Genomic DNA, 57,671 nt, shown 5'->3' with positions numbered 1-57,671 from the left:
GGCGTGTCGAGAATCGTGCGCGGCAGCAGCAGGCCGTAGGCCACGACCACCATGATCTCGGGGTTCAGCTCGGCCAAGGCCGCCTGCGCCTCAGGGCCCTTGACCGAGGGCGGTTGAAAGACCGCCACACCTGCGTCCAGCGCGGCCTGCTTGACCGGACTGGCGCGCGGCGCACGACCCCGCCCCGCCGGGCGGTCCGGCTGGGTGTAGCAGCCGACGAGTTCGTGCCCGGCCGCCCGCAACGCGTCGAAGGTCGGGACGGCGAAATCCGGTGTCCCGGCGAAGACGACCCGCACGCGCTCAGCGCCCGCCGCGCTGCTGCTTTTCCATCTTCTTGACGATGCGGTTGCGCTTCAGCGGCGAGAGGTAGTCGAGAAAGAGCTTGCCGTCGAGGTGATCGATCTCGTGCTGGATGCACGCCGCGAGGAGCCCGTCTGCGGTGCGTTCAAAGCGCGCGCCGGTGCGGTCCAGGGCGCTGACCGTGACCTGCGCCGAGCGGCTGACGTCCTCGAAAATACCCGGAATCGACAAGCACCCCTCCTGCATTTGCGCCTCGCCATCGCGTGCGACGATTTCGGGGTTGATCAGCACCATGGCATCAGACTTGTCTTCGGAGAGGTCGATGACCACAACCCGTTTGTGCACGTTCACCTGGGTGGCGGCCAGGCCGATGCCCGGCGCGTCGTACATGGTCTCGAGCATGTCGTCCGTCAACTGCCTGACGACGTCATCCACATCGGACACCGGCCGCGCCGTTTTCCGCAACCGCGGATCGGGAACCACAAGGATGTCGAGAAGCGCCATGAGACTACCAATTTGAGGGAACGCGCGATTCAGGCATCGCATTTGCGAGGGTTTCGAGCAGCAAACGCACCTGGACCCCGCACGGTCAGCCTGTCAGCCGTGCATTGTATCGCGCACAGGGCGCTGCATACATCCAACACGCAGGATTAGAAACGACGCATGGCCACTTTCACGCACCCGCAGGTCTCCGCGACACGCCGCAGACTGCGCCTCACTCTCGCAGCCGCCTCGATTGCCGCCGTGTTCAGCCTCAGCGGTTGCGCGTTGTGGGAAACCGCCCCCGCCGACGAGCCCATCGCGGAGCTGCCCAGCGCCGAGGACATTGCGATCGTCGTCGCGCCGACCACGGAGTCGGATGTCCCGCGCACCGCCGCACTCAAGCGCAACCCGGATGAGGTCGTGCTGCGCGAAGACGCGCCGGACACCTATACGGTGCAGAAACACGACACGCTGTGGGACATCGCAGCCCATTTTCTCGAGGACGCCTACACCTGGCCCGAGATCTGGCACCAGAACCCGCAGATTGCCGACCCCCACCTGATTTTCCCGGGCGACAAGATCGGGCTGCGCATGGTCGACGGCAAACCCGTGCTGTCGATACACCGCGGCAAGCGTGGCAAGACGATTCTGCAGCCCCGCGTCCGCGAAGCCGAACTCGAGCAGGCCGTGCCGGTGATCGCCGCCGACGTGCTGAAGAACTTCGACGCCAAGCCGCGGGTGGTGAGCAAGCAAACCCTCGACGCGGCGCCGTACGTGCTGGCCAACACCCAGGGCCGCGTGATCAGTGCCGCACCGGATTCGATCTACGTGCGCGGCATCACCGACGAGTCGGAATCGATCTACCACGTACTGCGTCCCAACAAGCCGTTGATCGACCCCGACACCAACGAAATCCTCGGCTACGAGGCCCTGCACACCGGCGAAGCCCAGGTGCAGTACTTCGGCGACCCGAGCACGTTGCAGCTGATCAAGACCGGCCGCGAGGTGCTGCGCGGCGACCGCCTGACCAAGTACGAAGGGGACGCGACCTACCGCGACCTCAAGCCGATTCTGGTCAAGGGCAACATGCGAGGCACCATCATCTCGCTGGTCGACGCGCTCTCGAAAGCGGGTCAGTACCAGGTTGTGGTGTTCAACCGCGGCGCACAGGACGGGCTCCAGGCCGGCAGCATGGTCGAGCTCATGGGCCGCGAGCGCAAGATGCTCGACAAGACCCTGAACCCTAGGACGCCGGACCGCGTGACTCTGCCGAGCCAGCGCAAGGGTGTCGCGATCGTGTTCCAGTCCTTCGATTGGGTCAGCTACGCGATGATCCTCGAGGCGCAGATGCCGATCGACCTGTACGACTCGTTCCAGGGTTTCTGAACCGAACCGCATCGCGCGTGCAACACGGCCCGCACCCGCGGGCCGTGAGCGTTTGGGCAGCGCGTGCGGCGGCGGCTTCGACCGGCCGTATACTCGTGTCATGACGCCTGAACTCGCCGCTGTCGCGCTGCACCGCCTGCCGGGCCACAGTGCCCACGACAAACACGCACTGGTGCACCAGCTCGGCGGACTCGACCGCCTTGCCGGGGCCGACGACCGCACGTTGATCGCCGCCGGGTTTCCGGCGGGCGACGTCGTGGCCTGGCGCGCACTCGCCGCGTCCGAGTGTGCGGCGGACACCGACTGGGCCAAGGCGTCCGACTGCCACCTGCTGAGTTGCGAACACCCGGCCTACCCACGGGGCCTCTCCGCACTCGACGACGCGCCGCTCGTGCTCTGGGCACGGGGTGACCTCGACCTGCTCGCCCCACCGAAGATCGCCGTCGTCGGCAGCCGCAACCCGAGTCGGGGCGGCGAGGAAAACGCCCGTTCGTTCGCCGCAGACCTCGCAGTACGCGGGCTCGTGGTGGTCAGCGGCCTCGCCGCGGGCATCGACGCCGCGGCGCACCGGGGCGCACTCGACGCCGGCGGCATGACCCTGGCCGTGGTCGGCACCGGGGCCGACCGCGTGTACCCCGCAGCCAACCGCGCACTGGCCCACGACATCGCCCAACAGGGCGTGCTGATCAGCGAATTTCCACTCGGCACCGCGCCAAGGCCGCACCATTTTCCGCGTCGCAACCGTCTTATCAGTGCGGTTTCGCTGGGCGTTCTGGTGGTCGAGGCAGCGGTGCGCAGCGGCTCACTGATCACGGCCCGCCAGGCGGGCGAGCAGGGTCGATCCGTCATGGCCATCCCGGGCTCGATCCACAACCCGATGGCGCGTGGCTGCCACCGCTTGATTCGCGAGGGTGCGAAGCTGGTCGAGTGCAGCGCCGACGTACTCGAGGACATCGGCCCGGCACTCGCGGCCAGCTCCGGACACCTCACACCCGGTGCAGACGCCGAGCGCGTCACCTCGAACGCGGACGCCGAACCGGCCGGCACCGCGCTGCCAGACGCGCACCGACACCTGTTGCACTGCCTCGGACACGACACGCTCAGCGTCGACACGCTGGTCACCCGCACGGGGGACTCGGTTGCGAACGTGTCATCGATGCTGCTGCTGCTCGAACTCGGCGGGCACGTGTGCCGCGAGAAAGATGGGCGCTTCAGCCGCCAAAACGCCGCCGTCGGCACGATTGACGCTTGACTCAGACCGCGGATTCACCTGCCTCAGACACAGGGATCGTGGACGGCTCGGCACTCCCACCGGTATGCTCCGCCGGCATCTGCCCCGTGTTTGTCGCCGCGCCAAACACCTTGGATCGCGCTGCAACGGCCCCATACACCGGGCACACAAACGATTACACCGGGGCCGAGTACCGCGCCCCACACCGGAAAGAGCATGAGCAAAAGCCTCGTCATCGTTGAGTCACCTGCCAAGGGCAAGACGATCAAGAAGTACCTCGGCAACGACTACGAGGTGCTCGCGTCCTATGGCCACGTGCGTGACCTGGTGCCCAAGGAAGGCGCGGTGGATCCGGACGCCGACTTCCGCATGCGCTACCAGACCATCGAGGACAAGGAAAAGCACATCCAGGCCATCGCAAAGCTGCTGAAGAAGTCCGACCACCTGCTGCTCGCGACTGACCCGGACCGCGAAGGCGAGGCCATCAGTTGGCACCTTGTCGAGGAGTTGCGCGAACGCGGTCTGCTCGAGGGCATCGCGCCACCCAAGCGCGTGGTGTTCTACCAGATCACCAAAGCAGCGGTGCGCGAAGCGGTGGCACAGCCGCGCGAAATCAGTTTCGATCTCGTCAACGCGCAGCAGGCGCGGCGCGCGCTCGACTACCTGGTCGGTTTCAACCTGTCGCCGCTGCTGTGGAAGAAGATTCGCCGCGGTCTGTCGGCCGGTCGGGTGCAGAGCCCCGCGCTGCGCATGATCTGCGAGCGCGAAGACGAGATCGAGGCCTTCGTGGCGCAGGAGTACTGGTCGGTCGAAGCCGCCGTGCACAACGAAAAAGGGGCGTTCGGCGCGCGCCTGCACACCCTCGAGGGCGAGCGCGTCAAGCAGTTCACGATCACCGATGGCGAGCGCGCCCAATCGGTCAAGGATGCGATCAACGCCGCCGCCAGCGGCACACTGACCGTGGCCAAGGTCGAGAAGAAACAACGCAAGCGCAACCCGGCGCCGCCTTTCACCACCTCGACCATGCAACAGGAGGCGGTGCGCAAACTCGGCTTCTCGGCCAGCCGCTCGATGCGCGTCGCACAGCAGCTGTACGAGGGCATCGACATCGGCGGTGAAGTCACCGGCCTGATCACCTACATGCGAACCGACTCGGTGAACCTCGCCAACGAGGCGGTGGCCGAAATCCGCGGGTACATCGCCGAGCGCTACGGCGACGACAACGTGCCCGAGACGCCGAACGTCTACAAGACCAAGAGCAAGAACGCCCAGGAGGCGCACGAGGCCATCCGGCCGACCAACGCGACGCGCACGCCCGAAGAGCTCAAGAGCGTGTTGCAGCCCGATCAGCTCAAGCTCTACACCATTATCTGGCGCCGGACCGTGGCCAGCCAGATGATTTACGCCACGCTCGATCAGGTGTCGGTCGACCTCGCGGCCGACGCTCGGAACAGCTTCCGCGCGAGCGGCTCCACCATCCGCCACCCGGGTTTCATGGCGGTCTACATGGAGGGCACCGATGACGCCAAGTCGGACGACGAAGACGAAAAGCGTCTGCCGCCGATGACCGAGGGCGAGACGGTGTCGCTCGACGACATCAAACTCGGCCAGCACTTCACCGAGCCGCCACCGCGCTACTCGGAGGCGAGCCTGGTGAAGGCGCTCGAGGAACACGGCATCGGCCGGCCCTCGACCTACGCCGCCATCATCAGCACCTTGCAGCACCGCGATTACGTCGAGATGGATGGCCGCCGGTTCATCCCGACCGACGTCGGTCGGGTCGTGCACCGGTTCCTCGCCAAGCATTTCACCCGCTACGTCGACTACGACTTCACCGCCAACCTCGAGGACGAGCTCGATGCGGTGTCGCGCGGGGAGAAGGACTGGGTGCCGCTGATGCGCGATTTCTGGCACCCGTTCATCCGGCAGGTGAACGAAAAGGAAGAGACCGTCTCACGGGACGAAGCGGTGCAGGCGCGCGAGCTCGGCACCGACCCCAAGACCGGCAAACCGATCAGCGTGCGCATTGGGCGCTACGGCGCGTTCGTGCAGATCGGCACCCGCGACGACGAGGAGAAGCCGACCTTCGCTGGCCTGAAACCCGGCCAGAAGATGGACTCGATCACGCTCGAGGACGCGCTCAAGCTGTTCGACCTGCCGCGGCACTTCGGCGAGGGCGACGACAAGATTTCGGTGGCGATCGGCCGCTTCGGCCCGTACGTGAAGTTTCATTGCAGCGACGACGACAAGGTGAAGTACGCCTCGATCAAGGAAGACGATCCGTACACCATCACCGAGGCGCGCGCCCGCGAACTGGTCGCCGAGAAGCAGGAGACCGACCGCAACCGCGTGATCAAGAAGTTCGAGGGCACAGACATCCAGTTGCTGAACGGCCGCTGGGGCCCGTACCTCAGTGACGGGGTGAAGAACGCCAAGCTGCCCAAAGAGCTCAAGGAGGACCTCGTTGCCCTCAAGGCCATGGACCTCGCCACCGCCGAGAAGATGATCGCCGAGGCGCCGGAGAAACGCGGCAAGAAGGTCGCGGCGAAGAAGGTCGCTGCCAAGGCGCCGGCGAAGAAAACCGCGGCGAAGAAGAAGGCGACCGCCAAGAAGAAAGCCGGGGCAAAGAAGAAAACCGCTGCAAAGAAAGTCGCTTCGAAGAAGGTCGCTGCGGCGAGCAAATCCGAGGGCGATGTCGGCTCCTGACGCCCTGCCCCGCGTCGACGTGGCCGAAGCGGCGCGCATCGTGCGTGCCAGTGGTGTCATCGCCTACCCCACCGAGGCGGTTTTCGGCCTCGGTTGTGACCCGGCGAACACAGACGCCCTGCGCCGCGTCCTCGCAACCAAAACGCGCGCTGAGGACAAGGGGCTGATCCTCGTTGCGGGTGTTGCCGAACACCTGGACGCGTGGATTGCCCCGCTCGACGCACGCGCCCGTGCGCTCGTCGAGCCGACGTGGCCCGGCCACACCACGTGGGTGGTGCCAGCGCGTCCTACCGCTGTCGGTTTGGTCACCGGCGGCCGGGACACCCTTGCGGTCCGCGTGTCCGCACACCCGACCGTCCGCGCGCTCTGTGACGTGCTGGGCCATGCCCTGGTGTCGACCAGTGCCAACCGCAGTGGCGAACCCGCGATCCGCGACGACGCCGAGCTTGATGCGCTCGAAGGTGTCGACGCGGTGGTCGCGGGCGAGCTCGGCGGCGCCGCCGCGCCAAGTGCCATTTACCGGCTCGCCGACGGCGTCCGCTTGCGCTGAGCCCGGGTCGGTCAGAGATCCAACGCGTCCGCGAGCCACGCACGCGTGGCAGCCACCAAGGGTGCGGTCAACGTGGGGCTCAGGATGTCACCCGCAATCACGTGGGCGTATTCGTCGTTCGGCGGCGGAACATCGACGGCGTGCACGCGGGCCTCACCGCCCCACCGGGCGACGACGCTGCGGGTCACCTTGGCGTCGACAACCTGGTCCGCGTCACTGAAGACGAAGAACGCCGGCACCGTGATCGCGCCAAAATCGACCTCGGATGTCGCCTGCACCGTGGCCGCCATCGGCAACAACGCCACGTTCGGGTAGCGGGTGGTCCAGAACCGACCATGCTCGGGGTTTCGCGGCGCCCACTCGCGCGTGTCGCCGACGAGCAAGGGCACCAACTGACGCGCGAACGGCGCGGTCAACAGGGCCGAACCGGCGGCTTTGACCCGGTAGTTCGGCGAGATCAGAACCGTCGCATCGATGCGCCCGAAGGCGGGATCGGCCGCCGCCAGGGTCGCCAGCGTGCCACCGGTCGAGGTGCCGATCACCACCACCCGATCGCCGATCGCGCGCCCCACGGCCAGCGCCTCGGCGGTGTCGTCGATCCAATCCTGCACCCGCGCCGTGGCCATCGCATCGCCGTCGCGTCCGTGCCCGGTCAGGCGGGTAAAGTGCAGGTTCGCGCCGAGCGCGGCGGCGAGGTTGTCGGCAAACGGGCGCGTCTCGGCGGACGTGGCCGAGTAGCCGTGCAGGTAGACAATCGCCAGCGGCGTCCTCGCGCGCGTAGCGGGGTCGGCCCAGACGATTTCCTTCGCAACGCCCTCGCGGATGCCGGCGACCGCGGCTTCCTGTTCGGCAAGCCAGGTCTCGATGTCGGTCGGTGGCGTATCGAAGGGCAACGCGGGCGAGAGCCCGACGGGCTCGCGCGGCCCGACGTGCCAGAGCACAGCCAAGGTGAGTGCGAACACGCCCAGACAGCTCAGCGCGAAACGCATCGCACCCCTCCGTCGCGGTGTACCGGCTGCGGCTCGCAGATCACGCGGCGACGCGGTCAAGCGCAGCCGCGAAGCGATCGACCGCGCCGTCGACATCGACAAGCTTGTCGAGCCCGAACAGGCCAATGCGAAACGACAGGTAGTCCGATCGCTCGCCGACTTGCAACGGCACCCCGGCGGCGATCTGCACGCCGGCGCGCGCAAAGGCGCTGCCGTTGTGCCAGTCCGGCTGGTCGGTGAAGCACACGACCACCCCAGGCGCCTCGAAACCGGGCGCCGCGACGCTGGCGACGCCCCGGCTCGCGAGGATGTCGCGCACGCCACGGCCGAGTGCGAATTGCCGGTCGCGCAGCACGTCGAGTCCCACCGCGCGTGCCTCGTGCATGGCGTCTCGCAGCGTGATCAAACCGTCGGTCGGCAGGGTCGCGTGGTAAGCGTGTCCCCCGCCGGTGTAGGCCCGCATGATCGTGAGCCATTTCTTGAGGTCTAACGCGAAGCTCGAACTGCTGGAAGCCTCGACTGCCGCCACGCCCGCTTCACCCAACATGACAAGTCCAGCACACGGTGTGGACGTCCAGCCTTTCTGGGGCGCCGAGATCAGCACGTCGATGCCGCGCGCGCGCATGTCCACCCACGCCGCACCGCTGGCGACACAATCGAGCACGAAGAGACCACCGACCGCGTGCACCGCCGACGCGACCGCTTCGAGGTAGTCGTCCGGCAACAACATGCCGGCGGAGGTTTCCACGTGCGGGGCCACGACGACGTCCGGCCGTTCGCGCGCGATCTGATCGAGCACCTCAGCGATCGGCGGCGGTGTGAACGGCGAGGTCCGCTCGTTACCGAGTTGCCGGGCGCGCAGCACGGTCTCGCTGGCGGGGATTGCGCCCATCTCGAAGATCTGAGACCACCGGTAGCTGAAGAAGCCGTTGCGGATCACGAGGCAGCGCTTGCCGGTCATGAGCTGGCGTGCCACGGACTCCATCGCGACACTGCCGCCGCCGGGCACCAGCACCGCCGTCTCAGCGGCGTAGGCCTCGACCAGCCAGGACTGGATGTCGTTCATGGCCCCTTGAAACCGCTGTGACATGTGGTTCACCGACCGGTCGGTAAACACAACGGAGTACTCCAGGAGTCCTTCGGGATCGAGATCGGGCAACAGGGAGGCCATGGCAACGCTCAGGTGATTGGGGGCAACGGGGGATGCGCATGATGCCATCAGCGCGCGGCGTTGTCGGAAAAAACTCATCCTCCACCGACGCGCCTGGTGACACGTACAATGCCCACATGTCTGAAACCCTCGATTCACGCGCGGTGCGCGACTACCTGCGTGGCTTGCAGGATACGGTGTGCAGCACACTCACTCGCCTGGACGGGACGCCGTTCCACGAGGACGACTGGGCACGCGACGCCGGCGGCGGCGGACGCTCGCGCGTGCTGAGCAGCGGCGCACTGTTCGAGCAGGCCGGTGTGAATTTCTCGCACGTCACGGGAGACACCCTGCCCCCGTCGGCGACGGCCAACCGGCCCGAGCTCGCCGGTGCGCCGTTCGAGGCCATGGGGGTTTCCCTGGTGTTGCACCCGCAAAACCCCTACGTGCCGACCAGCCACGCCAATGTGCGCTTTTTCCTCGCACACCCACGCGAGGGCGCGCCGGTGTGGTGGTTCGGGGGGGGCTTCGACCTCACGCCGTACTACGGCTTCACCGACGACTGCGTGCACTGGCACCGTACGGCACGCAACGCCTGTGCCCCGTTCGAGGATGCGGACTACGCGACGCTCAAGGCGCAGTGCGATGCGTACTTCCACCTCAAGCACCGCAATGAGCCGCGCGGCGTCGGCGGGTTGTTCTTCGACGACTACACGGCGTCGGGATTCGACACCGCGTTTGCGTTCATGCAGTCGGTCGGCGACCACTTCCTGCCCGCGTACGTGCCCATCGCCGAGCGTCGCCGGGACACACCCTACGGCGAGCGCGAACGTGATTTCCAGCTGCTGCGCCGCGGTCGCTATGTCGAGTTCAACCTGGTCTGGGACCGCGGCACGCTGTTCGGACTGCAATCCGGCGGCCGCACCGAGTCCATCCTGATGTCAATGCCGCCGGAGGTGCGCTGGCGCTACAACCGCCAGGCCGACGCGGGCTCCGAAGAAGCGCGCCTGACCGACTATTTCCTCACGAACAGGGATTGGCTGGGCGAGTTTCCGGACTGAGGCCCGCTCACCGGGCTCAAGCTGTCACCCACGGCGCCGACACGCGGGTGTGGGTGCCGCGACGCCCGAGCCGTCGTGGCGAGGCCACCGCGCACAGCCGAGCTGTCGCCCCCGGGCTGCTAGGCTCGGTGCAGCGCCGTTTGCCCGACACCGCCGAGGGGAGCCCCGTGACGCTGGAGAAACTGAGACTGCTGTGGCACGCCGTGAAGCACACGCGCCCCATCCAGCTCTGGCACCGGCTGCGGCTCACGGCCAAGCGCAAGCTGCTCGTGCGCTGGATGACGCCGGCGCGTGCCAACGCAGTCGCCTGGCACGACCCGAGCGGCGTGCCGCTGTCGCCCAACCCGGTCCAGCCAATCATGCCCGACCGACTGCACCACGTGGTCGGCTACGGCGACGCCGACGTCACCGTGCGCTTTCTCAACATCGAACGGGCCTTTGCGCTGCCCTTCGCCTGGCGCCCGGACGAGCTGCACCGCAAGAAACTGCTCTGGCTGCTGACCCTGCACTACCACGAGTTCCTCGAGGCGCTGCCCGGCCCGCTGGCGCGTGACGTCGTGCTCGATTGGATCGAGCAGGTGAAACCCTACGTTCCGAACTACTGGTTGGACACCTGGAACAGCTACACCCTCTCGTTGCGTATCGTGGTCTGGATGCAGCTGCTGGCGTCCGACCGCCTGCCGCTGGACGAGGCACAGCGCACGCGGGTGCACGGGTCACTGCTGGCCCAACTGCGCTTTCTCGAGAGCAACCTCGAGGTCGACCTGGGCGGGAACCACCTGTTGAAGAACGTCAAGGCCTTGCTCTGGGGCAGTCGCTACTTTGATGGCCCCGAAGCGGACCGGTGGCGTGCACTGGGCGAGTCGCTGCTGAAACAGGAGCTCGACGAACAGGTGCTGGCCGATGGCATGCACTACGAACTGAGCCCGACGTACCACAACCAGGTCATGGTGGACTTCCTCGAGAGCTACACCGCCTTGCACGAAGGCGAGCTGAAAACCGAGTTGGCCGCGCGGCTCGCCGACATGGCGCAGGTCACGGCCGAGTTTCATCACCCCGACGGCGGCGTGAGTCTGTTCAACGATGCAGGCCTGTATTTCGCCTACCAACCCGAGGACGTGCTCAACGCCTGGCGCGCGGTGTTTGCTGAAGAGATCGAGCCAAGCGCACTGATCGCACTGCCGAGCAGCGGCTACTACGGCCTGCGTCACGCGCGCGACCTTCTGTTGGTCGATTGCGCAGCCCTGGCACCGGATTTCCTGCCTGCACACGGCCACGGCGACGCCCTGAGTTTCGAATGGAGCATCGCCGGACAACGCGTGTTCACCGACCCGGGAGTGTTCGAGTACCAGGACGGGCCGATGCGCGCCTACTCCCGCTCGACCCCTGCGCACAGCACGGTCTCGATCGCCGAGGAGGACCAGAGTGAGTTCTGGAAATCCTTCCGCGTGGGACGCCGTGCACGCATCACCGCATGCCGTCACACCGTGACCGATCACGGCTTCACGCTGCAGGGCGCGCACGACGGCTACACCCGCCTGTCGGGCGCGCCGGTGCACGAACGCACGTTCGAGGCGACGCCAGACACCCTGACCCTGCACGACACCGTGCACGGCGGGGCGGACCAGCCGTGCACCGCCACCCTGTTTCTGCACCCGGATTGCGACGTGCATCTCGAGGACGCGACGCACGCGACGGTGTGCACCGGCGGCACGCAGGTGCGGGTCGAGTCAGAAGGGCCGATGACCGTGGAGCCCGCAACCTACCACCCCGACCACGGCCACAGCCACGACACCTTCAGGCTCCGGATCGAGCTCGGCACCGCTTCGGGCACGCTGCAGCACAGCACCCGCATCACGGTGCTTGAACGCGACTGAGCACCGCCGAGCACAGCGGGCCACGCGCGCTGGCGGCCCAGTCGACTGCTACACTTCGCGGCCCGCCACGGCGTGACCGCCCGTCATGTTCACTCAGCAATTGCGATCCGAACTCAAGCGCACGCTCGCCGTGGCGTTGCCGCTGATCGGTGCACAGATACTGCAAGTCAGCAACGGGCTCGTTGACACCCTGGTCGCCGGCCGCATCGGGTCGGAGGAACTCGCCGCCAGCGGCCTCGGTGCAGCGATGTGGTTCATCGGCCTGATCGCCTGCATCGGTTTGCTCGCGGGGCTGTCGCCGAGCATCGCCACGCTGCTTGGCGAGCGCCGCCGAAGCGAGGTCGGGGAACTCACACGCCAGGGACTGTGGTTGGCCCTTGCGTTGGGCGTCACAGTGACCGCGGCCCTGCTGGTGCTCGCCCAGGTGCTCCACCTCACCCCGCTCGACCCCCGTCTGGCGGCGCGCGTGCCGGAGTACCTGGTGCCCGCGGCGTTCAGCCTGCCAGCAGCAGCCATCGTGATCGCGGCACGCAACGTCTGCGAGGCCGACGGCCGGACCGGCGTGATGCTCTGGGCCCAGGCGATCGGCCTCGGCATCAACATCGTCGCCGACCTGGGACTGGGACTGGGTTGGTTTGGCCTGCCCGAACTCGGGTTGGCCGGCATCGGCTGGGCGACCACAGCGGTCCAGTGGAGCATGGCGGCGGTCCTGCTGTGGTGGATTGCCGGGCCGCGCATGGCGAAGTACGGCGTGTTCGCCCGCTACAGCCCGCCCGACCGACAGGCCATCGGCGCGCTGTTGTCCCTGTCGCTGCCGATCTACCTCGCCTTGCTGTTCGAGGCGGGCCTCTTCTCGGCCACGGCGATGCAGGCGGGTGCGCTAGGTGTGCTGCCCATGGGCGCACACAACATTGCGATCGGTGCGACGTCTTTTGCGTACATGTTGCCGCTCGGCTTGTCGCTCGCCCTGACCGCCCGCGTGGGCCGCGTCCACGGCCGCGGCTTCGGGCCCGCGGTGCGCTTGCGGGCTGTCGCCGGGTTTCTGTTGACTTGCGTGCTCGCCGGATTCACGGCCCTGCTGCTCTGGGCATTCCGGGACCCGATTGCCGCGCTCTACACACCCGATCCCGCGCTGCGCGCGCTCGCGGCGCAACTCCTGGTGCTCGCCGCGGTCTTTCAGTTGTCGGACGGCATGCAGGCAACCATGTTCGGGATCCTGCGCGGCTTGCACGACACGCGGGCGCCGATGCTGATCAACGCGTTCTCCTACTGGTGCGTGGCCTTCGGCCTGGGCTTCTGGCTCGCGCACGGCGTGGGGCTCGGCGTCGCCGGTCTGTGGTACGGCCTGATCATCGGGCTGACGATCAGCTCGATCGGACTCGGCCTGCGCGTCATCTGGCAGATCAGACACTATGATCGTCTGAGGCGCCCGGCCGTTTGAACGCCGCCGATGCGCACCACACGGGCCCGGCGCTGCGCGCCGCCCATTCACCTTTGGTTCAGTTGGGAATGCCTCCATGTCTACGACTCTGAAACGCACCGCCACCGCGCTGCTCGCCGTGACCGTGGTGTCACTCGCCGGGTGCGCGGCCACCACGCGGTCCATCGACCCCACCAGCGACATCCAGTACGACGCGCAGTACAGCTTCTCGGACAAGAACGCGATCGTCAAAGACCTCACCGACAGCCTGCTGAGCCGCGCCGCCTACAGCGGTGGCGATGCGCCCGTGCTGGTCGTGTACGACGTCGCCAACGAAACCAGCGAGCACATCAGCACCGCCGGTATCACCGACGACATCCGCCTTGCCTTACTGCAATCCGGGCGCTACCGCTTCATCAGCCGCGAGCAGCGCGCCAACCTCAAGGCCGAACTCGCCGAGCAGGGCGCCACCGCCGAGCGTGCCGCCAGCGCCCGCAAGCTCGGCGCCGATCTGATCCTCGCAGGCAGCCTGCGGTCGATCGAAAAAAAGCAACCGCGCCAGTGGCGCTTGAACCGCAAGAAACTCGTCTACTACAGCCTGAACCTCGAGTTGACCGACATCCAGACCGGTGAGATTCGCTGGGCCGACAAGGCCGAGCTCGCTCGCGAATCCTCACGGCCGATCATCGGCTGGTAGTGCGCACCCTCCCACCGCGCCGGACGGGGTTTCACCTCGCCGCGCTTGGCGCCGTGCTGTGTCTGGTCGGCTGCGCAACGCCGGTGCTCGACCAGGCGCGGGCACTGCACCACGGTGGCGACTCCGCGGGCGCGCTGGTCGCACTCGAGTCGGCCGAGGCCGAGGTGCCCGAGCGCGACCGCCTGGTCTACCTGCTCGAACGGGGCACGGTGGCGCTGCACAGCAACGCTTTCGACGCCGCGGCGCAGAGCTTCGTCGCCGCGGTCGACTACATCGACGAACAGGACCGCATCAGTCTGCGCGATGAAGCACGGGCCCTGCTGACCAGCGAGGCCACCACACGCTACACCGGTGAATCGAGCGAGCGCCTGCTTGCACACAGCTACGCCATGCTGAGTTTCCTGCTCGCCGGCAACGCCGAGAGCGCCGCCGTCGAGGCGCGGCGGGCGACACAGCGCTTGCAGGCCGGCGACAACGAGCTCGCTGCCGCAAACGTGACGCGCGCGCTGATCGCACTCAGTTTCGAACTCGCCGGCCAGATCAACGACGCCTACGTCGCCGCCCGCTCGCTGCCGCCGGACACCTTGCCCGCGACGACCGCGCGACTGGCACGCCAGCTCGGCAGCGGCGAAGCCCGGCCACCGGTGCCGCCGGACCTGGCGGCCGCGCACGAGGCCGCGCACGGCGAACTCGTCCTCGTGGTCTCAAGCGGCCAGGTGTCGCGCAAGTTCTCGAGCCACCTGCACAACGGCATCGACTGGCAGATCGCCTTCCCGGCCTACCCGAACCACCGACCGACACCAGCCGCCACGCGCGTCGCCTTCGACACCGACGCGCTGCCACCGGCGGAGACCGCGCGCAGCGACATCGACGGCCTTGCGCGCGCCTCGCTCGACGCGCGCGCCGGACGCTTGCTGTTGCGCCAGGGGATGCGTTTGGCGGTCAAGAGCCAGGTGGCAGAGGAGCTGCGCACCAGCGACAACCTCGCCACGCAGTTGTTGGCCTTTGCAATCCTGGTGTCCGAAGTGGCGGACACCCGCGGGTGGTACGGCTTGCCGGCCCGGCTGGAACTCTGGCGGGTCCCGGTGCCCCCGGGTGCGCGCACGCTCACGGTGAGTGCGGGCGGCGCCTCGCAGGTCATCGACCTCGGCACACTCCGATTTGCCGCCGGTCCGCGAATCCGCCTGGTGCGCTTCTAGCGCGGCGCACGCTCAGTTCTCTACTGCGGCGTGCGGCAATTCCGCGGGCACGGGGGGCGCCATGCCGAGCCTGCAGGGCAGCGACAGCTCGACCCGGGTGCCGGTGGCCGTAGGCACCGCACGCACCGACCCACCGTAGTGGTCGACAAAGCGCTTGGTCATGGCCAGGCCCAGCCCAAAGCCCTTGGGCCGCGTGGTGTAGAGCGGTTCGAACACACGCTCGGCCTCGCTCTCGTTCAACCCCACGCCGTTGTCGTCAACCGCGATGAGCACGCGCCCACCGCGGGACCAGCTGCGAAAGACCACTTCGCCAAGGTGCGTCGAGTCGCTCCGAATGCGCTCCAGCACCGCCAACAGCGCGTTGTCGTAGACGTGCATCAAGGCGCTGTTCAAGCGGGCCGCATCGACCTGCACCTGGTTGTCCACGTCGCTCACCACCCGCACGCTGATGTCGGCGTGCGGTGTCAGGGTCCGCGCCAGGCGGTGCAAGGCGTCCGCCACATCGATCACCTCATCACGGTGCTGGTACGCGTCGCTGAATTGCAGCAAATCTCCGAGGTGGTACTCGATCCGACCGATGTCGCGTTCAAGCCGACGTGTGGCCCGCTGCATCGGCAGCGATGAACTGCCGACCTCGAGCTGAATGTGGGTCAACGTCGTCTGCATGCTCGCCATGGGGTTGCGCACTTCATGGCAGACCTTCTCGACGATGTGCCGCAAGGTGGACTTGCGCTCGGCGCGCCGCACTTTCTCGGCGGTGTTGTGCAGCAGATCAGTGTATTGCTGGCGCAGTCGCAACACCTCCCAAGCCGAGTCGACGTCTTCGGTGTTGACGTCGACAGCCGCCGTCTGTGCTCGCGGCGCACGCGCCTGCACGCGCTCGAGCAGCGCGCGGCCCGACTCGAACACCCGGGGCATCAACGCCAGTCGCGCATACGCCGCCACCGGTTCAACCACCGGGTCGTTCGAGGCCACGGGCTGACCCAGGACGCGTTGCAGCGGGCCGAACAGACCGAGCCAGAGCAGCGCGACGGCCCCGCCAAAGGTGGCTGCAACCACCGGCCAGAGGATGTCCCAGGGCGCGCTGTCAGGCATGCGCGTTTCGAGTGAGGCCGCCGAGCCGGGCAGCGTGCGCGCGAGGGTCTGGTCACTGGCCATCGCCTTGATCGTCTCGGCGCCGAGCGACAAGACGTCCCAGCGCTTCTCGCCGATGCGGTAGGTCAGCCACTCGAGTCCCGCGCCAGAAGCGAAACCGTTGAGGGTGGACTGGATACGTTCGGAGCTGGCGCGCCGGGCAACGAGCTTGTTGAGATCAACGAGCAGGGTGTCGAGCGAGGTCTGCAACGCCACACTGCTGCGGGCCGCGCGCCACTGCGTTTCGGCGAGCCCCACCGCCAGCCCGAGCACAGCCGAGACCAGCACAATGCACAAAAGCACTTGCCTTGACCCCGTGCGGGCCATTCCTCTGCGGCGGTCGGTCACGCTCTGCCTCAACTGAAAGCCATCAATCCGTCACGGATGCGCGCCCGGGTCGAGGCCCTGTCGGCGCGTTCGCGGCGCGTGGTAAGAAAATACAACTGAAATTCAAACGTTGCAACTTGCAACTGATTCTCGTTCCTATCTGTATTTTGTAGCTCTATTCACGCCACTTTGCCGTGATTAAATTGAGCCAATTTGGTTAGAAAAACCAAACACGGTCTGGCCACGGCGCCGGTCGACGCGCCACCGGGTCGCGCAACGCTGTTCACCGCCGACGGCGTTCTCGCTTCAGGGAAAAGCGGTGCGAGCTGAAAAACCAGCCCTGTTCCGCGGCCTGCAGCACCAGACAACTCGGGCCGCCGAAGGTGCGATCCCGCCCGGCCGCACCGGGGTTGACCACGGCCGGCGGCTGGCTGTGGTCCAACACCAGCTTGTGGCTGTGACCGTAGGCGATGGCCCGCGCTGCAGGGAAGCGCTTCCTCAGCAACTCGTGGCGGCGCCGCGCCGGGTTCTGCCGGTGGCCGTGCACCACAGCCAGCACACCGCCCGGCAGGGTCAGTTCAGCGTGTTCGGGCAGGCTGTCGAACAAGCGGCTGTCCTCGGCGCTGACGCGCGAGGGCGCCTCGTTGTTGCCGAACACGCTGACAATGCGGTGCCGTGGCTGCAATTTACCGAGCACGTGTGCATCGCCGATATCGCCGCAATGCACCACCCAGTCCATGCGTTCCGACAACCGCGCGATGTTGTCGTGCACATGCCCGTGCGTGTCCGACAAGATCAAAACGCTCACTCGCGATGTCATCTTCACCCGTCCCGGTGCGTCGACAGCGCGGTCAGCCGCGCCCGACGCAGATCTGGTGGCAAGGCCGCCAACTTGGCAGCCGCAGCAAAAAACGCCTGGAAATCCCGATCCGACTGATCGAACAACGCTTCGAAGGCACCCACCCACTGAGTGTAGGTGCCGACGCCCGCGAGGCGGGCATTGTTGAGCGGCTTGGAGAACCAGTGGTCGTAGCCGGGATAGCCCCCCCACCGCGCCTTGAGTTCGGCGTAGTCCGACCGCAGCTGCGCAAACGCCGCCGCCTTGCCCTCGGCGAGTGCCGCGTCGTCCCCGCCCCCGCGGTAGAGTGCAGCGAGATCGGCACGCGCCACCGCGAGCAGCGCAATGAAGTCGGCGCGCCGATCGCGGCGTGCGAGCCAGGGCTCGAGCAGTTCCGGTCGTGACACCTGCTGCAACCAGGCCTCCACGCCAGCCAGTTCCACGAAACTCGCGAACGACTCATTGAAGCTGCTGTCGTCACCGACGTAGAGCTGCTGGTGCGCCAGCTCGTGAAACAACACACCCGCCAGGGCGGTGTCGTCACCCCGAAACATGGTGCTGACCAGCGGGTCCTTGAACCACCCGAGGCTGGAGTAGGCTGTCGCACCGGTGACCGTGGTGTCGAGGCCCTGCGCGGCGAGGCGGTCGGCGTAGCGCAGCGCGTCGTCGCGGGCAAAGTAGCCGCGGTAGCTCAGGCAACCGGCCACCGGGAAGCACCAGCGCTCCGGCTCGACCGAGAACCGGTGCGTTGCCACGACGTTCCAGGTGACCGCCGGGCGGCCGAGGTCGACCCAGGTGTTGTAGCTGCCGTTGTCAGGCAGGCCGAGCGTCTCGATGGCGAAGCGGCGGGCGTCCTGCGCGCTCGCCAGCTTGGCCCGCAGCGCCGGCGCGAGTGCGGGGTCGGCCATGGCCTCCTCAACGGGCACGCGCGCGCGCATCAGCGCCATGTGGCCGCCGACCGCCTGCGCGTAATATCCGACCGTGCTGCACCCCGCCAAAGCGCTGCACACGGCGCACAGCGCCAGCGCTCTGGACAGCGTCATTCCGTGCACGTCACACTCATCCCATGGAGACCTTTCTGGTGGGCGGCGCCGTCCGAGACGCCGCGCTGAACTTGCCTGTAGCAGACCGGGACTGGGTGGTGGTCGGCGCCACCCCAACCGACATGCAGGCTGCCGGATTTCGGCAAGTCGGCAAGGATTTCCCCGTTTTCCTGCACCCGGAGACCCACGAAGAGCACGCGCTCGCCCGCACTGAACGCAAGACGCGCGCGGGGCACCACGGTTTCGACGTGGACGCCGGCCCTCACGTCACTCTAGAACAAGACCTGTGTCGGCGCGACCTGACCATCAACGCCATGGCGCAATCGGACGCGGGCGACATCATTGACCCCTGGGGGGGGTTGCAGGACCTCGAAAACCGCCGATTGCGGCACGTCTCCGACGCCTTCAGCGAGGACCCGTTGCGCGTGTTGCGCACGGCGCGCTTCGCCGCCCGCTTTGCCCCGCTCGGTTTCACGGTGGCGGCCGATACCCTCGCGCTCATGCAGCAGATGGTCGACAGCGGCGAACTCGGCACGCTCCCGGCAGAACGCATTCAACAGGAGTTGCAGCGCGCACTCGCCACCGACGCACCACGCCGCTTTTTCGAGGTACTGCGCGACTGCGAGGCCCTGCAGGCAATCTGGCCCGAATTGAACGACCTGTTCGGCGTGCCTCAACCCGAGGCGCACCACCCCGAGGTGGACAGTGGCGAGCACACCCTGCTGGCCCTGGATCAGGCCGTGGCGCTCGGTGCGGACACCGCAACCCGCTTCGCCGTGCTCTGCCATGACCTCGGCAAGGGCGCCACTGACCCGAGTGCGTGGCCCCGCCACATCGACCATGAAAACCGCGGTGTCCCGCTCGTCAACGCGTGCTGCAAGCGGCTCAAGGCGCCCACGGCATGGCGAGAACTGGCGGTGATGAGCACACGCTGGCACCTGCACAGCCACCGCGCGGACCGTCTGCGCCCCGGCACGCTCGTCGACACCCTGACGGCACTGGACGCCTTGCGCAGACCGGCGCGCTTCGAGCAGTTCCTCACGGTGTGCGAGGCGGACGCTCGCGGCCGCGCAGGCCGGGCCTCAGCGCCCTACCCGCAGGCCGACACCTTGCGCCGGGCAGCGGCGGCGATGGCCGGCGTGGACGCCGCTGCGGCGGTCGCTGGCGTCCCGACCGAGCGGCGTCAGGCCGCGGTGCGCGCTGCCCGCATTCGGGCGGTACGCGCCGCGTCGGATCAGCTGTAGGCGAAGATCAGGGCGGTCAGCGAGAGGCAGATGATGCCGTGAATCAGCGAGGACACCGCGACCGGGTGGTAGAGCCCGAGACGCTGCCACGCCACGTAAACCAGACAGAGCCCGACGAACGCCAGAATGCCCGGCGCAACAATGCCGGCCACGTTTCGTGACTCGGCTTGCCAGTAGAGCAGGTCGTCTCCGCTCACCACGAGCCCCAGCAGCGCGTAGATGAAGTAAAAACAGGTAAAGACGACGGGCCACAGCAGCATAAAGAACTGCAACACCGGAGCCATTTTCGGCCGGCTGACGTCGGTTTCAGTCACAAGCGCCCCCCAGAGGCAGTTGGAACGGTGTCACGGGCGCCGTCCGCCGGGCGGTGACACCGGTGCGCAAGCTGGTACAGTGTACCGCTTGCGAAGACGAGGCTCGACGTACCCGTCCATGTACGACGCCACAGACAACCCCACGGGCCAGCGGCTGCGGGACGCACGCGTCCTGATCTACAGCCACGACTCCTACGGCCTGGGGCACCTTCGCCGCTGCCGCGTCATCGCGCACCAACTGGTGCGCAGTTTCAAGGGCCTGTCGGTGTTGATCATCACCGGCTCGCCGATCATCGGCCGATTCGATTTCGCGGCTCGCGTGGATTTCATCCGCATCCCCGGCGTGATCAAGCTGTACAACGGCGACTACACCTCGCTCGCGATGCACATAGACATCCAACAGACGCTAAAGATCCGCGAGTCGATCATCTACCACACCGCCGAGACCTTCCAGCCCGACCTGTTCATCGTCGACAAGGAACCGCTGGGGCTGCAGGGTGAGGTCTTGCGAACCTTGCAGGCGCTGCGCGAAACGCCCTGCAAGACCGTGCTGGGCCTGCGCGAGGTGCTGGACGAGACCGAGAAGCTCAGCGCCGAGTGGAACAAGAAACACGTCTACGACCACATCGACCTGTACGACAACATCTGGATCTACGGCCCCACCGAGATGGGCAATCCGATGGCCGGCTTACCGGTGCCCGAGGCGGTCATGCGGCGTGCGCGGCACACCGGGTACCTGCGGCGCGCCGTGAGCCCCAAGTCCCGCCTCGCGTCGACACCCTTCGAACGCTACATCCTGGTCACACCCGGTGGCGGCGGCGACGGAGAAGACATGTGCCGCGCCGTGATAGACGCCTACGTCAACGCTGGCGACAGCCTCGCCCTGCCCGCCGTGGTCGTGCTCGGACCGTTCATGCCGCAGAAGATCCGACGGGCCCTGCAACGGATCGCGCGCGGGCACCCCAGACTCCACGTGCTGTCCTTTGACAACAACCTCGAAGGCCTGATGGCGAACAGCCACGCGGTGGTTGCGATGGGCGGGTACAACACCTACTGTGAAATCCTCTCGCTCGACAAGCCTGCCCTGATCGTGCCGCGCAAGGTGCCGCGACTGGAGCAGTTCATCCGGGCGAGCCGCTCCGCCGACCTCGGATTCACGCAGATGCTCGAACCGGAGCTGTTGCGTGACCGCGACGCCGTGGTGAGGGCGCTGCAACACCTGCACACCCAGGCCTCGCCGAGCAAGACCGGCATGCCACGCGGCTACCTGAGCGGGCTGAACTGGATCTCGCGCGAAACGGGCAGGCTGCTCAAGGGCACACGCAGCGGCGCACCTGCGTGAGCAAACGCGTCCTGATCCACAGCCAGAGCCTGCTCGGTGTCGGCCACGAACGACGCACCCAACTGATCGCCAACGCCCTGCACGCCCGTGGCTTCGACACCCACATCGCACTCGGTGGGCCGAGCGCTCTGGGCCTCTCGACACACGCCCGCACGCACCACCTGCCCAGTCTGCGCGCCGCCGACGCGGATTTCAGCGGCCTGGTCGACGACACCGGGGCGCCGGTGGGCGACGCCTACCGGGCGCGGCGTCAGCAGGCCCTGGCCGCGTTGTTCGACCGACTCGAACCCGACGCGCTGGTGCTGGAGCTCTTCCCCTTCGGCCGTCGCATGTTGCGGTTCGAACTGCTGCCGTTGCTCGAGCAGGCCGCGTCGACCGGTTGCACCGTGGTCTGTTCGCTGCGCGATATCCTGGTCGCGAAGGCCGGCACACGTGCCGCGGAGAAACGGCAGTGGGCGGTCGACTTGGCCAACCGCCTTTTTGACGCCGTGTTGGTGCACGGCGACCCGGAGTTCGTGCCCCTCGACGCGAGTTTCCGGGAGGCGGCTCAACTTGCATCGTTGCACTACACCGGACTCGTGGCGCCGTCGCCACTGGCGGCACACGCGGAGCGGCGCGGTGTGCTGGTGTCCGTCGGTGGCGGTGCCGTCGGCGCACCGCTGCTCGAGACCGCTCTGGCAGCCGCACTGGCTGCGGCAAACGCCACGCACCCCTGGACACTCGTCGCCGGCCCGCACTGCCCAGACGTGGCCTTCGCACGGCTTGCTGCGGTGAACCACCCGCACATCGCCGTGCTGCGCAGCCACCCCAACCTGGTCGAGCTCATGGCCTCGCACGCGGCGTCGGTTTCCCAAGCCGGGTACAACACCGTGTGCGACCTCCTGGTAACGCGCACCCCGTCTGTGCTGGTGCCCTTCTCTACCGAAACGGAGACCGAACAGCAGCTGCGCGCGGACCGACTCGCGACGCACGATGCATTTGCAAGCCTGGTAGCCGACGACATCACACCGGCGCGTTTGCAAAACGCCGTGTCCAAGGTGATGCAGGTGCGTCACTGGCCTGCAATCAACCTCGAAGGCGCTTCGGCCACCGCCGATCACCTGTGCCGTCTGCTCGGAGACTGAGATGACGCCATTCAGTGCCTTGCGCAACGCCGTCGCGCACACCTCGGGAGACGTGCAGTTCTGGTGGCGTGATGACGATGCGCACAGGGCGGATCCCAAGCTCGACACGCTGCTCCGACTCTCACAGGCACACGGAGTGCCCGTGTCCCTCGCGGTGGTGCCAAGCTGGGTCCAGGACGGCTTCGCAGACGTTCTCGCACCACACCGCGCACGCGTGACCTGCCTGCAGCACGGCCACGCCCACGCCAACCACGCCGTTGCGCCAGCACGCAAATGCGAGTTCCCCGAAACGCGGTGCCAGGCCGAGGTACGCTCTGAGCTTCAGAATGGCGTGCGCCTGCTCAAACAGCATGTCGGCACGCTATACCAGCCGGTGTTCGTGCCCCCCTGGAACCGCATGGCACCCGTGCACTACAAGGCCATGCATTCCGCAGGGATCACCGGCTTCTCCGCACGATTCAACAACGAGCCTGCACCTGGCTTGCATAATATGCCGGTGGATGTCGACATCATCGATTGGCAAGCACGGTGTTTCCGCGGAACCGACGCCTGCGTGGACACGCTGATCGCCGCCCTGGCCGCGCAGCCGAACCGCCCGATCGGCATCATGAGCCACCACCTCGATCACGACGATGCCTGCTGGGCCTTCCTCGACGAACTGTTCTTCGAGATCGGCGCCATGACCGGCGCGCGGGTTGTCTGCACACGGGAGCGGTTGGGCGTCTGAACGTCACCGCTTGGCTGGCATGACCCGACCTGACGGGTGCGGTACACTGGATTGCGCACTCACCGAGACACCCCGCCGACGGTGTACCGACCAGAATCCGATCCGGGCCACGCAAGCCCCCCCTCCGACGCGACACCCAGTGCGCCCGAACGGCGCTGGCGAGCCCACCTCGACATGCACTTCCGCACGCAGGGTCCGCAAACCGTGCTGCGACACCGTCACACCGGCCCCCTTCGCATCCAACGCCCGTTGTACCCCGAGGGCGGACGGTGCCAGGTGCACCTGCTGCACCCGCCTGCCGGTGTCGTGGGCGGAGACACCCTTGACATACGCCTGCGGCTCGACGCCGACGCCCAGGCTCAGGTGCTGACACCCGGCGCGAGCCTGATGTACCGCAGCGCTGGACCGACAGCAAACCTCACGCTCGAATGCGATTTGGACAACGGCGCCAGCCTCGAGTATCTGCCCCACGAAACGATCCATTTCAACGGCGCGCGCACACACGCCCGCACCCGCATACGCGTGGCGCCGCGCGCCCGTGTGATCTGGCGTGAAACCCACTGTTTCGGCAGACCTGAAGCCGGTGAAGTCTTCGACCAAGGCGAGATGCGTTGGCGCACCGACATCCTGCGCGAGGACGCACCATTGTGGACCGAAACCACCCGCATCGGCGCACCAAATTGGGTCAACGACGCGGCAGGCATGCGCTCACATGCCTACACTGGCACCCTGTTGGCCACACCGGTAGACCCGGCTGTGTGTGAAAGCTTGCGCGCAGCCCTGACTAACTCGCACACTGTCCTCACCTGCGTAGACGATCTGCTGATCGCACGCTACCTCGGCGACGATGGCCGGGCCTGGCGCCACACCACGGAAGCCCTGTGGCGTGCGCTGCGCCCGACCGTGCTGGGTGAACACGGCACGCCGCCGCGCATCTGGTCCACTTGAGAACCCGACCATGGAACTGACCCCACGCGAAAAAGACAAGCTGCTGCTGTTCAGCGCAGCGCTGCTGGCGGAGCGCAGGCTCGCACGCGGCTGCAAACTGAACTACCCCGAGGCCGTGGCCTACCTGAGCCTGGCCATCCTCGAAGGCGCCCGAGACGGCGAGAGCGTCGCCGAGCTCATGGCGCGTGGACAGACCTTGTTGACACCGGATCAGCTCATGGACGGCGTCGTCGCCCTGCTCGATGAAGTGCAGGTCGAGGCGACGTTCCCCGACGGCACCAAACTCGTCACCGTGCACCAGCCGGTCGGGCCTCCCCCGGTGGACGAGCACGCGCCCGGTGCGCTCGATTGCGCCGAGGGCACGATCACCCTGAACGCAGACCGAGAGACCCGCACGCTGACGGTGGCGAATACCGGCGATCGCCCCATCCAGGTCGGGTCGCACTACCACTTTTTCGAAACCAACCCCGCGCTGTCTTTTGATCGCGACGCCGCGCGCGGTTGGCGTCTGAACATCGCCGCCGGCACGGCGGTGCGTTTCGAGCCGGGGCAGTCGCGCGACGTCGAGCTCGTGCCCTACGGTGGTGCACGGCGGGTGTACGGCTTCCGCGGTGAGATACAAGGCCCTCTGGACACGGCGGAGACAGACTGATGGTGGAACTCGACCGACGCGCGTACGCGCAACTCTACGGGCCCACGGTGGGCGACCGTGTACGCCTGGGCGACACGGCACTCTGGATTTCCCCGGACGTTGATCACACCGTCTTCGGCGACGAGATCAGCTTCGGTGGCGGCAAGGTGATCCGCGACGGCATGGGTCAGTGCCAGGGTGGCCCGGATGTGGTCGACACTGTCATCACCAACGCGCTCATCCTCGACCACACGGGCGTGATCAAGGCCGATGTCGGGCTCAAGGACGGTCGCATCCACGCCATCGGCAAGGGCGGCAACCCCGACACCCAGAATGGCGTGACCATCCCTGTCGGCCCCGGCACCGAAGTCATCGCCGGCGAGGGCATGATCCTCACCGCCGGCGGGGTCGATGCACACATCCACATGATCTGCCCCCAGCAGATCGACGAAGCCCTGTGTTCCGGTGTGACGACAATGCTCGGCGGTGGCACCGGCCCTGCGACCGGGACCAACGCCACCACCGCTACCCCGGGTGCCTTCCATCTTGCGAGCATGTTGCGCGCAGCCGACGCGTTTCCGATGAACATCGGCCTGTTGGGCAAGGGCAACGCGAGCCAACCTGCAGCCCTGGAGGACCAGATCCGAGCCGGTGCCATGGGCCTGAAGCTGCACGAGGACTGGGGCACCACGCCGGCCGCAATCGACTGCTGCCTGTCGGTGGCCGACCGCTTCGACATCCAGGTCGCGATCCACACCGACACCCTGAACGAATCGGGTTTCGTCGAGGACACGCTCGCGGCGATGAAAGGCCGCACGATCCACACCTACCACACCGAAGGTGCCGGCGGTGGCCACGCGCCGGACATCATTCGGGCCTGTGGCCAGCCAAACGTGCTGCCTTCGTCAACCAACCCGACACGTCCCTACACCATCAACACGGTCGACGAACACCTCGACATGCTGATGGTGTGCCACCACCTCAAGGCGTCGATACCCGAAGACATCGCCTTTGCGGAGTCGCGTATTCGCCGCGAGACCATTGCGGCCGAGGACATCCTTCAGGACCTCGGCGCCTTCTCGATGATTGCCTCGGACTCGCAGGCGATGGGCCGGGTCGGTGAGGTCATCAGCCGCACCTGGCAAACCGCGCACAAGATGCGCGAACAGCGCGGCACGCTCGAGGGTGACGCCGCGCACACCGACAACCTGCGCGCGCGGCGCTACATTGCAAAGTACACCATCAACCCCGCCCTCACCCACGGCATCGCCGATGAAGTCGGGTCGGTGGAGGTCGGCAAACTCGCCGATCTGGTGCTCTGGAAGCCGGCCTTTTTCGGCACCAAGCCCAGCCTCGTGCTCAAGGGTGGCGCCATTGCCACCGCACCGATGGGCGACCCGAACGCCTCGATACCGACGCCCCAGCCGGTCCACTACCGGCCGATGTTTGCCGCATTCGGTGGAAACGCAGGCCTGTCACTGAGTTTCGTGAGCCAGGCGGCCGTGTCCGACGGGATTGGCGAGCGTCTCGATCTGAAGGCCAGCTTGCACGCGGTGTCCCAGTGTCGCACGGTGACCAAGGCCGACATGGTGCTGAACGACTACCAGCCGGACATCAGTGTCGACCCACAGACCTACGCCGTGCACGCCGACGGTGTGCACCTGACCTGTGAACCGGCCACCGAGCTGCCCCTGGCGCAGAAGTACTATCTGTTCTGAGCCAAGCCCACGCGATGATCACCCTGACCCACGTGCACCCCGAGCCGACCGACCGCGCGGCACTGCCGACCCTCACGCTCGACAGCCAGCAACGCACCCACTCGCGGCTGCGCGCAACGCTCGACACCGGCGAAGACGTCGGCGTGAACCTGCCGCGCGGCAGCAGCCTGCAACCGCAGGACGTGCTGGTGAGCGACGACGGGGTCTGCGTGCGTGTGGTCGCGGCCAGCGAGCCGGTCTCGGTGTGCGAGTGCAGCGACCCGCTGCTGTTTGCTCGGGCCTGCTACCACCTCGGCAACCGGCATGTGCCGTTGCAGATCCGCTCCGGCTGTCTGGTGTACAGCCGCGACCACGTCCTCGACGGGATGTTGGACGGACTCGGTCTGCAGGTGACTCACACCGACGCCCCCTTCGAGCCCGAAGCCGGGGCCTACGGCGGTGGACACCACCACGGCGGCCACACCCATGCACACAACTGAGACCACCGTCTGGCTCGGGCCACTGCTGCAGTTCTCAAGCGCCAACCTGCCGGTCGGTGCCTTCAGCTACTCGCAGGGCCTGGAGTGGGCGATCGAAACCGGGTGGGTGCACGACACTGCCAGCCTGCACGCCTGGTGTGCCGACTGGATCGCCGGACCGCTCGCGCGTCAGGACCTGCCGCTGCTGCACCGCTTGCACACCGCACTGGAGGCGGACGACGTCGACGGCGCGCGCCGCTGGGCGCAGTGGACACTGGCCTGTCGAGAGACGCGCGAGTTGCGCGACGAGGAGCGCACCCGCGCCCGCGCCGTGCTCAGCCTGCTCGATCGCCTGTTTCCCGACGACCCACAGATCCACCGGGACGCGCTGCTCTGCACCCCGCTCGCCGGCCTCGCCCGCGCCGCCGTGCTGCTCGGCATGCCGTCCGAAGGCACACGAACCGCCCACGCCTGGGGGTGGCTCGAGAACACCGTGCTCGTCGGCGTGAAGCACATCCCGCTCGGGCAAAGTGACGGGCAGTGCCTGCTGATGCAACTCTGGCCTGACCTCCACGCGGCGATCTCCGCCGCGCACACGGTCGACGACGACGACATCGGGTGTTCGTTGCCCGCGGCCAGTTTTGCGAGCGCCGCACACGAAACCCAGTATTCCCGCCTCTATCGCTCCTGAGTCACACACCATGAACACAACCAGCTCTCCTCTGCGCGTCGGTATCGGTGGCCCGGTCGGGTCCGGCAAGACTGCGCTGCTCGAGGTGCTCTGCAAATCGATGCGCGACCGCTACGACATCGCCGTGGTCACCAACGACATCTACACGCGCGAGGACCAGCGCATCCTGACCGAGGCTGGCGCACTGCCGCCGGAGCGCATCGTGGGGGTGGAAACCGGCGGTTGTCCGCACACCGCCATCCGCGAGGACGCGTCGATGAACCTCGCGGCCATCGACGACCTGCAGGCCGCGTTTCCGAACCTCGACGTGGTCTTCGTCGAGAGCGGTGGAGACAACCTCTCGGCGACCTTCAGCCCGGAGCTCGCCGACCTGACCGTCTATGTCATTGACGTGGCAGAGGGCGAGAAGATTCCACGCAAGGGCGGGCCCGGCATCACCAAGAGCGATCTGCTGGTGATCAACAAGATCGACCTGGCGCCGCACGTGGGTGCCTCGCTCGAGGTCATGGAGAGCGACACGAACCGCATGCGGGGCGAACGCCCGTGGACCTTCGCCAACATGAAAACCGGCGAAGGGCTCGGCGCAATCGAGAAATTCATCGCGCACGCCGGCTTGTTGCAACCCGCCTGAGCCGGCGTGTCCGATCGGACGGGCAGTTCGCACGGCACCCGACCCCGGCACGCCGGTACGGTACGAAGCAGAGCGGGTGCTGCGCGTGCCGACGCCGATGCAGTCGAAAGCCAACCCACAGGGCCGCTCAGACAGTCAGGTGCTTGCTGACCAGTGCATCGTCAAGGATGTCGAGCGTCCCGGCCGCGACGGCTTCACCGCGGTCGAGGATGCACACCGTGTCGGCCGTCTTGCGGATGAACGGGAGTTTCTGCTCGACCAACAGGACGGTCAGGCCCTGCTCGGCGATCAGCGTGCGAATCAGGCTGCTGATGTCGGCGACTAGGTTCGGCTGGATGCCCTCGGTCGGCTCGTCGAGGATCAGCAACGCCGGGTCGATCATGAGCGCACGCGCAATCGCCAGCTGCTGTTGCTGGCCGCCCGAGAGGTCGCCGCCACGCCGGCGGCGCATGTCCTTGAGCACCGGAAACAAGGCGTGGATGTGCGCCGGTATGCCGCGACCCCGGCTCGCGCGGCTTCGGTTGCCGAACAACCCGGTCAGGATGTTCTCTTCCACCGTGAGGGTCGGGAACACCTGACGCCCCTGGGGCACGTAGCCGATGCCCTGGGCAGCACGCCGCTCGGTGCGCATCCTGGTGATGTCCATGTCACGAAAGCGGATCGCACCTTTGCTCGCAGCCTCCAGCCCCATGATGCACCGCACGAGCGTGGTCTTGCCCACCCCGTTCCGGCCCATCACGCAGGCGCACGCACCCTCCGGAACGTCGAGGTCGATCGATTTCAAAGTCAGGCTTTCGCCGTAGTGCTGTTCGAGTTGTTGTATGCGCAGCACGGCTATTCCCCGAGATACACGGCGCGGACCTCTGCGTTGTCCTGGATACGGTCGAGGTCACCCTCGGCCAGCACCGAGCCCTGGTGCAACACGGTCACCGGGCTGTCCAGCGAGCGCACGAAATCCATGTCGTGTTCGACCACCACCACGCTGTGCTCACCGGCGAGTGAGCGCAGCAACTCCCCGGTCTGGGCCATCTCCTGGTGGGTCATGCCCGTGACCGGCTCATCGACGAGCAGCAAGCGCGGTTGCTGCATGAGCAACATGCCGATTTCCAGCCACTGTTTCTGCCCGTGCGACAAGGTGCCGGCTTGCGCGTCGCGCAGCGCCGTCAGGCCGATGCGCTCGAGCACACCGCCGGCCTGGTCCCGTTGCTCGGCGCTGAGCATCGCACGCAGCACGGCCAGCACGTTGCGCGGGCCGGCCATCGCCAACTCGAGGTTCTGCCAGACACTCAGCTCGTCGAACACCGTGGGTTGCTGGAACTTGCGCCCGATGCCGAGGTTGGCAATCGCCGCCTCATCGAGCTGCAGCAGGTCGATGGTCTGGCCAAACCAGGCCTCCCCTGTGTCCGGGCGCGTCTTGCCGGTGATGATGTCCATCAAGGTGGTTTTGCCGGCCCCGTTGGGCCCGATCACGCAGCGCAGCTCGCCGTCGTTGATGTACAAGCTCAGGTCGTCGATGGCCTTGAAGCCATCGAAACTCACCGACACGCCCTCGAGGTACAACACCGTGCCGTGCGAGGTGTCGAGTTGCGGCACGCCCCGGTTGCGGGTGATGGCCCGCCGGTTGATCGGGCTCATGGCTGCACCCGCTTCGAACTGAACAGCATCGCGATACCACGAGGCAGGTACAGTGTGGTCAACACGAACAGCCCACCGAGCAGGAAGAGCCAGCCCTCCGGCACCCAGCCGGTGAACTGGGTCTTGGCGTAGTTGACAACGACCGCACCGACCACGGCACCCCAGAGCGTGCCCCGCCCACCCAGGGCGACCCAGATCACGATCTCGATCGAATTCAGCGGCGAAAACTCGCCCGGATTGATGATCCCGACCTGCGGTACGTACAGCGCACCGGCGACGCCGGCGATGCACGCCGACAACACAAAAACCGACAATTTCACGCGGTCGGTGCGGTAGCCGAGAAACCGCACGCGGCTCTCGGCATCCCGCACCGCGGTGCAGACGAGGCCGAGCCGTGTCGCGAACACCGCGCGGCACAGCACGTAGCTGACCACCAGCGCGACGGCACTGGCGGAGAAGAGCGCCGCGCGGGTGCTGTCCTCGCGCAGGTCGAAGCCGACGATGTCGAAGAAGCCGGTCAGGCCGTTGTTGCCACCGAAGCCGAGTTCGTTGCGGAAGAAGGCCAGCATCACGGCGTAGGTCATCGCCTGGGTGATGATCGAAAGGTACACACCGGTCACACGACTGCGAAACGCGAGGGCACCGAACACAAAGGCGAGCAGGCCCGGCACGATCAGGATCATCGGGAGCGCGAACCACGCATGGTCGAAGCCGTACCAGTACCAGGGCAGTGCGTCCCAGTTCAGGAAGACCATGAAGTCCGGCAGGATGGGGTCACCGTAGACGCCACGATCACCGACCTGACGCATCAGGTACATGCCCATCACGTAGCCGCCGAGGCCGAAGAAGACCCCGTGGCCGAGGCTCAGAATGCCAAGCTTGCCCCAGACGATGTCAAGGCTCAGCGCAAGCAGCCCGAAGCACAGGTATTTACCCCACAGGGACACCGAATACGCGCCGAGGTGCAAGGGGTGCGTGTCTGGCAACGCCAGCGACGCAATCGGCACCCAGACTGCGGCAAGCAACAGCACGGCGAGCAACACGCAACCGGCGCGGTCCTGCCCCATGGCACGCATGGCAAGGCCCATGACTCAGTCTCCCGCGCTGCGGCCGGTGGGCGGAAAGAGCCCCCGTGGCCGACGTTGAATGAAGACAATCACAGCGACCAGCAGCAGCACTTTTGCCAGGACGGCGCCGGACCAGGGTTCGATCAACTTGGTCGTGACACCGATGCTGAGCCCACCTATCAGCGCGCCCCAGAGGTTGCCCACGCCGCCGAACACCACCACGAGAAAGGAATCGACAATCCAGGCCTGGCCGAGGTTCGGTCCGACATTGCCGACTTGACTGAGCGCGACACCGGCGATGCCTGCGAGCCCGGCACCCAGGCCGAAGGTCAGCGTGTCGATGTGCCGCGAACGGATGCCGACACAGCGCGCCATCGCCCGGTTCTGCGTCACTGCCCGCAGTTGCAATCCGAACTGTGTGCGGTGCATGACCCACCAGAGCACCGCAAACACCGCGAGGCAGAGGCCGAAGATGACCACCCGGTTGGCAGTCACGGACAACAGCGGGTTGAATTCGATCGACCCACTCATCCAGGACGGGTTGCTGACCGCGACGTTGCGCGCCGAGATCACGGTGCGCACCGTCTGCTGCAGGATAAGACTGAAGCCGAAGGTCAGAAGCAGAGTCTCGAGCGGGCGACCGTAGAGCTTGCTGATGGCAAACCGCTCCATCGCCATGCCGACCGCCGCCGACACGAGGAAACCCGCTGGCAGCGCCAGCACCAACGCCAGACCGGGTTGCGTCGGCAGCAGTTGTTGCATGCCCCAGGTGGTGTAGGCCCCGAGCATGATCAGCTCACCGTGCGCCATGTTGATCACGCCCATCACGCCAAACGTGATTGCAAGACCAATCGCCGCAAGCACGAGTATGGAGCCGAGACTGAGCCCGAAAATCACCTGTTCGATGATTCCGAAACGCGTCTTGCGGGCCTCGATACGCAGGATCGCCGCGCCCAACGCGTCGCGCAGTTCGGCGTCGTCGGTTTGCACCAGTCGCGCGCCGAGGGTGGTCAGGGCAGCGGGTTCGTAAGCCTGACTCAGGGCGGCGATGCCGTCCATCAGGGGCCCGCGGTCGGTGTCACCGTCGGCAACGACGGTCAACGCACGCAACAACCGCAGCGCGGCCGCCACACCGCTGTCCGACTCTGCTGCGAGCAAGCTGTCAATGCGGTCGACCGGCACGCCGAGCGTGGCGAACTGGGCGCGTACCGCAGACAGGCGTTTGTCGCGGTCGGCCGCGACCAGGTCGAGCGTTGCGAGCGCGGATCTGACCGCACCCCGCAAGGTGTTGTTGATCGCGACCTTCTTGGCGTCGCGGCGCCCCACCGTGGCGAGTTCGGCGCCGTCAGCCAGTGCATAGAGTACAAAACGGCGACCGTCTTTCTCGGCCCGTACCACGCGCTTCTCGGGTTTCCAGAGGTAGAGGTCCCCTTCGAGCAGCATCCGCAGCAGGTCCTCGCTCAGTGCATCACCGCTGCCGGCGATGCGGTCGATGGCATCCTGCCGCAGGGCCTTGTCACGTGTGGTGAGATCGAACAACGCCGACTCGAGCTCCGGGGACAAGGTCGCCGCCACAGCTCGACCGGGCACCAGGCCCAGGACCACCGTGCAGAAAAGCACACACGCGAGCAAAAAAGCGGGCGGCCGAGTGCCGCCCTGAATCACCAACATGAGGAAGACCAACTGGGTTCAGTGAATGCGCACGCAGCGCTCAGCTGCCACCGCCGCAACGGCCGCTGATGACATTGAAGTTGCCGCAGGTCATCGGCGCGCGCCAATCGGCAATCAGGTCCTTGGAACCGGGCAGAAAATCCGACCACGCGTCCCCTGCGACCAGTCCGGGCGTTTCCCAGACGATGTCGAACTGACCGTCATCCTGCACCTCGCCGATCAGCACGGGCTTGGTGATGTGGTGGTTCGGCATCATGGTGGAGAAACCGCCGGAGAGGTTCGGCACGGACACACCCAGGATCGAGTTGACCACGGCATCGGTGTCGGTGGTGCCGGCCGCTTCAACCGCTTTGACCCACATGTTGAAGCCGATGTAGTGGGCTTCCATCGGGTCGTTGGTCACGCGGTCCTCGTCACCGATGAAGTCGAGCCAGCTGTCGATGAACGCCTCGTTCTCCTCACTGTCGACACTCATGAAGTAGTTCCAGGCCGCGAGGTGCCCAACCAGCGGGGCGGTGTCGATGCCCGAGAGCTCCTCTTCACCGACGGAGAAGGCGACCACCGGAATGTCTTCGGCGCTGATGCCCTGGTTGCCGAGTTCCTTGTAGAACGGCACGTTGGCGTCGCCGTTGATGGTGGAGACGACGGCGGTCTTCTTGCCAGCCGAGCCGAAGGCCTTCACATCCGACACGATGGACTGCCAGTCCGAGTGGCCGAACGGCGTGTAGTTGACAAGGATGTCCTCCTCGGCGACGCCGATGTCGGCCAGCCAGGCTGCGAGGATCTTGTTGGTGGTGCGCGGGTACACGTAGTCGGTGCCGAGCAGCGCCCAGCGCTCGACGCCAAGCTCGTCACGCAGGTACTCGACCGCCGGAATCGCTTGCTGGTTCGGCGCGGCGCCGGTGTAGAAGATGTTCTTGGACGACTCCTCGCCCTCGTATTGCACCGGGTAGAACATCAGGCCGTTCAGCTCTTCGACCACCGGCAACACCGACTTGCGCGACACCGACGTCCACGACCCAAAGATCGCGGCGACCTCCTGGACTTCGATCAGCTCGCGCGCCTTTTCGGCAAACAGCGGCCAGTCCGATGCCGGGTCGACAACCACGGCCTCAAGCTGCTTGCCGAGCAGACCACCCTTTTCATTCTGCTGTTCGACCAGCATCAGCATGGTGTCTTTCAGCGTGGTTTCACTGATTGCCATGGACCCTGACAAGGAGTGCAGCACGCCCACCTTGATGGTGTCAGACGCCGCCGCGGTGTGACCCGCCAGCGCGCAACTCAGCGCAATTGCCGAGGCACTCAGTGTTTTGGTCAGCCTTTTCTTGGAGTACACGTTTTGTCTCTCTGTGGATTGAACAGGTACTCCCACTGGTCCGAAATGCGTGCCAGGCGGCGCAATTTTTTTTCTCTCAACGTAATCAACGCTTTAGGGCAGTACTTTCGAGACGACCTGGGTTTGACGCGACCCGCCGTGGTGCGACACCGCGACGGCGCGCACCGATGAGGTGCAAAAAACGAGGTGTCGGGGCTGCAATATCATACGCGACCAACAGCAGTGCAGAACGCCACCAATGCGCCCGCAGGAAAGGCAGACATCCCGCCAGACCGGCGTGCGACCCAACGCGGTCGCGCCGAGAAACGCGGCCTGGAGCGCGATCGCGGTGCACGCCAGACGCGTATTCCGGCACACGTGACCCAGACTGGGGCAGCTTGGGCAGCGGTGGTAGTCTGTGCGAGGGCGCCGCGAGGTCGTCTGTCGTTCACCTCGAGGAGACGCAACCATGACCGTGATCACATCGACCTTTGCGGACATCGCGCTGACCGATTTGAGCATGACAGAGCGGGTGTTTGCCAACCTCGAAACCCGCCCCGACGCCGTGGTCCTGACAGACGGGGTGAGTGGCGAGTCGATGACCGCACGCGACTTCATCGACCGTGTTCAACGTCTGGCGGGCGGGCTGTCGGCCCGCGGCTACGGCGCAGGCAGCACCGTTGCGATCATGGCACCCAACGTGCCGGAGTACTGCGTGGTCTTCCACGCCGTGGCCTGGGCCGGTGGCACGGTCACCACACTGAACCCGACCTACACCGCACCGGAAGTCACGCACCAACTCACCGATGCCGGCGCAGCCGTCCTGGTCACGGTGCCCGCGTTTGCCGAGGTCGCCGCCGAAGCCGTCGCCAACGCAGCAGGCCAACCCGTGCTGGTCATGGGAGGCAGCGACGCCGACACCACGCTCGATGCCTGCTATGGCGACCCGCTGACCACGCAGGTGCCGATCGACCTCGACGAGCACGTGGTCGTGCTGCCCTACTCGTCCGGCACGACCGGGCTGCCCAAAGGCGTGATGCTCACGCACCGCAATGTGGTGGTCAACATCGACCAGGTCGTGACCGGATCCGATTTCCGGCCCGGCGAAGTGGCGGTGGGCTTCCTGCCCTTCTTCCATATCTACGGCATGAACGTGATCATGAACGTGCACCTGGCGGGCGGCGGCAGCATCGTCACCATGCCGCGCTTTGATCTGTCGCTGTTCCTGAAGCTCTGCCAGGACCACCGATCGCGGCGCATGTGGATCGTCCCACCGGTCGCGCTCGCCCTCGCCAAGCACCCGCTGGTGGACGAATTCGACCTCAGCAGCGTCGAGCAGGTGCTCTCCGGCGCGGCGCCGATGGGCGCCGACGTCTCCGACGCCGTCGCCGCCCGACTCGACTGCCTGATGCTGCAGGGTTTCGGCATGACCGAGCTCAGCCCGGTCTCCCACACCAGCTCGGCCTCGGCTTACCGTCCGGGTGCCTCGGGCCGTTTGCTGCCGAACACCGAGTGCATGATCGTCGACATCGAGTCCGGGGAGCCGCTGCCGCGCGGCAGCGAGGGTGAGCTGTGGGTGCGCGGCCCGCTGGTGATGAAGGGCTACCTGAACAAGCCCGAGGCCACCGCCGACACGATCACAGCCGAGGGCTGGCTGAAGACCGGTGACATTGCCTACGTCGACACCAACGGCTACCTGTTCATCGTCGACCGGCTGAAGGAGCTGATCAAGTACAAGGGGTTTCAGGTCGCGCCCGCCGAGATCGAAGCGCTGCTCGTGACCCACGGCGCCATCACGGACGCTGCCGTAATTGGCATGCCTGACCCCGAAGCCGGTGAAGTGCCGGTGGCCTACGTCGTTACCGGGGATAACGCCCCCACCGTCGCCGACATCCAGGCGCACCTCGCACAGTCGCTCGCGCACTACAAGCAGGTGCACGAGGTGCATTTCGTCGACGAGATCCCCAAATCGCTCTCCGGTAAGATCTTGCGGCGTGTGCTGCGCGATGCGCTCGCCACCGGCAGCCCAGGCTGAACCCGCACGCGGGACGAGCGGGCAGGCCGGTAGAAAGAGGTGCCGGGCATGAGCTATCCGATCGGCATCATGGCAGTCTGCCGCGCTCTGGGCGTGTAAAAGCGCCTGCTGTTTCCCGCATGTCGCACGGGCGACTTCTGGCGCATTGCCCTGTTCGGCATCAGGTTCTCGGCGCCACTCGGCGTGTTCACCGCCGAGTGGTTTCGCACACGCTACCCGCGCACGCCCGTTGGCCAACTGCCAGCCGCCTGATCCGCAGTGGCGGGCGCGCTCAGGCCAGGGCTTTGGCCATCGCGTAGACCGAGCCCCGTGCGGTGATGTCGGGGTGAGCCACCACCGGCTGCTCACCCACGACATCGAAGCCGAAACGCCGGTACAACCGCACCGCACCGGTGTTTTCCGCGAATACCCGTAAGCTCAGGCGAGGCAGTCCGCGCGCGCGACCCTGCTGCGCGGCGTGTTCGAGCAACCGCGTCCCGAGCCCTCGGCCACGCACGCTCGGCTGGCAGGCCAATTCGGCCACAAACCAACTCTGCGGGTCCGACAAGGCCGCGTAGGGACGCAAGGCCGACTGCAAGGCCGCAGGCAGCGCAGCGTCTGGTCCGCCCGGCCGCTCCTGGTAGCAACACAGCGCTCCGAGCCGCTCGCCGGCCAGGGTCGCGACCACCGTGTTGCCGAGGCACACACCGCTGACGCCCTCCCGGATGACCCGCGCGCCTGCGGCCGACACCGTTTCCGACGCGCGCGCGTGCACGCGCCAGACGGCGGGCCACACGCCGCCGGACGACTCGGTGAACAGGGTCGCGAGCATCGCGGCGTCGGCCGTCCCGGCCGCTTCGATCTGCACCTCGCCGGCTGCCGCGGTGCCTGCGCTCACGACCGGGCCGCCCAGACCGACGGGTTGATCATGTGGATCGGGGCGCCGTCGGCGTAGGCGTTGACCTGGTCGAAGATGTCGCTGAACTGGAGGTCGAATTCGTCTTCGGTGACGTACCCGATGTGCGGCGTCGCCAGCGCGTTGGGGTGGGTCAGGAGCGGGCTGTCGGTGTCGACAAAGGGCTCGTGCTCGAACACGTCGACGGCCGCACACACACGCCCGTCCGCAACCGCCGCCTCGAGCGCACCCGCCTCGATCAAGCCGGACCGTGACGTGTTGACCAGCACGGCACCGGGCTGCATGTAGCCGATGTCCTTGCGCGTGATGATGCCCCGCGTGTCGGGCTTCAAGCGCACGTGCAGGCTGATCACATCGGCGCGTTCGAAAAACGCCCTGCGGCTTTCTGCAAGCACTGCACCCTCGGCCGCCGCGCGCTCGCGACCCGAATCGGATGCCCACCACTGCACCCGCATACCCAGGGCCTCGGCGTAGCCCGCCACGGCCTTGCCGATGCGGCCGTAGCCGTAGAGCCCCAGGGTGCGGCCGCGCAACGTGCGTCCGACCCCCATCTGCCAGGTTCCCGCCCGGATCGACGCCACCTGTTGGGGGATTTGGCGCGCCTGGGCGAGGATCAAGCCAAGGGTCAGTTCCGCGGCCGCGTAGGACGGAGTGTCGGCGTGCATGTTCGAGCACAGTAACACCGACGAGCGTGTGCACGCGTCGACATCGATGTGCGGGTAGACGCTCCGCTGCGAGATCAATTGCAACGCGGGCAACCGTGCGAGCAGGTCGGCCGTGATCGCGGTGCGCTCGCGGAACAACACCAGTGCTTCCGCGTCCCGAAGTCGCTCTGCCAGCGTGTCAGGGTCTTCGGTGTGGTCGGTCCACACCGTGACGTCGTGTTCAGCCAGTCGCGTGAAACACGGCAAGCGCCGCAAGGTGTCGAACCAGTCGTCGAGGATATGGACCTTCACCGGCGCACACCACCGACGGGCGCTGACCGCTGTTCGTGCCGTACACGCCCCGGCGTCCCAGCGTCGATCGCCAGTGTGAGTTCGCTTGCCATCGTGCACCCCTCGCGCTCGTCCCGGCCCGCCAGTGTAGCAAACGTGCCATGCGTACCGCGCTGCGAGCAGGCGGCCGTCATACACCAGCCTTGTATTTACCACCCTGGGGCGTCGCACCCCTGCACGGGAGGGCGATCAGGGCGCGGTCCAGACAAACAGCCGCTCTGCGTCTGCTGCCGACATCGGCTGCTCGACGAAACCGGCCTTCTCGAGCACCCGGGCCGAGGCGGCGTTCTCGGGCGCAACCCCGCCCGAGACGCGGTCGATGCCGGCGTCGTGGCAGGCAGCGATCAACCCGCGGATCAACTCGGTGGCGTACCCCTGCCCCCAACTGCGTTCGTGCAACAGGTAGCCGAGCCTGAGCGACCGCGTCGATTCCGGAAACAGCAACACCAGGGCGACCGGCTGCGCACACTCGCGGTCGACACCGAGCAAACAGGTGCATTCCCCTTCGCGCTCGCTGATCCAGCGGTCCGCACGCACGCCGTCGTACGCGCCCTGCCAACCGGGCGGCAAGGCCGCGGTGACACGCGCCGTGAGGGTCTCGGCCACGATGGCGTTCAGCGGTCTGTCGAGCGCTGCCTCAGCGAGGTCTCGCCAGGGGCCAACGCGAAGACGGGCGGTGTTGAAGGCGAGCGGGCTCACGCGCCGGGCACCGGCAGGGCCGCAGAGCAGTTGGCACACTCGACGAGCTCGACACCGACACCCGACCGCACGGCACCGAGCCTGCGGCCACTGACACGGGCCCCGTCTTGCTCGGCGGTGTCCTCGTCCGGCACACCGGTCAGTGTGCCCTGGCGGTCGCTATCATCGCGCGCGTCGGCGAGTGACGTCGTCTGGGGTGTCATCGTCTGTTGCACACCGGCAGCGCCACGCTGCCGCCCCGTCGCGGGCGCACCGTAACACCATCGACCGTCGGCCGCGCGCTGTCAACTCGATGCGCCCGGTGCTCCGCTGTTCCGGTGCTCAACCTTGCTGGACCAGGTGGATCGCGTACCCGTCGGGGTCAGTGACCGTTGACGCACCGTGAGGCGCCGCACCCGGCACGCGCAGCACCGCGGCCCGGTGTGCCGCCGGATCATCAACGGCGCAGGTCACGCCGAGGAAGCCCGTCTCCGGCCCGGTGGCGTAGCGCGCTTGACGGCGCTCGGGGTGCCACACGTGCTGCAATTCGACCAGCGTGTCGGGCCGCTGCCACAGCCACTCCCGGTGCGCCACTGACGCCCAGTCGTCAGTGGGTGGCGAGCCAGGCTCGACCCCGAGAAAATACAAGCTGAAGCCGTGCGCGTCGACCACCTGCTCGGACAGCAGGTGCAAGCCGAGCCCGTCGCGGTAGAACGCGAGGCTGCACGTTGGATCGGTGATGCGCAGGCTGATGTGGGCCAGTGTGGGCTGGCCCATCAGCGCCTGCGCGGGCACCGCGGGAACTGCGGGGCCGGCAGCAGCTGTGGCGGCAAAGCGGTGCTGCAGCAGTTCGAGGGTGTGGCCATCGGCATCTGCGAGGTGACACAGGTACCCGATGTCGCGAAACTGCGCAGGCTCGGAGACTTGCACACCCCGTTGCCGCAGCGCGTGACACGCGCGATCGACGTTCGGCAGGGTTACCCCTACCTTCCAGTAGCCGTCCGGCGCCGCCGCGCCAGCCGTCTCGGCTGACACGCCGCTCGGAACGCCGTGTACCAACTCGAGTTCGGCATCTGCCCGCGCACCGGAGGTGCGGCGATCGGGACTGTCGACAAAGCCGAAGACACAACGCTCAACTGCACCGTCTACGGCGCGCGACCGCAGTGCCATGCCAAGCCTGTCCCGATAGAACGCCAGACTGCGGTCGACCCGGTTCGCCGCCAGACTGAGCCGAGCGATGCGCCGTACTGCCATGTGCCCTGTCCCTCCCATCAGGCCGCGGGTGTGTTCAGTTCCGTCGCGGCGGCGTGCCGCCCGTCACCAGCGGCGCCACGCAGCGCCGCAGCGTGGCGCCCGCCTCGGCGATGCCCGGCACGCTGGCGCGCGCAATCGCGCCCCACGCTGCCCACTGACCGCGGTGGTCCAGCGCCTGCGCCAGCGCCGTCGTCAGCGCGTCCTCCGTTTGCGGCACCACGCTGCAGCCGGCGTTGTCACAGACCGCCGCGACCCCGTCGGTGTGGCCGGCGACGACCGGCAGTCCCGCCGCCTGTGCCTCGAGCAGGGCCATGCCGATCGCCTCGTTGATGGCGGGCCACACCGCGAGGTCGCTGTTTCGCAACCAGGTCGACACCGCCGACTGAGGCAGTGCGCCGAGGCGGGTGACGCGCGCGGTGATCGGTGCAGTGGCCCGATCGACGTCCGCTGCCGCATCGCCGTCGCCGATGATCAGCCAGTGCCAGGGCCGCCCGGTCAGGGAGGCCAGCACCCGAGCTTGCCGTTCGAAGGACGCGAGTTTGTCGCCCCGGCGCAGCATTCCCACGCTGATCAACCACGGCACCGCCGGGTCGAGCCCGTGCGCCTCGGCGAGCGCCGCCCGCTCGCGCTGTCGCGGGCCGGCAAAGGGCCCCGTGTCGAGAAACGGCCGCAGTGTGTGTATGCCCTCGATCCCACCGCGCACGGTGATCAGGCCGCCGACGTCACGCGGATTCAGGCTCAACAGGCAGGCCGCCTGGGTGATCGCCTGGCGCGTGCCTGCGAGCCCGTGCGACCACGGGCCCCGTGCCTGCTTTCGCGCGTACGACGCCTCGGCCAACACGTAGGGAATACCGAGCGCGCGCGCAACCAGCGGCCCGATCCAGTCCGGCGCCTTGTGGTAGAGGTGGTAGCTGAACCACACCGCGGGCCGATGCGCACGCGGCAGACACGCCAGCCTTGCGACCAGCTGCCGCGCCTCCGTGCGGCCGGCTTGCCGCAGCGCGCGCTGGCGCGCGCGATCACCCCGCCCCTCGAAGCTGCGGAACGCCGACGCCACCTGCACGCCGAAATCGGCAGCGGCAAGGGCCTGTACCAACAGGCGCGCAATCGTCCGATCACCCGACGCAACCAGGTGGTCGGGCGGCTTCAGTGGCGCGTAGAACGCCAGCGGCACGCTCATACGCTGGCGCGGTCGAACAGCGCGACCAGCTGGCCCATGGTGTGGTCGTGGTTGAACTCATCCCGAACGCGCCGCTGGCCAGCCAGCGCCATGGCACAGCGGGCGTCCGGGTCGTCGGCCAGCGCCAGAATGGCCTCGGCCAGCCGGGCCGGGTCACCCGGCGGCACCAGGCGCCCCGTGGCGCCGTCCTCGATGAGTTCCGGGATGCCGGACACCGCCGTCGCGACGCAGGACACCCCCTGCGACTGGGCCTCCATCAACACATTCGGCAAGCCGTCCCGGTCGCCATCGGCAAGCACCTGGCTCGCCAACACGAACACGTCACTGCTGCGCAGGGCTGCAATCACCGCGTCTTGCGGCAAGGCACCGCGCCAGTCGATACGCGCCGTCAGACCGAGGGCCGCAGCCCGGGCCTTGAGCACGTCGAGTTCGGGCCCACCGCCAATGTGGCTGAACCGCCAATCAAGGCGCTCCGGCAGCGCCGCAAGCGCGTCGAGCAGCACCGGGTACCCCTTCTTTGGCACCGCCCGGCCAACCGAAACGAGCTGCAGCGGCCCGTCGGCCCGGCGCGGGGCGGCGGGCTCGAATCGGCTGAAATCGAGGCCGTGGTAAACCAAATGCACCCGCTCCGGCGCAGCAGCCAGGCTTTGCAAATGCCGGTGGTTGAACGCCGTGCACGTCGCGACCCAGTCGAGCGCCGAGAGCTTCTCGCGCAACTCCCAGTCCGGCGAGGTGTAGATGTCCTTGGCGTGCGCGGACGCGCTCCACGGCAATCCGGTCAACTGGGCCGTGTACCAGGCCACGCTCGAGGGCGTGTGCAGAAAATGCGCGTAGAGCCGGTGCACGTCTGGCGCGAGCTCGTGTGCGAGCACCACCGCCTGGCCGAGTCGCCGCACCCGGTTGCGCGAACGGTCGCGGGCGAGATGGTGCGCAAAACCCGGTAGCAGGCGCCAGAAGGCCGGGCGCCACACCTGCGCAGCGAGGGCCCGCAGCACGCGCACCGGTTCCTGGTGCAGGTACTCGGGCAGGTAGTGCACCGGCGCCTCCATCTCCCGATGCACCGGGTGCACACTGGTGTCGGTGGGGTGGCGCAGGGAGTAGAAACGCAGCCGAAAGCCGCGTTTTTCCAGGCTGCGAAGTTCCTGGGCGATGAAGGTTTCTGACAGCCGTGGGTAGCCCTTGAGCAGCACGCCGATTTCAGCAGTCACGGCGTCCCGCGCGACCCGGTTCAGGTCTTGTAGGGGTCTGCTGCATCCCGCAATCCATCACCCAGGAAATTGAACGCCAGGATCACGATGATCACCGGCACCACCGGAAACATCAACCACGGGTAGACTGCGACCGCGTTGATGTTCTGCGCTTCATTCAGCAGCACACCCCAACTGGTGATCGGTGGCCGCAGGCCCAGTCCGAGAAAACTGAGTGCCGTCTCACCGAGAATCATGCCGGGCACGGAGAGCGTGGCCGAGGCGATCAGGTGGCTTGAAAAGCCCGGCACCAGGTGACGCCGGATGACGCGGCCGTTGCTCGCGCCCATGAGCTCAGCCGCGAGCACGTACTCTTCCTGTCTGAGCGCGAGAAACTTGCCCCTGACCGCCCTCGCCAACCCGGTCCAATCCATCAGTGCGAGGATCACCGTGATCCCCAGAAACACCGCCTCCGGTGGCCAGGTCACCGGGATCACCGCCGCCAACGCCATCCAGAGGGGCAGCTCCGGAAAAGAGCGCACCACTTCGATCGCGCGCTGCACGATGGCGTCAACCCAGCCGCCGAGGTAGCCCGCGAGCCCGCCGATGACGATTCCGAGCACGAAGCTGAGCGCGATACCGACCAGGCCGATGGTCAACGAAATGCGTGCGCCAAAGAGGATGCGCGAGAAGATGTCACGACCGAGCCGGTCGGTGCCGAGCAGGTAGACCGACCCACCGTCGGCGGCGCAGAACAGCCGCCACGACACCTCGAACCCGAAGGGCGACTGACGCGGCTCACCCGCGCAGAAAAACTGCACCCGGAATTGCTCGGACCGGTCCTCGGCATAGTCTCGACGCATCATCGCCATGTTGCGCTCGAAATCCCAGCCGTAGACGAAGGGCCCGAGGAAACGGCCCTCGTGGAAGAGGTGCACGGGCTGGGGTGGTGAGTAGATGCGGTCCGCGTTGCGTTCGTGCAGCCCGTAGGGTGCGAACACCTCGGCAAACAAGGCGACGAGGTATATCAGCAACAGCAGCCAGCCGGAGAACACCGCGAGCTTGTGGCGCCGAAAACGGCGCCAGAAGAGCGTGCGCGGCTCCTCGTCGACCGCGCTGTTCGCACTCGGCAGCGGCTCGTCTGCCGACCAGGGTACATCGGAGACGTAGTGGGTGTCATCGCGGCTCATGCGTTGGCCCCCGATCGCAGGTTGACTCGGGGATCGAGCCACGCCAACAGCAGGTCCGACACCAGCGCACCGACTACCGTCAGTGCTGCGAGGAACATCACGAAGGAGCCAGCGAGGTACATGTCCTGGCTCTGCAGGGCCTGGATGAGAACCGGGCCGGTGGTGGGCAGCGACAGCACCAGCGCCACGACCTCGGCGCCCGAGACCACCTGCGGCAACAGGTTGCCGAGATCGGCGACGAAGAAGTTCAATGCCACGCGCAAGGGGTAACGGCGAATGACCTTGCCCTCGGGCAGGCCCTTGGCCCGCGCGGTGACGACGTAGGGCCGATCGAGCTCATCGAGCAGGTTGGCCCGCAGGCGCCGCATCAGCGACGCCGTGCCAGCCGTACCGATGATCACCACCGGGATCCAGATGTGGCTCAACACCGACTTTGCCTTGTCCAGGCTCCAGGGCTGATCGAGGTACTCCGGGTCCATCAGGCCGCCGATCGAGATGCCGAACCAGACGTTCGCGAAATACAACACCACCAGCGCGAGCAGGAAATTGGGCGTTGCCAGCCCGATGAAACCGACGAAGGTCAGGCCATAGTCACCCCAGCTGTAGGGCTTCAACGCGGAGTAGATGCCGATCGGAAAGGCGACGAGCCAGGTGAACAACACCGTCAGGACCGACAGCAGGATAGTCAGGTAAAGCCGGTCACCGACCACTTCCGAGACCGGGCGGTCGTGCTCGAACGACCAGCCGGGGTCGCCCATCATCAGGCCGGAAATCCACCGCCAGTACTGCACGTACAGTGGCTGATCGAGGCCGTATTCGGTGCGCAGGAATTCCACGCGCGCCATGTCGACCGTCTCACCGGCGGCCTGGAGCTCGGCGATGTAGCTCTCGAGGTAGTCGCCCGGCGGCAGCTGAATGATCGCAAAGACCACCACGCTGATGAAAAAGAGCGTCGGCAGCATCGTCAGGATGCGCCGGATGACGTAGGCCCCCATGCTGTTCACGAGGCCCCCGCCGAATCGAAGAAAAAGAGATCCGGGCGATACACGCCGAACACCGCCGCAGGCTCCCAGCTGTACCAGGCGTTGACGGGCACGTTGTGCAGGCGGTTCGAGATCACAACCGGCTGCAACACACCAGACACGGTGCCGATGTTGAACACCTGCTCGTGGTGGATCGCCAGCATGCCGCGCCACGCGGCTTCACGACCGATGCGGTCCGTCGCGGTCTCCCAGTCTTCGTGCAAGGCGATCAGGCGCCTCACGTGCGGGTCGTCGGCGGCCTCACCGCTGCCGTTCATGCGGTTGGCGCCCCAGCTCGGCCAATTGAGGTCGTAATCCGAGTTTGGTGCCAGTTCGCGCGGGTTCATGTCCGCCGACGCCAGGGCGTTGTCGAGGCCGTACCAGGTCGACATCACCGCGTCACCGGACTGCACCCGCTTGCGAAAGACATCGCGCTGCGACGGCCGGATGAACACCTGGATGCCGATTTCCTGCCAGTGGTCGCGAATCAGTTCCAACATGTCCACTTCGGCAGAACGCTCGCCGGCGGTGTGAATGATCAACTCCATCGGCCGCCCGTCGGGCAGCAGCCGGATGCCCCGGCGGTTGCGTTCGGCCAGCCCAAGCCCGTCGAGCAGGTAATTTGCCGTGTCGACATCGCGCAAGTGGCCCCGGTCGAACGCCGGGTCGTAGAGGCTGCTGTCGGGCAGCACCGTGTTCGGACCCGCCTTGGCCAGACCAAAAAAGATCACCTCGTTGATCTCGTGCCGGTCGATCGCGAGCGAAAGCGCGCGCCGATAGTCCGGCGAGCGGTTCAACGCCCGCCACGCGGGGTCGTTGGCGTTGAGGTTCGGGTAGAGTGCCAACTCGGAGCCACGCCCGCTTCGCCAGTGCGCCACCCGGTAGTCGCCCCGAAGTTCGTGCTCGCGCAGGAAGGTGTAGTCGCCCATCCCGAGGTATCGAAGCTGTAAATTAGCGTCGCCCGACGCAACCTTGGCCGGCACCAGATCCTTCGCCGTGATGTCGACAATGACCGTGTCGATGTAGGGCAGCTGACGGCCCTCGGCGTCGACACGGTGAAAATACGCGTTTCGCTCGAACACGAAGCGGCTCGCTGGCGGCGACACCGTGTTTCGCCAGGGTTGCAATGTCGGGCGCTCTGGCACGTTGGCGCGGTAGGCGCGGTCGTTGCGGTAGTGCAAAGACGACCAGTTGCGTGCACTGGCCTCCTCGACCTTCCGGGCCAGCTCATCGGGGTCCGCGTAGCTCTTGTGGAATTGCCGCATGAAGTGTGCGGGCCGGTAGATGTAGATCGGCCTGGGCCCCGCAAGCGACAGCAGAAAGCCCGGATGCGGTGCCGGCCAGGTGTAGCGCACCGTATACTCGTCGATCACGTCGAAGGTCGGCCGCTGACCCTCGACCAGCAGCTCGCGTGGCAGGCCCTTGGCGGCCAGTTCGGGGTCGTTCGCCACGTCGTCCCAGTAGTAGCGGAAATCCTCGCTGGTGAACGGGTGTCCGTCGGACCAACGGTGGCCCGGTCGCAGGCGCAAGGTGAATTCCCGCCCGTCACGCACATCGACCGACTCGAGGATGTCCGGCACCAACTCGAAAGCGTCGTTGTACCGCACCAGCCGGGCGTAACCGTAGACGGTCATCAACCGGATGTCCTTGCTGCGCGACATCAACAATTTGAGTTCACCGCCATACTGGCCAAGTTCGCGACGCAGGGTGTCCTCGCCGAGCAGTGGCGTCGCGGGCAGCCGGTCTTCGACCGGTGGCAAGGCGCCGCTCGCGACGGCGTCTTCGAAAAAGGGCACCTCGGCTGCGAGAACCGAGCCGCACAGGGTGAGTGCCGCACCCATCGCCCAGACGCGCCTCATGACCACACCTGCACACGGTGCCCGGGTGACACCTCATGCCAGGCCCGCTCGCCGCCCTCCAGGGGCCGCCACGGCATGGGCCAGTCGATCGGGGTGCTGTCGGTTTGTACCGCCTTCTCGAAATCCATGTCGCCCGAGGTCTCGGGAACCGCCGCCAACAGGCTCTGGGTGTACGGGTGTGTCGGGTTGTTCATGATGTCTTCGCGGGCCCCGATCTCGACGAGCATGCCGCGGCACATCACCGCGACGCGGTCGGCCAGTTCGTTGACGACCGCGAGGTTGTGGGAAATGAAAACCATGGTCAAACCCAACTCCTGGTGCAGGTGGCGCAACAGCTCGAGAATCTGGGCCTGCACCGACACGTCGAGTGCCGACACGGGTTCATCCAGAATCAGCACCTGAGGGTGCAGCATCAACGCGCGGGCGATGTTGATCCGCTGTCGCTGCCCACCTGAAAACGCGTGCGGGTAGCGGTCGAGCACGCTGGTGGGCAAGCCGACCTGCTTGAGGACATCGGCCGCGCGCTTGCCCGCCGTCGATCCCCGGTAGCGGCCGTGGATGGTCAGCGGCTCGGTCAGGATTTCGCGCACGGTCATGCGCGGATTGAGCGCGGAGTACGGGTCCTGCAGAACCATCTGAACCGAGCGCCGGTAGTGCAGGAGGTCGCTACCCTTCAAACGGTCGATGTCCACCAGCCGACCGTCGTGCCGAAAACGCACCCCGCCGTCGGTCGGCTGAATCGCGTGCATGATCATGCGGCAAAGCGTCGACTTGCCACAGCCGCTCTCGCCAACCAGGCCGAGACTCTCTCCGCGGAACAGGCTCAGGCTCACGCGGTCGACTGCGGTGAAATCGTCCCGGCCATTGATCGCGTAGGTTTTCAAGGCCTCGTCGACGTGTAATACAACCCTGGGTTCTTCGTCGATGTGCTCGGTCTCACCCTGACGGTGTCGCACACTCGGCACGGCGTCAAGCAGGTGCTTCAGGTAAGGGTGACCTGGCCGTTCGAAAATCGCATCCCGCGGCCCACGCTCGACCACCTGTCCGCGGTACATGACGACAACGTGGTCTGCCATGTTCGCAACCACGCCCATGTCGTGGCTGATCAACACCACAGCCATGTCGTTCTCGGCCTGCAATGTACGAATCAGCGCGAGGATCTGGGCCTGTACCGACACGTCCAGCGCGGTCGTCGGTTCGTCGGCGACGAGCAGCTTGGGCTTGCAAATCATGGCCATGGCGATCATGGCGCGCTGGCGCATGCCACCGGACATCTGGTGGGGATAGAGTGCGTAGGCACGCTCCGGGTCGGGCAGGCCGACGTGCTCGAGCATCGCAAGCGTTCGCGCCTTTGCATTCCGTCGCGAGGACGGCGCGTGGACCTCGATGACCTCGTCGATCTGGGCGCCGATCGTGTGCACCGGCGAGAGCGCCACCATGGGTTCCTGGAAGATCATCGCCATGTGTTCGCCGCGCAGCGCACGGTAGGCCGTGCCGCGCGGGTCGAGCGTGTGCAGGTCGACGGGCGTCTCCCCGCCTCCCCCGAATTGCAACTGTCCCGAGGTCATGCGGGCCGTGCGCGGCAGGATGCCCATGATGGCCTGCGCTGTCACACTCTTGCCGGATCCGGACTCCCCCACCACCGCCACGGTCTCACCCGGCCGCACGGAGAACGACACGTTTTCCACGGCCGGCACCACCCCGTGTTGCGTTTCGAAGCAAACACTCAGGTCGGTTACGGTGAGCGTGGCAGGTTGCGGAGTCGGTGGAGGCGCCTGGACGGGAGACAGGTTGTTTTCGGCGGCTTTCATCGCCATCTCGCTGTGGCTACAGGCGCCGATCATACGCAATTGTCGCCTCACTGACACCACGCCACACCGGACCTTGCCGGCGCGCAAAGGTTGGGCGTGGCCCTGTGCAAGCGCGGGTGTTGAGCCCCTGCGCTGACCGTCAGCTCAGTCGCGGGCGCCGCTGATGAGCTGCAGTCGGCGCTTGGCCTCCCGGCGGCGACGGCTTGCGTTGGCGAGTGACGCCTGGTTGACCTTCACGAACAGGCATTCGTCTTGGAGCTGTTGGATCTGCTCCTCGCTCTCGATGAAAAAGCCCTGCAACATGAAGGTGCTCTCGATCCAGGGTTTGTCGAGCTCTTCGACAAACATGCCGATCTCGAGGTCGAACACACTGACCGTGGAAACCGCGGTCGAGAAACCGCCCGTGCAAGCGCCTTCACGGCTGATGTCGTTGTCAAAGGTCGGGGTGTGCGGCACGTCGGAGACCCTGCGGCGAAAAGACTGGGCTGCAGACTACGAACCGAGCCCTCGAGCTCGCCGTGGCCCAGTTCACACTTTGACCTCCACGCACGCTGCACGGCGACGCAGCCGTGACCGTGTTGCAGCGCTGGCACACGCTGTCGCCGTCGCCCGCGGCGGTCGTTGCCAGCGTGAAACACCGGCTGCACGCAGCGCGGGAACGCCAGGCGAACCCCAACCGACCCGCCGCCGTGTCCCAACACGCCCGAGTGACGGCCCATGGGACGGTAGTACTACGCACCGGATCGACCGTGTGCGACCGGGTCTCATCGTTGCCGTGAACCACACCATGTGGTAGCCGCCGGGCCCGTGGGACACAGCGTATTGTGTTTCTCTTTTCCACTTGACGAGGCCAGGCTTGCTGCCCAGAATGGCTCCCCCGTGCAGCGAACCGGCGACAGACCGGCACCCTGTGTGGCACACCGCACCGCCGACGCCCAAGCCGTTGATTCGCCGGCTTCGGCGGTGATGGGAGGACACTGAAAACGCCCCACCTGCGCACCCCGTCTGGGCCGTGCCGGGGAGGCTATGCGCCGCGATTTTCGCGGATCAGTGAGGTTCGCCGCTGCGGCGATAACAAGATCTAGTGCTCTTGGAAAGCTGGACTACAATATCTGGTAGCCAAGAGTCGTGCGGGCGCGTGACCGAACGCACCCCGAACAGAACCGCAAGGACACTGACAACCCCATGAGCAACACCACGCTCCACCTCGTGAAGTCACCCACGGACGCGCCCGCGGTCCCCATGCAGGACGCGTCGCTGGACATCTGGGACAAGAAGTACCGGCTCAAAACCAAATCGGGCGAACCCGTCGACGCCGACATCCAGGCCAGCTACGCGCGGATCGCCACTGCGTTGGCCGGTGTCGAGGCCACCGAGGCGCTGCGCACGCACTGGACCGAGCGGTTTACCTGGGCACTGCAACAAGGCGCCATCCCGGCGGGCCGGATCACGTCCAACGCCGGCGCCCAGGCCCACAAGCCCGCCACTTCGACAATCAACTGCACGGTCTCCGGCACGATCGGCGACAGCATGGACGACATACTCAGCAAGGTGTACGAAGCGGGTATGACGCTCAAGGCCGGCTGCGGCATCGGCTACGACTTCTCGACCCTGCGCCCGCGCGGTGCCTACGTGTCCGGTGCGGGCGCGCACACCTCGGGTCCGCTGTCGTTCATGGACATCTACGACAGCATGTGTTTCACCGTGTCCTCGGCCGGCGGTCGACGCGGCGCCCAGATGGGCACCTTTGACGTGCGCCACCCGGACGTGCTCGAGTTCATTCGCGCCAAGCGTGAAGACGGCCGGCTGCGTCAGTTCAACTTGTCGCTGCTGATCACCGAGGATTTCATCGAAGCCGTCAAGGTGGACGCCGACTGGCAGCTGGCGTTCCCGATTCGGGAAAACGAACTCGAGGACGGCATCGACCTCGACGACGCCACCCAGGTGGTCTGGCGCACCTGGCCAACCACCGACGGCCTGGTGCACAACGACGCCGGTCTGGTGGCGTGCAAGGTCTACCAGACCCTGCGAGCGTCGCGCTTGTGGAACCTCATCATGAGCTCCACCTACGACTACGCCGAGCCGGGGTTCATCCTGATCGACAAGGTCAACGAGCAGAACAACAACTGGTGGTGCGAATCGATCCGCGCGACCAACCCCTGCGGCGAACAGCCGCTGCCGCCCTACGGCGCCTGCCTGCTCGGCTCGATCAACCTGACCCGCTTCGTGCGCGAACCCTTCACCGACAACGCGGCGTTCGACTGGGACGCGTTTCGTGAGGTGGTCAGCGTCTTCACCCGCATGCTCGACAACGTGGTCGAGATCAACGGCCTGCCGCTCGGCGAACAGCGCGGGGAGATCCTGCGCAAGCGCCGCCACGGCATGGGCTTCCTGGGCCTCGGATCCACCATGACCCTGCTCGGCCTGACTTACGGATCGGACGCCTCTCTGGCGTTCACTGAGCAGGTGTCGCGCGAACTGGCCGTGACCGGCTGGCGTACCGCGCTCGATCTCGCGCGTGAGAAAGGGCCGGCCCCGATCATGGACGAGACCTTCACCGTCACCGGCGACATGCTGCGCATGCGACCGGAGATGGCCGACGACGGCTACGCGGTAGGCGACGAGATCAAGGGCCGCGTGCTGCACGCGAAGTACAGCCGCTACATGCAGCGTATTGCAAGCGTGGACAGCGAGCTGGTGGCTGAGCTCGCCGAGACCGGCGCCCGGTTCACCCACCACAGTTCCATTGCACCGACCGGCACCATTTCACTCTCACTGGCGAACAACGCCAGCAACGGTATCGAGCCGAGTTTTGCACACCACTACGCGCGCAACGTGATCCGTGAAGGCAAGAAAACCAAGGAGAAAGTGGACGTTTTCTCCTACGAGTTGCTCGCCTACAGAACGCTGATCAACGACGCGGCCATGCCATTCTCGGACGACCCGGAGCGCCAGTTGCCGGCGTACTTCGTCACCGCCGATGACATCTCGCCGATGCAGCACGTCGATGTGCAAGCCGCTGCGCAGAGCTGGATCGATTCGTCCATTTCCAAGACGGCCAATGTCCCGACCGATTACCCTTACGAGGACTTCAAGGACATCTACCTCCACGCCTATGAAAAGGGTCTGAAGGGCTGCACCACCTTCCGCTTCAACCCCGAGGCGTTCCAGGGCGTGCTGGTCAAGGAGAGCGACCTCGAGAACACCGTGTATGAGTTCACGCTCGAGGACGGCAGCACCGTGTCGGTCAAAGGCAACGAAGAGATCGAATACGACGGTGAAACCCACACCGCGGCCAACCTGTTCGACGCGCTCAAGGAAGGCTACTACGGCAAATTCTGACCGCGCGCCGCACACGGGCGTACGCGGCGCTGCCGGGAACACAACGAGACAGACACCATGACAGTCAAGATCAGCAAATCCATCGTCGGCTACAAGGTCAGCCGACCCGACGCCGAGCCGGCGCCGGAAGCGGTCGAAGAGGCACCACACAAGGCCGACGTCATCCACATGCACGAGGCGCTGGACCGCCCGGAGGTGCTGCTCGGTTCGACGTACAAGCTGCGCACACCGGCGCACGTGTCGGAGCACTCCATGTTCATCACGATCAATGACATCGTGCTGAACCCGGGCACCGAACACGAGTTGCGGCGCCCGTTCGAGGTCTTTGTCAACTCGAAGAGCATGGAGCACTTCCAGTGGATCGTCGCGCTCACGCGCATCATGTCCGCCGTGTTCCGCAAAGGTGGCGACGTCACCTTTCTGGTCGAGGAGCTGCGCTCGGTGTTCGACCCCAAGGGTGGCTACTGGAACAAGGGCAAGTACATGCCGTCGCTGGTGGCGGAGATTGGCGACGTCATCGAACAACACCTGATTTCCATCGGCATGATCCGCCCGCCCGAGCTCGACCAGGTGCAAAAGAAGTTCATCGATGCCAAGCGTGCCGAGTTCGAGCTCACCGCCACGCCGGGGCCGGCAGACCTGCCCGCCAACAACCAAACCGAGTTTCCGGCGAGCGCCGTCGTCTGCACGCGCTGCAACGCAAAAGCCGTGATCCAGATGGACGGGTGCATGACCTGTCTCAACTGCGGCGATTCGAAATGCGGTTAGCGCACACGCGCGCAACCGCAATCGAATGAAACGCGCGGGCGCGGACCCCGCACAGCCCTGCCCCCCCCGCGCCGGTGGGCGGTTCGGCGGCCCCTGACCATGCCGTCGCTGGAAGTCGACATCGCGCTGGACGAAGAGCGCTGGTTGCAGTTCTACCGCCGGCCGGGCCAGGTGATCGTGGCGCGCGCGCGGAACGGGCAGCGCGTTCAGTTTCCCGCCGAACGCATGCGCCCCTTTGTCACGGCCACCGGCATACACGGGCGCTTCCGCCTGACCATCGACGCCGACAACCGTCTGCAGCGGATCGACCGCGTCCAGACCGGCTGAGGCATACTGACCACCCGCCCACGCACCGACCCAGACCATGAGCGATGAACTCCGCTTTTCCGGCCAACTGATCTCAGAGCTGCTGGACGTCTTGAAACGCCACGACGAACGTGCGAGCGAAGACGCCGTCAGCGCACAGTACTTCGCCGGCATGATCGGGTTCCTGCTCGGCCGCGTGGACGGTCTGAACAGTGCGCAAAAGAACGACGTACTCGACGAGATGCGTGCCTTTGCGGGTCACGTGATGCAGGATGTCGAGCAACACCGCGCGCGGCAGCAACCCGAACCCGAGCCCGCGGTGGGTGTCTGGAAACCGGGCGAAGACTGAGCCAGAACGGCCGCCCCGAACCCGCCGCCCGCCCTTTTTTTACCTACGCCCTTGACAACAAAGTCGGGTAAACTACGCGCTTCCTGCACGCAGTTTTGACCCATGACCCGCCCCGGCTCGCTTCCGTCACTCAGCATCGCCAGACCGACTCGGAGGCTGCGGCCGTGAGCCACGCCGACCGCGCCGTTGAACTCAAGGGTGGCACTGTCACCCTGATGTCCCTGCAGCTGCGCAACGACGACCCGAAGCAGGTCAGCGAGTCGATCGCCGAGAAGGTGAACCAGGCGCCGACCTTCTTCCGCGGGGCGCCGGTTCTGGTCGACTTCGCCGAGCTCAAGGCGATCGCACCCGACAAGCTCGAAGGCCTGATCGAGGCGGTGCGCGAGAGCGACATCGTGCCGATTGCCGCACGCGGCGCCGCCGAGGACTTGCACGACGAGCTGGCTCGACTGAAGTTGCCGTTCCTCAACACGGACGCGGGCAAGGACATCGACACCGGCGACAGCGACGACAAGGCCGAGACCAAGGTGGTCACCGGGGCCCCGCGCGTCGAGACGCGGCCGGTGCGGTCCGGGCAGCAGGTCTATGCGCGGCAGGGCGATCTCGTGATCATGGGTGCCACCAGCGCGGGTTCGGAGTTGATCGCCGACGGCAGCATCCACGTGTACGGGCCGCTGCGTGGCCGGGCACTGTGTGGCATCGGCGGCAACGAGCGCTCACGCATTTTTTGCGAGTCGCTCGAAGCGGAACTCATCTCGGTAGCCGGCACCTACAGGCTCTTCGAGGAGATCCCCGAAGAGCTAAAAGGGTGCCGTGTGCAAGCTTGGCTTGACGACGACAACCTTATCATCGAACCGTTTTAACGGAGGACTTACGTTGTCCAAGATCATTGTTGTCACCTCCGGCAAGGGCGGTGTTGGCAAGACCACCACCAGCGCCTCGATCGCGGCTGGTCTGGCCCGCGCGGGCAAGAAAACCGCCGTGATCGATTTCGATGTGGGCTTGCGTAACCTCGACCTGATCATGGGCTGTGAGCGCCGCGTGGTCTACGACCTCGTCAACCTGATCAAGGGCGAAGCCAACCTCAAGCAGACCCTCATACGCGACAAGCGCGTGGACAACCTCTACATCCTGCCGGCCTCTCAGACACGGGACAAGGACGCGCTGACCAAAGAGGGCGTGGAGAAGGTGCTCAAGGACCTCATGCGCGACCGCTTCGAGTACATCATCTGCGATTCGCCTGCAGGCATCGAACACGGCGCGCGCATGGCGCTCTACTTCGCCGACGAGGCGATCGTCGTGACCAACCCCGAGGTGTCCTCGGTGCGCGACTCCGACCGCATCCTCGGCATCCTGCAGAGCAAGTCCCGACGCGCCGAACTCGGGCAACCGCCGGTGCAGGAACGGCTGCTCGTCACGCGCTACGACCCGAACCGGGTGGACACAGGCCAGATGCTCAGCGTGAACGACATTGTCGAGTTGCTCGCGATCCCACTGCTCGGCGTGATTCCGGAATCCAAGATCGTGCTCGAGTCGTCCAACCAGGGACGCCCGGTGGTTCTGGAGTCCGACACTAACGCAGGCCAGGCCTACGACGACGCCGTCGCACGGCTGCTTGGCGAGAAACGTCCCATGCGTTTCCTCGAAGCCGAGAAGAAGGGCCTGTTCCGCCGGTTGTTTGGGTAAGCTGCCATGGGTTTGATCGAATTTTTTCTCGGTAAGCGGGAAGAGCAAACGGCCAACATCGCCAAAGAGCGCCTGTCCGTCGTCATCGCCCACGAGCGCGGCGCGCGCAACAAGAAGCGTGCGGATGCGCCGGACTACCTGCCCAAACTGAAGCAGGAACTGCTCGACGTGATACGCAAGTACGCGCCGGTGCAGGACGAAGATGTCGACGTGCGGGTCGAAAAGAGCGACAACTGCGACATTCTCGAGCTCAACATCAACCTGTCCGACCACGCCTGAGGCCCTCACGGTGCCCGGACGCGTGACCAGTGCACCGTACAGCGTCGACCAACTCGGTGACATGCTGGCTGCCGTGCGCGCGGGTGTGGCGCCGGTCAAACTCGGCAAGCGCAGCCTGGCGGTCATCGATGCGCTGATCAACGACCCGCACTACGCCGCGAACGGCTCGATCTCCTCACTCGCTGCGGACCAGGGCGTGAATGCCTCGACGCTGTCACGCCTTGCCCGAACCCTCGGCTACGAGAACTTCGCCGAGTTCCAGGACGTCTTCAAACGCCACGTTCACAACACCGGACACTATTACAGTGAGCAGGCCGAACGCCTTCGCGTCGTACAACCGGCCGAACTCAGCGCCATCGCCCTGACCCAGCGCATCGCCGAGCGCGAGCAGCGCAACATCGACGGCATGCTCGCCGCCATCGACCCGGACACCTTGTCGGCCGTTGTGGACGTGCTGGCCACGGCGCCGCGCGTGCGCATTTACGGGATGCGCCAGGCCAACGCCGCCGCGGTGTCGCTGTCCTACACGCTCGGGCTGGTGCGCGACGACGTCAGTCAGCTCAACACGGCCGAGCACGGCATAGCCCACGGGCTCGCCCCGATGCAACCCAGCGACGCACTCGTGTGCTTCGGCTTCAGACCCTACAGCCGCAACACGCTGATGGCGGCCCACACAGCGCACAAGAAGCGCTTGTACATGGTGGCAATCACCGACCGCGCCGATTCGCCGCTCGCCGCGACCGCCTCGCATTGCCTGGTTGCGCCCACCTCGGACGCGGGGTTCAGCAACGGTCTGGCCGCGGCCATCGTGCTGGCCGAGTCATTGAGTCAGCGCGTCGCCCAGGTGCTCGGCGACAGTGCGCTGACCAAACTGAAGATCCACGAATCGCTGATCGCCGACCTGCACGTCGAAGCCTGATCCACCCTGCCAGCTCAGGCCGTGTGACAGTCCGGTCGCGCGATCACCAGGCCGCCGCGCACGCACCAGAAAACGACGCCGACGGGCGGGTCAGTGTGCGCTCGGACGCCAAAACCTTGGCGCCACGTGCCTGAACGACGGGATGTTGCAAGAATACAACACACCCTGTGCGGCAGGCTCCAGGGCAACCGTCGCCCCGCAGGGACACCCGTGGCCGGCACAAAAACGCATCATTTCGAGGCAGTCAGCGCTTATTTGAGTGCCCATCAGAAAAAATTCAGGTGTGTGACCAACCCTCGACAGGACATCAACCTGGAATAAATATCTTAAATTACAATGGGATAGACCTAAGCCTACTCCATTCAGGTCAGTAAAAACCCGCACCCACAAGGGCCGCACCAGAAATTTTCTGTGATGGATGTTGCAAAAAAACAATTCACGCTCTAGATTTGCTGGGGTGTGGCGTCACAAAAACAACAGAGACGCCGCCAAGAACTGTTCTGACACATCGGAGAATCTCCAACATGAAAAAGGCACTGCTCGCAACTGCGATCGCTGCTGCTACTGGCGCCATGTCAGTTGCACACGCTGAGTCTTCACTGACTGGTTCACTGCGTTACGGCATCAACGCCAACGACGACAGCACAACCCTTCAAAACTTCGGCTCTCGTATCAAGATGTCCGGCAGCAACGACGCTGGCGTATTCGGCAAGCTCGAACTGCGTTTGTCTGACTCTCGCAACGGCAACGTTGTGAACCGCACTTACGCCGTCGGCATGAAAGGCGACTGGGGTCAGGTCTCTCTCGGTGTGATCGACCCGGCATTCGACAAAGCCGGTAACCGCGACCTCACCTGGTGGAACGGTGGTTTCGGCCAGCTCGGTTCTGCAGAGGCCAACGGTGGCATCCGCTACGACGGCTCTGCAGGCGCAGTGAGCTTCGCAGTCAGCGCGCACCTCTTCTCTGACGCCAACAACGAAGACGTCGACCGTGTTGACGGCGCCATCGTGTACTCCGCTGGCGCTCTGACCCTCGGTGCTGCCGTGGCGTCAAACACCGGCGGCGCTGCCAACAACGACGGCTCCAAGACAGCTGTGACAGGCGCGTACAAGTTCGACGGTGGCCAAATCCGGTTGGTGGTCGGTTCACAGGACGCTGACTTCGACGGCTCAGCTGGCGACACCGATGCCTTTAACGTTCAGGTGGCGTTTGGTGACGTTTACGCGTGGATTGGTTCAACTGAAGAGGACGGTACAGACTACACGCGTGAAGGCGTTGGTATCGGCTACACGCAGAGCCTCAGCGACCGCGCTCTGATCTGGTACGAGCTGTTCTCTCAAGATGGTGCGACAGCTGCGGACGAAGACGTTACTGCTCTGAACGCAGCGCTGAAGTTCGACTTCTAAGTCAGTCGAAGCCCAGCAAAGCCCGGGTGCCGCAAGGCACTCGGGCTTTTTTCGTTATAGTGTCGTCACCCTACTGGCCGACCCACAGACGCCATGCCGACGATCGAAAACCGCATCCGCAACACCCTCAACGAGGCTCTCACGCCCGAACACCTCGCCGTCGAAAACGAGAGCCACAAGCACAACGTCCCGGCGGGCTCGGAGAGCCACTTCAAGGTCACGGTGGTGTCGACGGATTTCGAGGGTCAACGGCTGTTGCAACGGCACCGCCGTATCAACAGCACCCTCAAGGCCGAAATCGAGCTGATCCACGCGCTGTCGTTGCACACCTTCACACCGGCCGAGTGGCGGGCGCGCAACGAAACCAGCAGCGACACCCCCCTCTGTCTGGGCGGTGACCGCAGCTAAACCGTTTTCCCGTCCACCGGCCGCGCCACGCGGGTGTTGGCCAGGGCCTAGCTTTGTATAGCCAGTAGGTTGTTCACATCGATACCGAGTCGGGTGATGGGTTGTTGGTAGCCGAGACTGGCGTGCGGGCGGTGCCAGTTGTAGCGGTGGAGCCAGTGAGGGAGTGCACGTGCCCGTTGGTCTGAGTTCCGGTAC

General features: G+C 66.2%; 56 protein-coding genes (1 of these 56 running past the window's edge). 30 read left to right on the top strand and 26 right to left on the bottom strand.

The annotated features are described in order from the left end of the window. Together fmt and def are read right to left on the bottom strand one after the other, a co-directional pair. Positions 1-296: the beginning of a methionyl-tRNA formyltransferase gene (gene fmt, locus AAGA11_06035; protein ID MEM9602400.1), read on the bottom strand. It extends 637 nt beyond the left edge of the window; the window shows 296 of its 933 coding nt (coding positions 1-296); it begins with the start codon at positions 294-296; its stop codon lies off the left edge, out of view. 4 nt (positions 297-300) lie between these two features. Then, positions 301-804: a peptide deformylase gene (def, locus tag AAGA11_06030; GenBank protein ID MEM9602399.1), complete on the bottom strand. Its 504-nt coding sequence runs from the start codon at positions 802-804 to the stop codon at positions 301-303. A gap of 159 nt (positions 805-963) precedes the next feature. Here def and AAGA11_06025 point away from each other — a divergent pair, with 159 nt between their 5' ends. The 4 genes from AAGA11_06025 (at position 964) to AAGA11_06010 (ending at position 6,656) form a co-directional block, all read left to right on the top strand. Next, positions 964-2,169: a LysM peptidoglycan-binding domain-containing protein gene (locus AAGA11_06025; GenBank protein MEM9602398.1), complete on the top strand. Its 1,206-nt coding sequence runs from the start codon at positions 964-966 to the stop codon at positions 2,167-2,169. A gap of 100 nt (positions 2,170-2,269) precedes the next feature. After that, complete coding sequence (dprA, locus tag AAGA11_06020) at positions 2,270-3,421, top strand: DNA-processing protein DprA (GenBank protein MEM9602397.1); 1,152 nt, start codon at positions 2,270-2,272, stop codon at positions 3,419-3,421. A gap of 195 nt (positions 3,422-3,616) precedes the next feature. Next, entirely contained in the window at positions 3,617-6,106 is a 2,490-nt protein-coding gene (locus AAGA11_06015; protein MEM9602396.1) for a DNA topoisomerase I, read from the top strand. Next, positions 6,093-6,656: a Sua5/YciO/YrdC/YwlC family protein gene (locus AAGA11_06010; protein ID MEM9602395.1), complete on the top strand. Its 564-nt coding sequence runs from the start codon at positions 6,093-6,095 to the stop codon at positions 6,654-6,656. The genes AAGA11_06015 and AAGA11_06010 overlap by 14 nt, the downstream gene beginning before the upstream one ends. A gap of 11 nt (positions 6,657-6,667) precedes the next feature. Here AAGA11_06010 and AAGA11_06005 read toward each other — a convergent pair whose 3' ends face one another. Further along, the gene (locus AAGA11_06005) at positions 6,668-7,645 is read right to left on the bottom strand and encodes an alpha/beta fold hydrolase (protein ID MEM9602394.1); all 978 of its coding nucleotides are present in this window, start codon (positions 7,643-7,645) and stop codon (positions 6,668-6,670) included. A 40-nt stretch (positions 7,646-7,685) separates the two neighbouring features. After that, on the bottom strand, positions 7,686-8,816 hold the full coding sequence (locus AAGA11_06000; protein ID MEM9602393.1) for an alanine--glyoxylate aminotransferase family protein: 1,131 nt from the start codon (positions 8,814-8,816) through the stop codon (positions 7,686-7,688). A gap of 116 nt (positions 8,817-8,932) precedes the next feature. On the opposite strand from AAGA11_06000, the gene hemF reads away from it, so the two are divergent. From hemF to AAGA11_05975, 5 genes are all read left to right on the top strand, one after another. Next, entirely contained in the window at positions 8,933-9,856 is a 924-nt protein-coding gene (gene hemF / locus AAGA11_05995; protein MEM9602392.1) for an oxygen-dependent coproporphyrinogen oxidase, read from the top strand. 167 nt (positions 9,857-10,023) lie between these two features. Continuing rightward, positions 10,024-11,733 carry an alginate lyase family protein gene (locus tag AAGA11_05990; protein MEM9602391.1) on the top strand — a complete coding sequence of 570 codons (1,710 nt, stop codon included), beginning with the start codon at positions 10,024-10,026 and terminating at the stop codon, positions 11,731-11,733. Positions 11,734-11,818: 85 nt separating this feature from the next. Further along, positions 11,819-13,174, top strand: a complete 1,356-nt coding sequence (locus AAGA11_05985; GenBank protein MEM9602390.1) for an MATE family efflux transporter — start codon at positions 11,819-11,821, stop codon at positions 13,172-13,174. A 76-nt stretch (positions 13,175-13,250) separates the two neighbouring features. Next, the gene (locus AAGA11_05980) at positions 13,251-13,850 is read left to right on the top strand and encodes a penicillin-binding protein activator LpoB (GenBank protein ID MEM9602389.1); all 600 of its coding nucleotides are present in this window, start codon (positions 13,251-13,253) and stop codon (positions 13,848-13,850) included. Continuing rightward, the gene (locus tag AAGA11_05975; GenBank protein MEM9602388.1) at positions 13,850-15,049 is read left to right on the top strand and encodes a hypothetical protein; all 1,200 of its coding nucleotides are present in this window, start codon (positions 13,850-13,852) and stop codon (positions 15,047-15,049) included. The genes AAGA11_05980 and AAGA11_05975 overlap by 1 nt, the downstream gene beginning before the upstream one ends. A gap of 12 nt (positions 15,050-15,061) precedes the next feature. On the opposite strand, the gene AAGA11_05970 is transcribed toward AAGA11_05975, so the two are convergent. The 3 genes from AAGA11_05970 to AAGA11_05960 form a co-directional block, all read right to left on the bottom strand. Beyond that, entirely contained in the window at positions 15,062-16,486 is a 1,425-nt protein-coding gene (locus AAGA11_05970) for a HAMP domain-containing sensor histidine kinase (GenBank protein MEM9602387.1), read from the bottom strand. A gap of 307 nt (positions 16,487-16,793) precedes the next feature. Beyond that, complete coding sequence (locus AAGA11_05965; protein MEM9602386.1) at positions 16,794-17,318, bottom strand: metallophosphoesterase family protein; 525 nt, start codon at positions 17,316-17,318, stop codon at positions 16,794-16,796. Between the two features lie 14 nt (positions 17,319-17,332). Continuing rightward, positions 17,333-18,391 (bottom strand): aminopeptidase, encoded by a 1,059-nt coding sequence (locus AAGA11_05960; GenBank protein MEM9602385.1) that lies wholly within the window; start codon positions 18,389-18,391, stop codon positions 17,333-17,335. 23 nt (positions 18,392-18,414) lie between these two features. Between AAGA11_05960 and AAGA11_05955 the strand changes: the two genes are divergently transcribed. After that, positions 18,415-19,635 (top strand): multifunctional CCA addition/repair protein, encoded by a 1,221-nt coding sequence (locus AAGA11_05955; protein ID MEM9602384.1) that lies wholly within the window; start codon positions 18,415-18,417, stop codon positions 19,633-19,635. Here the strand turns inward: AAGA11_05955 and AAGA11_05950 are convergent. Further along, entirely contained in the window at positions 19,626-19,949 is a 324-nt protein-coding gene (locus AAGA11_05950; protein MEM9602383.1) for a hypothetical protein, read from the bottom strand. The two genes, AAGA11_05955 and AAGA11_05950, sit on opposite strands and share 10 nt — an antisense overlap. Before the next feature lie 118 nt (positions 19,950-20,067). On the opposite strand from AAGA11_05950, the gene AAGA11_05945 reads away from it, so the two are divergent. The 9 genes from AAGA11_05945 to ureG all read left to right on the top strand — a co-directional run bounded on the left by AAGA11_05945 (position 20,068) and on the right by ureG (position 28,219). Continuing rightward, on the top strand, positions 20,068-21,291 hold the full coding sequence (locus tag AAGA11_05945; protein MEM9602382.1) for a glycosyltransferase: 1,224 nt from the start codon (positions 20,068-20,070) through the stop codon (positions 21,289-21,291). Continuing rightward, positions 21,288-22,415 (top strand): glycosyltransferase, encoded by a 1,128-nt coding sequence (locus AAGA11_05940; GenBank protein MEM9602381.1) that lies wholly within the window; start codon positions 21,288-21,290, stop codon positions 22,413-22,415. The genes AAGA11_05945 and AAGA11_05940 overlap by 4 nt, the downstream gene beginning before the upstream one ends. 1 nt (position 22,416) lies before the next feature. Next, positions 22,417-23,142 carry a hypothetical protein gene (locus AAGA11_05935; protein ID MEM9602380.1) on the top strand — a complete coding sequence of 242 codons (726 nt, stop codon included), beginning with the start codon at positions 22,417-22,419 and terminating at the stop codon, positions 23,140-23,142. 174 nt (positions 23,143-23,316) lie between these two features. Further along, positions 23,317-24,090, top strand: coding sequence for an urease accessory protein UreD (locus AAGA11_05930; protein MEM9602379.1), 774 nt, complete (start codon positions 23,317-23,319; stop codon positions 24,088-24,090). Positions 24,091-24,100: 10 nt separating this feature from the next. Next, the gene (locus AAGA11_05925; protein MEM9602378.1) at positions 24,101-24,742 is read left to right on the top strand and encodes an urease subunit beta; all 642 of its coding nucleotides are present in this window, start codon (positions 24,101-24,103) and stop codon (positions 24,740-24,742) included. Beyond that, the gene (gene ureC / locus AAGA11_05920; GenBank protein ID MEM9602377.1) at positions 24,742-26,439 is read left to right on the top strand and encodes an urease subunit alpha; all 1,698 of its coding nucleotides are present in this window, start codon (positions 24,742-24,744) and stop codon (positions 26,437-26,439) included. The genes AAGA11_05925 and ureC overlap by 1 nt, the downstream gene beginning before the upstream one ends. A gap of 14 nt (positions 26,440-26,453) precedes the next feature. Further along, positions 26,454-26,918 carry an urease accessory protein UreE gene (gene ureE, locus AAGA11_05915; protein ID MEM9602376.1) on the top strand — a complete coding sequence of 155 codons (465 nt, stop codon included), beginning with the start codon at positions 26,454-26,456 and terminating at the stop codon, positions 26,916-26,918. Beyond that, on the top strand, positions 26,905-27,588 hold the full coding sequence (locus AAGA11_05910; protein ID MEM9602375.1) for an urease accessory UreF family protein: 684 nt from the start codon (positions 26,905-26,907) through the stop codon (positions 27,586-27,588). Before ureE ends, AAGA11_05910 begins: the two co-directional genes overlap by 14 nt. 10 nt (positions 27,589-27,598) lie before the next feature. Continuing rightward, complete coding sequence (ureG, locus tag AAGA11_05905; GenBank protein MEM9602374.1) at positions 27,599-28,219, top strand: urease accessory protein UreG; 621 nt, start codon at positions 27,599-27,601, stop codon at positions 28,217-28,219. Positions 28,220-28,346: 127 nt separating this feature from the next. Here ureG and urtE read toward each other — a convergent pair whose 3' ends face one another. The 5 genes from urtE to urtA are packed head-to-tail and all read right to left on the bottom strand — an operon-like array spanning position 28,347 to position 33,883. Further along, positions 28,347-29,051, bottom strand: a complete 705-nt coding sequence (gene urtE, locus AAGA11_05900; protein ID MEM9602373.1) for an urea ABC transporter ATP-binding subunit UrtE — start codon at positions 29,049-29,051, stop codon at positions 28,347-28,349. Positions 29,052-29,053: 2 nt separating this feature from the next. Then, positions 29,054-29,854, bottom strand: a complete 801-nt coding sequence (gene urtD, locus AAGA11_05895) for an urea ABC transporter ATP-binding protein UrtD (protein ID MEM9602372.1) — start codon at positions 29,852-29,854, stop codon at positions 29,054-29,056. Next, complete coding sequence (gene urtC / locus AAGA11_05890) at positions 29,851-30,942, bottom strand: urea ABC transporter permease subunit UrtC (GenBank protein ID MEM9602371.1); 1,092 nt, start codon at positions 30,940-30,942, stop codon at positions 29,851-29,853. Before urtC ends, urtD begins: the two co-directional genes overlap by 4 nt. A 3-nt stretch (positions 30,943-30,945) precedes the next feature. Next, positions 30,946-32,592, bottom strand: coding sequence for an urea ABC transporter permease subunit UrtB (gene urtB / locus AAGA11_05885; GenBank protein ID MEM9602370.1), 1,647 nt, complete (start codon positions 32,590-32,592; stop codon positions 30,946-30,948). Positions 32,593-32,632: 40 nt separating this feature from the next. After that, on the bottom strand, positions 32,633-33,883 hold the full coding sequence (urtA, locus tag AAGA11_05880) for an urea ABC transporter substrate-binding protein (protein MEM9602369.1): 1,251 nt from the start codon (positions 33,881-33,883) through the stop codon (positions 32,633-32,635). Between the two features lie 493 nt (positions 33,884-34,376). Between urtA and AAGA11_05875 the strand changes: the two genes are divergently transcribed. Next, the gene (locus AAGA11_05875; protein MEM9602368.1) at positions 34,377-35,942 is read left to right on the top strand and encodes an AMP-binding protein; all 1,566 of its coding nucleotides are present in this window, start codon (positions 34,377-34,379) and stop codon (positions 35,940-35,942) included. A 271-nt stretch (positions 35,943-36,213) separates the two neighbouring features. Here the strand turns inward: AAGA11_05875 and AAGA11_05870 are convergent, their stop codons facing one another. From AAGA11_05870 to AAGA11_05815, 12 genes are all read right to left on the bottom strand, one after another. Further along, on the bottom strand, positions 36,214-36,819 hold the full coding sequence (locus tag AAGA11_05870) for a GNAT family N-acetyltransferase (protein MEM9602367.1): 606 nt from the start codon (positions 36,817-36,819) through the stop codon (positions 36,214-36,216). Next, a complete protein-coding gene (locus AAGA11_05865; GenBank protein MEM9602366.1) occupies positions 36,816-37,793 on the bottom strand; it encodes a D-2-hydroxyacid dehydrogenase family protein in 978 nt (325 codons plus the stop codon). Before AAGA11_05865 ends, AAGA11_05870 begins: the two co-directional genes overlap by 4 nt. Positions 37,794-38,021: 228 nt before the next feature. After that, complete coding sequence (locus AAGA11_05860; protein MEM9602365.1) at positions 38,022-38,531, bottom strand: GNAT family N-acetyltransferase; 510 nt, start codon at positions 38,529-38,531, stop codon at positions 38,022-38,024. Beyond that, a complete protein-coding gene (locus AAGA11_05855) occupies positions 38,528-38,734 on the bottom strand; it encodes a hypothetical protein (GenBank protein ID MEM9602364.1) in 207 nt (68 codons plus the stop codon). Before AAGA11_05855 ends, AAGA11_05860 begins: the two co-directional genes overlap by 4 nt. 118 nt (positions 38,735-38,852) lie before the next feature. Next, complete coding sequence (locus AAGA11_05850; GenBank protein MEM9602363.1) at positions 38,853-39,764, bottom strand: VOC family protein; 912 nt, start codon at positions 39,762-39,764, stop codon at positions 38,853-38,855. A 34-nt stretch (positions 39,765-39,798) separates the two neighbouring features. Further along, the gene (locus AAGA11_05845; GenBank protein ID MEM9602362.1) at positions 39,799-40,944 is read right to left on the bottom strand and encodes a glycosyltransferase family 4 protein; all 1,146 of its coding nucleotides are present in this window, start codon (positions 40,942-40,944) and stop codon (positions 39,799-39,801) included. After that, a complete protein-coding gene (locus tag AAGA11_05840) occupies positions 40,941-42,152 on the bottom strand; it encodes a glycosyltransferase family 4 protein (protein MEM9602361.1) in 1,212 nt (403 codons plus the stop codon). Before AAGA11_05840 ends, AAGA11_05845 begins: the two co-directional genes overlap by 4 nt. A gap of 20 nt (positions 42,153-42,172) precedes the next feature. Further along, a complete protein-coding gene (locus tag AAGA11_05835) occupies positions 42,173-43,321 on the bottom strand; it encodes an ABC transporter permease (GenBank protein MEM9602360.1) in 1,149 nt (382 codons plus the stop codon). Further along, complete coding sequence (locus AAGA11_05830) at positions 43,318-44,316, bottom strand: ABC transporter permease (GenBank protein ID MEM9602359.1); 999 nt, start codon at positions 44,314-44,316, stop codon at positions 43,318-43,320. The genes AAGA11_05835 and AAGA11_05830 overlap by 4 nt, the downstream gene beginning before the upstream one ends. A gap of 5 nt (positions 44,317-44,321) precedes the next feature. Continuing rightward, positions 44,322-46,202 carry an ABC transporter substrate-binding protein gene (locus tag AAGA11_05825; GenBank protein MEM9602358.1) on the bottom strand — a complete coding sequence of 627 codons (1,881 nt, stop codon included), beginning with the start codon at positions 46,200-46,202 and terminating at the stop codon, positions 44,322-44,324. Then, entirely contained in the window at positions 46,199-48,013 is a 1,815-nt protein-coding gene (locus AAGA11_05820; protein MEM9602357.1) for an ABC transporter ATP-binding protein, read from the bottom strand. The genes AAGA11_05825 and AAGA11_05820 overlap by 4 nt, the downstream gene beginning before the upstream one ends. Positions 48,014-48,157: 144 nt before the next feature. After that, positions 48,158-48,469: a DUF3391 domain-containing protein gene (locus AAGA11_05815; protein MEM9602356.1), complete on the bottom strand. Its 312-nt coding sequence runs from the start codon at positions 48,467-48,469 to the stop codon at positions 48,158-48,160. Positions 48,470-49,198: 729 nt separating this feature from the next. On the opposite strand from AAGA11_05815, the gene AAGA11_05810 reads away from it, so the two are divergent. From AAGA11_05810 to AAGA11_05765, 10 genes are all read left to right on the top strand, one after another. Continuing rightward, positions 49,199-51,355, top strand: coding sequence for an adenosylcobalamin-dependent ribonucleoside-diphosphate reductase (locus tag AAGA11_05810; GenBank protein ID MEM9602355.1), 2,157 nt, complete (start codon positions 49,199-49,201; stop codon positions 51,353-51,355). A 57-nt stretch (positions 51,356-51,412) separates the two neighbouring features. After that, entirely contained in the window at positions 51,413-52,123 is a 711-nt protein-coding gene (locus AAGA11_05805; GenBank protein ID MEM9602354.1) for an NrdJb, read from the top strand. A 99-nt stretch (positions 52,124-52,222) separates the two neighbouring features. Further along, positions 52,223-52,450 carry a DUF2835 family protein gene (locus tag AAGA11_05800; protein MEM9602353.1) on the top strand — a complete coding sequence of 76 codons (228 nt, stop codon included), beginning with the start codon at positions 52,223-52,225 and terminating at the stop codon, positions 52,448-52,450. A gap of 37 nt (positions 52,451-52,487) precedes the next feature. Continuing rightward, a complete protein-coding gene (locus tag AAGA11_05795) occupies positions 52,488-52,778 on the top strand; it encodes a hypothetical protein (GenBank protein MEM9602352.1) in 291 nt (96 codons plus the stop codon). A gap of 164 nt (positions 52,779-52,942) precedes the next feature. After that, complete coding sequence (gene minC / locus AAGA11_05790) at positions 52,943-53,641, top strand: septum site-determining protein MinC (GenBank protein ID MEM9602351.1); 699 nt, start codon at positions 52,943-52,945, stop codon at positions 53,639-53,641. 13 nt (positions 53,642-53,654) lie between these two features. Then, the gene (gene minD, locus AAGA11_05785) at positions 53,655-54,464 is read left to right on the top strand and encodes a septum site-determining protein MinD (protein MEM9602350.1); all 810 of its coding nucleotides are present in this window, start codon (positions 53,655-53,657) and stop codon (positions 54,462-54,464) included. Between the two features lie 6 nt (positions 54,465-54,470). Continuing rightward, entirely contained in the window at positions 54,471-54,743 is a 273-nt protein-coding gene (gene minE, locus AAGA11_05780; GenBank protein MEM9602349.1) for a cell division topological specificity factor MinE, read from the top strand. A gap of 22 nt (positions 54,744-54,765) precedes the next feature. Next, a complete protein-coding gene (locus AAGA11_05775; GenBank protein MEM9602348.1) occupies positions 54,766-55,662 on the top strand; it encodes a MurR/RpiR family transcriptional regulator in 897 nt (298 codons plus the stop codon). A 524-nt stretch (positions 55,663-56,186) separates the two neighbouring features. Next, positions 56,187-57,068 (top strand): porin, encoded by an 882-nt coding sequence (locus tag AAGA11_05770; protein MEM9602347.1) that lies wholly within the window; start codon positions 56,187-56,189, stop codon positions 57,066-57,068. 93 nt (positions 57,069-57,161) lie between these two features. Next, positions 57,162-57,476: a BolA family protein gene (locus AAGA11_05765; GenBank protein MEM9602346.1), complete on the top strand. Its 315-nt coding sequence runs from the start codon at positions 57,162-57,164 to the stop codon at positions 57,474-57,476. 47 nt (positions 57,477-57,523) lie between these two features. Here the strand turns inward: AAGA11_05765 and AAGA11_05760 are convergent. Continuing rightward, positions 57,524-57,671: integrase core domain-containing protein (locus tag AAGA11_05760; protein ID MEM9602345.1), on the bottom strand; the 148-nt coding region annotated here is incomplete at its 5' end.

Source organism: Pseudomonadota bacterium, assembly GCA_039196715.1.
Lineage (GTDB): Bacteria > Pseudomonadota > Gammaproteobacteria > CALCKW01 > CALCKW01 > CALCKW01.
The sequence above is the reverse complement of the archived record's forward strand: the minus strand, read 5'-3'. Positions and strand labels throughout refer to the sequence as shown.

What these genes read in the sequence shown, in the direction of transcription:
- def (MEM9602399.1), bottom strand. Translation starts at nt 804, where the DNA reads ATGGCGCTTCTCGACATCCTTGTGGTTCCCGATCCGCGGTTGCGGAAA.
- AAGA11_06025 (MEM9602398.1), top strand. Translation starts at nt 964, where the DNA reads ATGGCCACTTTCACGCACCCGCAGGTCTCCGCGACACGCCGCAGACTG.
- dprA (MEM9602397.1), top strand. Translation starts at nt 2,270, where the DNA reads ATGACGCCTGAACTCGCCGCTGTCGCGCTGCACCGCCTGCCGGGCCAC.
- AAGA11_06015 (MEM9602396.1), top strand. Translation starts at nt 3,617, where the DNA reads ATGAGCAAAAGCCTCGTCATCGTTGAGTCACCTGCCAAGGGCAAGACG.
- AAGA11_06010 (MEM9602395.1), top strand. Translation starts at nt 6,093, where the DNA reads ATGTCGGCTCCTGACGCCCTGCCCCGCGTCGACGTGGCCGAAGCGGCG.
- AAGA11_06005 (MEM9602394.1), bottom strand. Translation starts at nt 7,645, where the DNA reads ATGCGTTTCGCGCTGAGCTGTCTGGGCGTGTTCGCACTCACCTTGGCT.
- AAGA11_06000 (MEM9602393.1), bottom strand. Translation starts at nt 8,816, where the DNA reads ATGGCCTCCCTGTTGCCCGATCTCGATCCCGAAGGACTCCTGGAGTAC.
- hemF (MEM9602392.1), top strand. Translation starts at nt 8,933, where the DNA reads ATGTCTGAAACCCTCGATTCACGCGCGGTGCGCGACTACCTGCGTGGC.
- AAGA11_05985 (MEM9602390.1), top strand. Translation starts at nt 11,819, where the DNA reads ATGTTCACTCAGCAATTGCGATCCGAACTCAAGCGCACGCTCGCCGTG.
- AAGA11_05980 (MEM9602389.1), top strand. Translation starts at nt 13,251, where the DNA reads ATGTCTACGACTCTGAAACGCACCGCCACCGCGCTGCTCGCCGTGACC.
- AAGA11_05960 (MEM9602385.1), bottom strand. Translation starts at nt 18,391, where the DNA reads ATGACGCTGTCCAGAGCGCTGGCGCTGTGCGCCGTGTGCAGCGCTTTG.
- AAGA11_05955 (MEM9602384.1), top strand. Translation starts at nt 18,415, where the DNA reads ATGGAGACCTTTCTGGTGGGCGGCGCCGTCCGAGACGCCGCGCTGAAC.
- AAGA11_05945 (MEM9602382.1), top strand. Translation starts at nt 20,068, where the DNA reads ATGTACGACGCCACAGACAACCCCACGGGCCAGCGGCTGCGGGACGCA.
- AAGA11_05935 (MEM9602380.1), top strand. Translation starts at nt 22,417, where the DNA reads ATGACGCCATTCAGTGCCTTGCGCAACGCCGTCGCGCACACCTCGGGA.
- AAGA11_05930 (MEM9602379.1), top strand. Translation starts at nt 23,317, where the DNA reads ATGCACTTCCGCACGCAGGGTCCGCAAACCGTGCTGCGACACCGTCAC.
- AAGA11_05925 (MEM9602378.1), top strand. Translation starts at nt 24,101, where the DNA reads ATGGAACTGACCCCACGCGAAAAAGACAAGCTGCTGCTGTTCAGCGCA.
- ureC (MEM9602377.1), top strand. Translation starts at nt 24,742, where the DNA reads ATGGTGGAACTCGACCGACGCGCGTACGCGCAACTCTACGGGCCCACG.
- ureE (MEM9602376.1), top strand. Translation starts at nt 26,454, where the DNA reads ATGATCACCCTGACCCACGTGCACCCCGAGCCGACCGACCGCGCGGCA.
- AAGA11_05910 (MEM9602375.1), top strand. Translation starts at nt 26,905, where the DNA reads ATGCACACAACTGAGACCACCGTCTGGCTCGGGCCACTGCTGCAGTTC.
- ureG (MEM9602374.1), top strand. Translation starts at nt 27,599, where the DNA reads ATGAACACAACCAGCTCTCCTCTGCGCGTCGGTATCGGTGGCCCGGTC.
- urtD (MEM9602372.1), bottom strand. Translation starts at nt 29,854, where the DNA reads ATGAGCCCGATCAACCGGCGGGCCATCACCCGCAACCGGGGCGTGCCG.
- urtC (MEM9602371.1), bottom strand. Translation starts at nt 30,942, where the DNA reads ATGGGCCTTGCCATGCGTGCCATGGGGCAGGACCGCGCCGGTTGCGTG.
- urtB (MEM9602370.1), bottom strand. Translation starts at nt 32,592, where the DNA reads ATGTTGGTGATTCAGGGCGGCACTCGGCCGCCCGCTTTTTTGCTCGCG.
- AAGA11_05875 (MEM9602368.1), top strand. Translation starts at nt 34,377, where the DNA reads ATGACCGTGATCACATCGACCTTTGCGGACATCGCGCTGACCGATTTG.
- AAGA11_05855 (MEM9602364.1), bottom strand. Translation starts at nt 38,734, where the DNA reads ATGACACCCCAGACGACGTCACTCGCCGACGCGCGCGATGATAGCGAC.
- AAGA11_05850 (MEM9602363.1), bottom strand. Translation starts at nt 39,764, where the DNA reads ATGGCAGTACGGCGCATCGCTCGGCTCAGTCTGGCGGCGAACCGGGTC.
- AAGA11_05845 (MEM9602362.1), bottom strand. Translation starts at nt 40,944, where the DNA reads ATGAGCGTGCCGCTGGCGTTCTACGCGCCACTGAAGCCGCCCGACCAC.
- AAGA11_05835 (MEM9602360.1), bottom strand. Translation starts at nt 43,321, where the DNA reads ATGAGCCGCGATGACACCCACTACGTCTCCGATGTACCCTGGTCGGCA.
- AAGA11_05830 (MEM9602359.1), bottom strand. Translation starts at nt 44,316, where the DNA reads ATGGGGGCCTACGTCATCCGGCGCATCCTGACGATGCTGCCGACGCTC.
- AAGA11_05825 (MEM9602358.1), bottom strand. Translation starts at nt 46,202, where the DNA reads ATGAGGCGCGTCTGGGCGATGGGTGCGGCACTCACCCTGTGCGGCTCG.
- AAGA11_05820 (MEM9602357.1), bottom strand. Translation starts at nt 48,013, where the DNA reads ATGAAAGCCGCCGAAAACAACCTGTCTCCCGTCCAGGCGCCTCCACCG.
- AAGA11_05810 (MEM9602355.1), top strand. Translation starts at nt 49,199, where the DNA reads ATGAGCAACACCACGCTCCACCTCGTGAAGTCACCCACGGACGCGCCC.
- AAGA11_05805 (MEM9602354.1), top strand. Translation starts at nt 51,413, where the DNA reads ATGACAGTCAAGATCAGCAAATCCATCGTCGGCTACAAGGTCAGCCGA.
- AAGA11_05800 (MEM9602353.1), top strand. Translation starts at nt 52,223, where the DNA reads ATGCCGTCGCTGGAAGTCGACATCGCGCTGGACGAAGAGCGCTGGTTG.
- AAGA11_05795 (MEM9602352.1), top strand. Translation starts at nt 52,488, where the DNA reads ATGAGCGATGAACTCCGCTTTTCCGGCCAACTGATCTCAGAGCTGCTG.
- minE (MEM9602349.1), top strand. Translation starts at nt 54,471, where the DNA reads ATGGGTTTGATCGAATTTTTTCTCGGTAAGCGGGAAGAGCAAACGGCC.
- AAGA11_05770 (MEM9602347.1), top strand. Translation starts at nt 56,187, where the DNA reads ATGAAAAAGGCACTGCTCGCAACTGCGATCGCTGCTGCTACTGGCGCC.
- AAGA11_05765 (MEM9602346.1), top strand. Translation starts at nt 57,162, where the DNA reads ATGCCGACGATCGAAAACCGCATCCGCAACACCCTCAACGAGGCTCTC.